Annotated in this window: 30 protein-coding genes (2 of these 30 running past the window's edge); 12 read left to right on the top strand and 18 right to left on the bottom strand. The window is 69.6% G+C overall.

What is annotated here, in order from left to right:
• The 3 genes in view from ACZ6DT_RS12635 to ACZ6DT_RS12625 are tightly spaced (at most 12 nt apart) and all read left to right on the top strand, a layout consistent with a single transcriptional unit that may run on beyond the window.
• Nucleotides 1–754, top strand: partial view of a glycosyltransferase family 4 protein gene (locus ACZ6DT_RS12635; RefSeq protein ID WP_465592918.1) — the 3' portion only. Its footprint begins 392 nt before the window's first position; only the last 754 of its 1,146 coding nucleotides appear in the window; its start codon lies off the left edge, out of view; it ends in the stop codon at nucleotides 752–754.
• Nucleotides 751–1,233 (top strand): NUDIX hydrolase, encoded by a 483-nt coding sequence (locus tag ACZ6DT_RS12630; protein ID WP_465592915.1) that lies wholly within the window; start codon nucleotides 751–753, stop codon nucleotides 1,231–1,233. Before ACZ6DT_RS12635 ends, ACZ6DT_RS12630 begins: the two co-directional genes overlap by 4 nt.
• A 12-nt stretch (nucleotides 1,234–1,245) precedes the next feature.
• Entirely contained in the window at nucleotides 1,246–1,719 is a 474-nt protein-coding gene (locus ACZ6DT_RS12625) for an XdhC family protein (protein WP_465592912.1), read from the top strand.
• A 58-nt stretch (nucleotides 1,720–1,777) separates the two neighbouring features.
• Here ACZ6DT_RS12625 and ACZ6DT_RS12620 read toward each other — a convergent pair whose 3' ends face one another.
• The gene (locus tag ACZ6DT_RS12620) at nucleotides 1,778–3,886 is read right to left on the bottom strand and encodes an elongation factor G-like protein EF-G2 (RefSeq protein WP_465592909.1); all 2,109 of its coding nucleotides are present in this window, start codon (nucleotides 3,884–3,886) and stop codon (nucleotides 1,778–1,780) included.
• A gap of 163 nt (nucleotides 3,887–4,049) precedes the next feature.
• On the opposite strand from ACZ6DT_RS12620, the gene ACZ6DT_RS12615 reads away from it, so the two are divergent.
• Together ACZ6DT_RS12615 and pdxS are read left to right on the top strand one after the other, a co-directional pair.
• Nucleotides 4,050–5,468, top strand: a complete 1,419-nt coding sequence (locus ACZ6DT_RS12615) for an FAD-binding oxidoreductase (RefSeq protein ID WP_465592906.1) — start codon at nucleotides 4,050–4,052, stop codon at nucleotides 5,466–5,468.
• 190 nt (nucleotides 5,469–5,658) lie between these two features.
• Complete coding sequence (gene pdxS, locus ACZ6DT_RS12610) at nucleotides 5,659–6,573, top strand: pyridoxal 5'-phosphate synthase lyase subunit PdxS (RefSeq protein ID WP_465592903.1); 915 nt, start codon at nucleotides 5,659–5,661, stop codon at nucleotides 6,571–6,573.
• An 81-nt stretch (nucleotides 6,574–6,654) separates the two neighbouring features.
• Here pdxS and ACZ6DT_RS12605 read toward each other — a convergent pair whose 3' ends face one another.
• The 6 genes from ACZ6DT_RS12605 to ACZ6DT_RS12580 form a co-directional block, all read right to left on the bottom strand.
• The gene (locus ACZ6DT_RS12605) at nucleotides 6,655–7,080 is read right to left on the bottom strand and encodes a PaaI family thioesterase (protein WP_465592900.1); all 426 of its coding nucleotides are present in this window, start codon (nucleotides 7,078–7,080) and stop codon (nucleotides 6,655–6,657) included.
• Nucleotides 7,080–8,288, bottom strand: a complete 1,209-nt coding sequence (locus ACZ6DT_RS12600; protein ID WP_465592897.1) for a 3,4-dihydroxy-2-butanone-4-phosphate synthase — start codon at nucleotides 8,286–8,288, stop codon at nucleotides 7,080–7,082. The genes ACZ6DT_RS12605 and ACZ6DT_RS12600 overlap by 1 nt, the downstream gene beginning before the upstream one ends.
• Nucleotides 8,289–8,551: 263 nt before the next feature.
• Entirely contained in the window at nucleotides 8,552–19,027 is a 10,476-nt protein-coding gene (locus ACZ6DT_RS12595; protein WP_465592895.1) for an amino acid adenylation domain-containing protein, read from the bottom strand.
• Nucleotides 19,027–20,292: an MFS transporter gene (locus tag ACZ6DT_RS12590; protein ID WP_465592893.1), complete on the bottom strand. Its 1,266-nt coding sequence runs from the start codon at nucleotides 20,290–20,292 to the stop codon at nucleotides 19,027–19,029. Before ACZ6DT_RS12590 ends, ACZ6DT_RS12595 begins: the two co-directional genes overlap by 1 nt.
• Nucleotides 20,293–20,330: 38 nt before the next feature.
• Nucleotides 20,331–21,671 (bottom strand): cation:proton antiporter domain-containing protein, encoded by a 1,341-nt coding sequence (locus tag ACZ6DT_RS12585; protein ID WP_465592890.1) that lies wholly within the window; start codon nucleotides 21,669–21,671, stop codon nucleotides 20,331–20,333.
• A gap of 168 nt (nucleotides 21,672–21,839) precedes the next feature.
• On the bottom strand, nucleotides 21,840–22,259 hold the full coding sequence (locus ACZ6DT_RS12580) for a hypothetical protein (protein ID WP_465592887.1): 420 nt from the start codon (nucleotides 22,257–22,259) through the stop codon (nucleotides 21,840–21,842).
• Nucleotides 22,260–22,539: 280 nt separating this feature from the next.
• Here ACZ6DT_RS12580 and ACZ6DT_RS12575 point away from each other — a divergent pair, with 280 nt between their 5' ends.
• The 4 genes from ACZ6DT_RS12575 to ACZ6DT_RS12560 all read left to right on the top strand — a co-directional run bounded on the left by ACZ6DT_RS12575 (nucleotide 22,540) and on the right by ACZ6DT_RS12560 (nucleotide 27,108).
• Nucleotides 22,540–24,564 (top strand): radical SAM protein, encoded by a 2,025-nt coding sequence (locus ACZ6DT_RS12575; RefSeq protein WP_465592884.1) that lies wholly within the window; start codon nucleotides 22,540–22,542, stop codon nucleotides 24,562–24,564.
• A gap of 9 nt (nucleotides 24,565–24,573) precedes the next feature.
• Complete coding sequence (locus ACZ6DT_RS12570; protein ID WP_465592881.1) at nucleotides 24,574–25,068, top strand: PAS domain-containing protein; 495 nt, start codon at nucleotides 24,574–24,576, stop codon at nucleotides 25,066–25,068.
• Between the two features lie 48 nt (nucleotides 25,069–25,116).
• Nucleotides 25,117–25,830 (top strand): AMP-binding protein, encoded by a 714-nt coding sequence (locus ACZ6DT_RS12565; RefSeq protein ID WP_465592878.1) that lies wholly within the window; start codon nucleotides 25,117–25,119, stop codon nucleotides 25,828–25,830.
• A gap of 78 nt (nucleotides 25,831–25,908) precedes the next feature.
• A complete protein-coding gene (locus tag ACZ6DT_RS12560; protein ID WP_465592875.1) occupies nucleotides 25,909–27,108 on the top strand; it encodes a cytochrome P450 in 1,200 nt (399 codons plus the stop codon).
• 79 nt (nucleotides 27,109–27,187) lie between these two features.
• On the opposite strand, the gene ACZ6DT_RS12555 is transcribed toward ACZ6DT_RS12560, so the two are convergent.
• Nucleotides 27,188–27,352 carry a hypothetical protein gene (locus tag ACZ6DT_RS12555; RefSeq protein WP_465592872.1) on the bottom strand — a complete coding sequence of 55 codons (165 nt, stop codon included), beginning with the start codon at nucleotides 27,350–27,352 and terminating at the stop codon, nucleotides 27,188–27,190.
• A 276-nt stretch (nucleotides 27,353–27,628) separates the two neighbouring features.
• Between ACZ6DT_RS12555 and ACZ6DT_RS12550 the strand changes: the two genes are divergently transcribed.
• The 3 genes from ACZ6DT_RS12550 to ACZ6DT_RS12540 are packed head-to-tail and all read left to right on the top strand — an operon-like array spanning nucleotide 27,629 to nucleotide 32,308.
• Nucleotides 27,629–28,966, top strand: coding sequence for an MFS transporter (locus ACZ6DT_RS12550; RefSeq protein WP_465592870.1), 1,338 nt, complete (start codon nucleotides 27,629–27,631; stop codon nucleotides 28,964–28,966).
• 13 nt (nucleotides 28,967–28,979) lie between these two features.
• Nucleotides 28,980–30,575: an MBL fold metallo-hydrolase gene (locus ACZ6DT_RS12545; RefSeq protein ID WP_465592868.1), complete on the top strand. Its 1,596-nt coding sequence runs from the start codon at nucleotides 28,980–28,982 to the stop codon at nucleotides 30,573–30,575.
• A 23-nt stretch (nucleotides 30,576–30,598) separates the two neighbouring features.
• Nucleotides 30,599–32,308 (top strand): carbamoyltransferase N-terminal domain-containing protein, encoded by a 1,710-nt coding sequence (locus tag ACZ6DT_RS12540; RefSeq protein WP_465592865.1) that lies wholly within the window; start codon nucleotides 30,599–30,601, stop codon nucleotides 32,306–32,308.
• On the opposite strand, the gene ACZ6DT_RS12535 is transcribed toward ACZ6DT_RS12540, so the two are convergent.
• From ACZ6DT_RS12535 to ACZ6DT_RS12490, 10 genes are all read right to left on the bottom strand, one after another.
• Entirely contained in the window at nucleotides 32,287–33,855 is a 1,569-nt protein-coding gene (locus ACZ6DT_RS12535) for an NAD(P)-binding domain-containing protein (protein ID WP_465592862.1), read from the bottom strand. The two genes, ACZ6DT_RS12540 and ACZ6DT_RS12535, sit on opposite strands and share 22 nt — an antisense overlap.
• 52 nt (nucleotides 33,856–33,907) lie before the next feature.
• Entirely contained in the window at nucleotides 33,908–35,131 is a 1,224-nt protein-coding gene (locus tag ACZ6DT_RS12530; RefSeq protein WP_465592859.1) for a hypothetical protein, read from the bottom strand.
• 279 nt (nucleotides 35,132–35,410) lie between these two features.
• Entirely contained in the window at nucleotides 35,411–38,989 is a 3,579-nt protein-coding gene (locus ACZ6DT_RS12525; RefSeq protein ID WP_465592856.1) for an amino acid adenylation domain-containing protein, read from the bottom strand.
• The gene (locus ACZ6DT_RS12520) at nucleotides 38,986–44,838 is read right to left on the bottom strand and encodes an amino acid adenylation domain-containing protein (RefSeq protein ID WP_465592853.1); all 5,853 of its coding nucleotides are present in this window, start codon (nucleotides 44,836–44,838) and stop codon (nucleotides 38,986–38,988) included. Before ACZ6DT_RS12520 ends, ACZ6DT_RS12525 begins: the two co-directional genes overlap by 4 nt.
• Complete coding sequence (locus ACZ6DT_RS12515) at nucleotides 44,835–51,803, bottom strand: amino acid adenylation domain-containing protein (RefSeq protein WP_465592850.1); 6,969 nt, start codon at nucleotides 51,801–51,803, stop codon at nucleotides 44,835–44,837. Before ACZ6DT_RS12515 ends, ACZ6DT_RS12520 begins: the two co-directional genes overlap by 4 nt.
• 68 nt (nucleotides 51,804–51,871) lie before the next feature.
• A complete protein-coding gene (locus ACZ6DT_RS12510) occupies nucleotides 51,872–52,072 on the bottom strand; it encodes a hypothetical protein (protein WP_465592847.1) in 201 nt (66 codons plus the stop codon).
• Nucleotides 52,069–54,321: an amino acid adenylation domain-containing protein gene (locus ACZ6DT_RS12505; protein ID WP_465592844.1), complete on the bottom strand. Its 2,253-nt coding sequence runs from the start codon at nucleotides 54,319–54,321 to the stop codon at nucleotides 52,069–52,071. Before ACZ6DT_RS12505 ends, ACZ6DT_RS12510 begins: the two co-directional genes overlap by 4 nt.
• The gene (locus tag ACZ6DT_RS12500; RefSeq protein WP_465592841.1) at nucleotides 54,321–56,192 is read right to left on the bottom strand and encodes a B12-binding domain-containing radical SAM protein; all 1,872 of its coding nucleotides are present in this window, start codon (nucleotides 56,190–56,192) and stop codon (nucleotides 54,321–54,323) included. The genes ACZ6DT_RS12505 and ACZ6DT_RS12500 overlap by 1 nt, the downstream gene beginning before the upstream one ends.
• Nucleotides 56,193–56,460: 268 nt before the next feature.
• Nucleotides 56,461–57,570, bottom strand: a complete 1,110-nt coding sequence (gene rsgA / locus ACZ6DT_RS12495) for a ribosome small subunit-dependent GTPase A (RefSeq protein WP_465592838.1) — start codon at nucleotides 57,568–57,570, stop codon at nucleotides 56,461–56,463.
• A protein-coding gene (locus ACZ6DT_RS12490) for a S9 family peptidase (RefSeq protein ID WP_465592835.1) crosses the window boundary here: on the bottom strand, nucleotides 57,567–57,671 show its end. The gene runs 1,686 nt beyond the window's last position; the window shows 105 of its 1,791 coding nt (coding positions 1,687–1,791); its start codon lies off the right edge, out of view — the gene reads right to left on this strand; its stop codon occupies nucleotides 57,567–57,569. The genes rsgA and ACZ6DT_RS12490 overlap by 4 nt, the downstream gene beginning before the upstream one ends.

The following is a 57,671-nucleotide window of genomic DNA, read 5'->3' as shown; positions in this document are numbered from 1 at the left end:
GCCGGTGCTGCGCCCGCTGCTGGAGAAGATCACCGCGCGGATCGCGGTGTCGGCGCTGGCCCGCCGGGTCCAGGTCGAGCACTCCGGCGGGGACGCGGTCGAGGTGCCCAACGGCGTCGACGTCGACTTCTTCTCCCGGGCGCTCCCGCTGGACGGCTATCCGCGAGCGGGTGGCACGGTCGGCTTCGTCGGGCGGTACACCGAGTCCCGCAAGGGGATGGGGGTGCTGCTGGAGGCGTTGCGGATGCTGCTGCCGGAGTTCGAGGAGCTGCGCTTGCTGGTCGTCGGGCGCGGCGACGCCGGTCAGCTCCGGCGCGAGGCCGGGCCGGAGCTCGCGCCGCATATCGACCTGCTGGGCCAGGTCGACGACGAGACGAAGGCGCGGGCACTGCGCAGCGTCGACGTCTACTGCGCGCCGAACACCGGCGGCGAGAGCTTCGGGATGATCCTCACCGAGGCGATGGCGGCGGGGACCCCCGTTCTGGCCAGCGACCTCGACTCGTTCCGCCGGGTGCTCGACGACGGCAAGGCCGGGCTGCTGACCGAGACCGGCGACGCGGCGGCGCTGGCCGGCGGATTGCGTGAGCTTCTCGGAGACCCGGCTCGCCGGGTGTCGCTGGCGGCGGCCGCGGGGGAGCGGGTCGCGATGTTCGACTGGTCCGTGGTCACCACGCAGGTGCTGCGCGTGTACGAGGCGGCGATCGCCGCCGATCCCCGCCGGGTCGGCGCGGGCGAACGCGAGTTCAGCCGATGACGGCCTGGGTGTGGATCGGCGGTCTGGTGGCCGCGATAGTGGTGCTGGGCGGGCTGTTCCTGCTCGCGACGGCGAACCGGCTGGACCGGCTGCACGTCCGTACGGACGCGGGCTGGGCGGCGCTCGACGCGGCCCTCGCGCGGCGCGCCGTCGTCACCAGGGCGGCCGCAGCGATCCTGGGCGACGAGGAACTGCGTGCGTTGGCCGAGCGTGCCGAGCGGGCGCCGAGGCAGGACCGGGAAGCCGAAGAAAGCGAACTGACGCTGCGGCTGGCGCGGGTCGACCGCGCGTCCCTGCCACCGCCACTGGCCGAGGAGCTGACCGACGCCGAACACCGCGTCGTCATCTCGCGGCGCGTGCACAACGACGCCGTCCGGGACACCCTGCATCTGCGGCGGCGGCGAAAGGTCCGGTACTTCGGTCTCGCCGGGACGGCCCGGCTTCCGGAGTACTTCGAGATCGCCGAGCCCGATCTGTAGGAGGACGAACCCATGAGCGAGCGGTTGCTGGTGGCTGTGTTCGCGACGCCGGTGGCGTCGTTCCTCCTGCGCTACGGCAAGGATCTCGGCTATCGGGCGGCGTTGTTCGACCCGGACGGGGCCCGGGTGACAGACGTCGAGAACGGCTTGGAGGCCGTCACGACGATGCCGGAACTCGGCACGGACGCCGATGTCGTCGTCACCGACCACAACCGGCCCGAACTCGGCGACGTGCTCAAGGCCGTGCTGGACCGTCCGACTCGATGGATCGGGGTGCTCGGCAATCCGCGCCATGCCGGCCCGCACGTCGCAGCGCTCAAGGCGCTGGAGGTTCCCGACCAGGAGATCGCCCGTGTGCATCGCCCGGTCGGGCTGAACATCGGCTCGCGCACCCCGCCCGAAATCGCCATCGCCACCCTGGCCGGTCTGCTGGCCGACCGGAACGGACGCTCCGGCGGCTTCGAATTCCCGTCACCCCGCGTTTAGTCCTCTGAATGCGGTGCTTGCGTGCGCATGAAGCGCATTCAGAGGACTAAACGCGGGCTCAGTGGGCCACCGCTCCTTCCGGCATCGGCTCGAACCGGGCGTGCCTGCGGGTGAACGTCGCCGTGCCCGAGGTCAGTGAGCGCAGGTCGATGGCGTAGCGGAGGAGTTCGGCCGCGGGCACCTCGGCGCGGATGACGGTGCGGCCGCCTTCACCCGATTCGGTGCCGAGTACGCGGCCGCGCCGGGACGAGAGGTCGCCCAGCACGGTGCCCAAGTGCTCGTCCGGAAGCCGCACCGCCACCTCTTCGAGTGGTTCGAGCAGCGCGATCTTGCCCGCCGCGGCGGCCTCCTTCAGTGCCAGCGCGCCCGCCGTCTGGAACGCGGCGTCCGACGAGTCGACGCTGTGCGCCTTGCCGTCGACGAGGCTCACCCGGATGTCGATCAGCGGATGGCCGTCGACGATCCCTCGCTGTGCCTGGGCTCGGACGCCCTTTTCGACACTCGGGATGAACTGGTGGGGTACCGAGCCACCGACGACCTTGTCCACGAACTCGAAGCCCGAACCCCTCGGCAGCGGCTGGACTTCGATGTCGCAGACGGCGAACTGGCCGTGGCCGCCGGACTGTTTGACGTGCCTTCCGTGCCCGCGGCTCGGTCCGGCGAAGGTCGAACGCAGGCTGATGCGGACGGGCTCGGTGCCCACGTCGGCGCCTCCCGCGCGCAGCCGCGACAGCACGACGTCGGCGTGCGCCTCGCCCATGCACCACAGCACAAGCTGGTTGGTCTCGGCGTTGCGGTCCAGCCGGAGCGTCGGGTCACCGGCGACGAGCCGGGAAAGGTTGCGCGCCAAGGTGTCCTCGTCGCTGCGCGTCTTCGCGACGACGGCGACCGGCAGCAGCGGTTCCGGCATCGCCCACGGTTTCATGATCAGCGGGTCCTCGGGTGAGGAGACGGTGTCACCCGTTTCCGCCGAACCGACCTTGGTGAGCGCGCAGAGGTCGCCCGCGACGCAGTACGGGACTTCGCGCAGGTTCGCCCCGAGCGGTGAGTACAGATGCGCGACCCGTTCGTCGGCGTCGTGATCCTCGTGGCCGCGTTCGGCGAGACCGTGGCCCGAGACGTGCACCGGCCGTTCGGGTCGAAGCGTCCCGGAGAACACCCGCACCAGCGACACTCTGCCGACGTAAGAGTCGACAGCGGTCCGGACCACCTCGGCGGCCAGCGGACCGTCGGGGTCGGCGCGGAGATCGGCGTGCGGTTCGCCGGTGGGCGAGGTGACCTTCGGCGGGACGTGCTCCAGCGGTGACGGGAAGGCGCGCACGATCCCGTCGAGGACCTCGGCGAGCCCGACCCCGGTCGTCGCGCACACCGGGATGACCGGATGGAAGGACCCGCGGGTGACGGCGGTCTCGAGGTCCGTGATCAGCGTGTCCTCGGGGATCTCTTCGCCGGAGAGGTAGCGGTCCATCAGGGACTCGTCTTCGCTCTCGGCGATGACCCCTTCGATCAGTTCGTCGCGCGCCTCGGTCATCCGGGCGAGATCGGCCTCGTCCGGCTCTCCGACCTCGGGTGGGAAGCCGTTCGAGTAGTCGAAGTAGCGGCGCGTGATGAGTCCGACGAGCCCATCGCGAGCGGGGAGGTACAGCGGCAGGACTCCGGCGCCGAAGGCTTCCTGGCAAGCCGCGATCTCGCCTTCGGGGTCCGCGCGGTGATGGTCGAGCCGGGAGACGATCACCGCCCTCGGCATCCCGACGGCCGCGCACTCCTCCCAGACCGCGACCGTGGCCGCGTCGACACCTTCCGCCGCGCAGACCACGAACAACGCCGCGTCGGCGGCCCGGAGCCCGGCCCGCAGTTCGCCGACGAAATCGGCGTACCCGGGGGTGTCGATGAGGTTGATCTTGTGGCCTTGGTGCAGTACCGGCGCGACCGAAAGACCGACCGACCGCTGCTGCCGGACCGCGGCGGGGTCGTGGTCGCACACCGTGGTGCCCTCCACGACCGAGCCCGCCCGCGTCACCGTGCCGGAGGCGGCGAGCAGTGCTTCGGCGAGTGTCGTCTTGCCCGATCCCGACGGGCCGACCAGGACGACGTTGCGTACTTTCGCCGGGTCGTCCACAGCGACGGCGGCCCCGGAGTCTCCGTTCTTGCTCTGTTTGTCGGCCATGCCGGTCTCCTCACCACACGGTGCCGCGTACAGGTGTGTCCTCGATCACACACCCGCGACGGCCGTCGCGGCAAGGTGACCGGCGAGGGACCCCCCGAATGTCGATACGCCGTTATGCTCGATGGCGGACACCCGGAGGCGATCCGACGGTGGGGGATGAGCGATGGAGCTCGACAGACGAACGGTGTTACGGCTGGCAGGCGCGCTTCCGGTGCTCACGGCGGCGCCCGCGGCGATCCCCGAGGGGGGTGGTCCGTGGGAACGGTTGCGCGCCCGGCTGACGGGTGAGCTGTTCCGGCCCGGCGACCCCGGCTACGACGAAGTGAGGCTCGGGTTCTTCAGCCTTTACGACCATCGGCTGCCCGCCGGTGTCGCGGTCTGCGCGACCGAGGACGACGTGCGGCATTGCGTCGATTTCGCGGCCAGGCGGCGGATTCCGATCGCGGCACGCTCGGGCGGGCACAGTTACGCCGGCTATTCCATTGTGGACAGAGGGCTCGTCGTCGACCTGTCCCGGCTGAACGCGGTCGAGATCCTGCCCGGCGGCCGGGTGGCGATCGGCGCGGGCGCGCGGCTCGGCCAGGTGTACGAGGCGTTGGCGGCGGCGGGCCGTGCGCTGCCCGTCGGCAGCTGCCCTCAGGTTGGCATCGCGGGCCTGACCCTCGGCGGCGGGATCGGCGTGCTGGCCCGCAAGTACGGGCTGACCTGCGACAACGTGGAATCCGTGCGCTTCGTCGGCGCCGACGGGAAACTGCGCCTGGTGTCGGCGGAGACCGCGCCGGACCTGTTGTGGGCGTTGCGCGACGGGGGTGGCGGCAACTTCGGCATCGTCACGTCCTTCACGTTCCGCACGGCGGCGGCCAGGACGCTGACGAACTTCAACCTGACCTTCCCGCCCGCCGTCCTGGCCGCGCTGGTCGCGGCCTGGCAGGAGTGGCAGCCCGCGATGCCGGACGAACTGTGGTCCGGGATGGGCCTCGGCGCGACGGCCGCGAACTGCGGTGGCTGCTTCGTGGGCTCCGCCGCGCAGGTGAACCCGCTGCTGGATGATCTGGTCCGCCGCGTCGGCACTCAGCCGACCAAACGCGAGGTGACCGAGCAGGGCCATCTCGCCACGATGCGCACTTTCGCCAAGGAGGCCGAGTTCCCCGCCGCGGTCGCCCAGCGCGGCAAGTATGTGGCCACTTCGAGAATGCTGACCCATCCGGTGCCCGACCCCGGCGCGCTGGCGTCGTTGCTGACGAGCGATCCGCAGCTGTACTCGATCGTGGACGCGTACGGGGGCGCGATCGCGCGGGTGCCGTCGAGCGAGTCGTGCTTCCCACACCGGTCGGCGCTGGGCAGCATCCAGATCACCCGTGGGCTGGAGGGCGGCGAGACGTCCGCGCGCCGGGCGATCGGCCTGGTCCGGGACGAACTCGGCCGGGAGTACGGGCGGACCGGGTACGTCAACTACATCGACCCGGAGATGCCGGACTGGGCGAAGGCGTACTACGGCGGCAGTCTCCCGCGGCTGCGCCGGGTGGCGCGGAAGTACGACCCGGACGGCCTGTTCGCCTTCGATCAGGGCCTCGCCCGCTAGGCCCCTTTCGCATTTCGTCCTCTGGATGCGGTACTTGCGCGCGCAAGTACCGCATCCAGAGGACCAAATGCGGGCCAGATCACCCAGTGGACTGCTGAAATCGCCGCGAACTGGCCTGCTTCAGAGGTCCAAAAGCGGCCTACCCTCGAAGGCGTCACCCCACCTCGTGCGTTTTCCGAAAGGTCCAGCAGTGTCTGACGACTCCACGAACACGGCCACCACCTCGCTCACCGGCACCGCCCGGGTCAAGCGCGGGATGGCGGAGATGCTCAAGGGCGGTGTGATCATGGACGTGGTCACCGCCGAGCAGGCGAAGATCGCCGAGGACGCCGGCGCCGTCGCGGTGATGGCACTCGAGCGGGTCCCCGCGGACATCCGCGCGCAGGGCGGCGTGGCCCGGATGAGCGACCCGGACCTGATCGACGGCATCATCGAGGCCGTTTCGATCCCCGTCATGGCGAAGGCCCGCATCGGCCACTTCGTCGAGGCTCAGCTGCTTCAGTCGCTCGGCGTCGACTACATCGACGAGTCCGAGGTGCTGACCCCGGCCGACTACGAGAACCACATCGACAAGTGGGCCTTCACCGTGCCCTTCGTCTGTGGTGCGACCAACCTCGGCGAGGCGCTGCGCCGCATCAACGAGGGCGCGGCGATGATCCGCTCCAAGGGCGAGGCCGGCACGGGCGACGTCTCGAACGCGACCACGCATATGCGCAAGATCCGCGCGGAGCTGCGCCGCCTTTCCTCGCTGCCCGAGGACGAGCTTTACGTTGCGGCGAAGGAACTCCAAGCCCCGTACGACCTCGTCAAGGAGGTCGCGGAGAAGGGTAAGCTCCCGGTCGTGCTGTTCACCGCCGGCGGTATCGCGACCCCGGCCGACGCCGCGATGATGATGCAGCTCGGTGCCGAAGGCGTGTTCGTCGGCTCCGGCATCTTCAAGTCCGGCAACCCGGCGCAGCGCGCCGAGGCGATCGTCAAGGCCACCACGTTCTACGACGACCCGGACGTCATCGCCAAGGTTTCGCGTGGTCTCGGTGAAGCGATGGTCGGGATCAATGTTTCAGATGTTCCCGAGCCGCACCGGCTGGCCGAGCGCGGCTGGTAACCCCGACTCGACTCCTGTACGGCACGGCCCGGCGCTCCTCGATGAGCGCCGGGCCGTCCCGCTGAGATCAAGCCGCGTGAATCAACGGGTGGGACCGTTCCTGGTCATCACGCTTCCTTGCGCCGCGGCACTGAGCGTCGTGATTCCGTCGTCGCTGATCACGTGAAGATCACAGCGGCAGGTGGCCTGCCGTCGGCCGCTGTGCAGGACCCGCGCCTCCGCCACGAGCCGGATTCCTTTCGCCGGCCGCAGATAGTTGATGCTGAAGCCGCCGGTGAGAACATCAGGGCCCAGTGTGGTCCCGGCCGCGAAGGTGATCGCGTTGTCCGCGGCATAGGCGAGTACCCCGCCGTGGAGATACCCGTTCTGCTGCAACAGGTCTTCGCGGATGTCGAGTTCCAGGGTCGCGGCGCCGTTTCCGAATGAGGCCACCCGGGTTCCGAGCAGAACGCTGAACGGTTGCGAGGCGAGGCCCTTGCGGGCGTCTTCGAGGGTCAGTGCGGTCATCAGAGCCACGCTTTCAAATCGGCCAAATCCACCATGGGCATTCCCCAGCGCAGCGCCGCGACTTCGAGGTCGGCGCTGCCAGCCATATTGCCGTCGGGGTTCATCACTTCGCAGCACACACCGACCGGAGGGAGGCCGGCGGCGGTGCACAACGCCACTGTCGCTTCGGTGTGCCCGGACCGCTCGGCGAGCAGACCCGGCCGGGCGGCGAGCGGGAACACGTGTCCAGGACGCAGAAAGTCCTTGGCCGTCGCGTCCGGATCGGCCAGCTTCCGCACGGTGGCGGCACGTTCGGCGGCGGATACGCCGGTGCCCGTTCCCGCGGCCAGGTCGACCGGTATCGACCACGCCGTTCCCTGCCGGTCGCCTTCGCCGGGCATCGGCGCGATTTCGAGGCGCCGCAGCACTTCCGGCGCGCACGGCACCGCCGGAAAGCCGCAGACCTCGGTCAGCAGGAAGGTGAACGACTCCGGGCGGAGCCGGGCGCCGGCGAAGATCACGTCGCCCTCGCCCTCGGTTTCCGGATCCCACACGACGACACCACCACCGGCGGCGAGCTGGCGCAGTACCTTCTCCACGCCGGCGCGTCCATCGACGCGACCGGCCCACGGCAGCTGGGGCAACGCCTTCCCCACGGCCGAAGGTGGCGCCTTCTCGACCAAACGGCCGACCAGGTCGAGCTCCAGGTTCACCCGGTCTCCGGCCTTCAGGTCGCCGAGTGTGGTGGCCGAGCGGGTCATCGGGAGCAGCACGACCGAAATCCGGTCACGCAGGACCTCGGCGATGGTCACGCTGACACCGTCGAGGGCGATCGGGGACTTCGCGAGCAGCTTGTCCAGCAGACGCTGCGGAGGCCGGAGCCAGATCCGGCGGGCACCGCCTTCGTCGTCGATCCGGATCACCTTGCCGACGGCGTCGACGTAACCCTGGACCAGGTGTCCGTCCAGCGGATCGCCGACCTGAAGCGGCGTCTCGATATTGACAGCGTCCCCGGCCGCGAGCGTGTCGAATGTCGACCGGCGACGGGTTTCCGCGGAGAGCACCGCCTCCAAGACGCCGTCGGCCGGCCGTACGGTGAGCCGTACCCCGTTGACGCACGCCGATCCGCCGTCGTGGACGCGGTCCGCGCTCTTCGGCGCCCGCACACGCAGCACGTCGCCCTTGATCTGTTCGACGGCACCCAGCTCGCCGATTCGTCCAGTGAACATCGATCAACACCCCGTTTTGACGGCCGTACCCCGGAGAGCCCGGCGACGGCCGGACACGGGGAACGCGGGGTTTCACCGCCTGGCCCCGGAATCACACCGGGTCGTTCCACCCCCTCGGCGGAACCGGCCGGCTGTACGGCCACACCGTGGAATCGCACCACGAGTCGATCATAGCCGGATCGAGGATCGCCTTCGAGGGAAAACGCGATGGCGAAGTCGGGCCGCCCGGAATCCGGCCCGCGAGATCAAGGCTTCCTTCGTGTTCAGGGGACGGGAAGTTCCTCGAGCATCCGGTGTAGCTCGCGGCCGAACCGGTGAATGGTGGTGGCGTCGAACAAGTCGGCGGCGTACTCGAAGGTGATGCCCAGACCGCCGCTCTCCTCGGCGAACACGACATAGAGCTCCGTTCTGGCGCAGCCCAGAACCGGCAATCCGCGTACGGTGGCCGACACGCCGGGCAGCTTCAGCTCGCCCGGAGGCGTCGTGACCACAGTGAACAACACGGCAGGGTAGCGCTCGACGTCTTGGCTGGACAGCGCGATCGTCTCGCTGAGCGGTAGGTCCTGGTGATCGAGAGAGGCGAACAGTTTCTCCGCGACGATCGGTATCACCTCGGACAACCCCGCCGTTTCGGCGAGCCGGACACGCAAGGGTATGGCTTCCCCGATCATGCCGACCGTCTGCTCGTGCTCGCGACGGCTCCGCCGGGCACTGGAGGTGGCGAGCACGATGTCCGTTTGGCCGCATGTTTTCGCGCCCCACAGCGTGAACACGCTCGCGAGCAGTACGGCCCGGGTGGTGCCGGCGGCAGCGGCGGCCTTGTCGATGCGGCGCAGCTGGTCTGGCGTGATGGACACGTGGTGCAGGTCGCCCCGGCCGGAAGGCCGGGCGGGCGGAACGCGGTCGTAGGGCAGTCGCCAGCGCAGGTCGGCGTCCATCAACTCGTTTCGCCAGTATTCGATGCCTGCGGCATGATCGATGCCCATCTGAAGGCGTGCGTGATCGGAGTGCTGGCTCTCGGGCGCGGGCAGCGCCGGGTACGTCGGGTCGATCTCGGCGGCGTACAGCTGGGACAGCTCGCGCCAGAGGATGTTCAGGGACCAGCCGTCACAGACCAGGTGATGCAGCACGAGCACCAGCACCCACCGGTCACCGTCGATTCGGCCCAGCCGGGCACGCAGCAAGGGCGCCTCGGTGAGTTCGAACGGCTCCGCGACGACTGTTCCGCACCACGCGTCGACGGCGTTCTCGGTGCCGAGGTCGTCGACCGGTAGATCAAGCGCGAACGGGGCCAGCACCTCGATCGTCCGCCCGGCGCCGGCCGCCGCGACGCGACCGCGCAAGGCGTCGTGCCGGGCGACGAGTCGCTCGAGCGCGCGGTGCAGCGCCCGCGGGTTCAGTTCGCCACGCAGGTCGACGCGATGGCCGACGTTGTACACCTGAGGTCGCGGGTTCTCCGCCTGACGTTCCCAGAGCCTGCGCTGCAGCGAAGTCATCGGCACGGTCTGGGTGACCGCCGGTACGGTCCGGCGGCCCAGTTCGGCGGCCATCGCGCGGATCGTGGGCGCGCGGAAGAACTCCGCGACCGAGACCTCCGCCCGGAACTCGTCGTTGATCCGGTTGACCAGCCTGACCACCGCGAGCGAATGCCCGCCCGCGGCGAAGAAGGACCGGTCGGCCGCCACTGTGGTCAGGTCCAGCTCGGCGCACCACAGCGCGTGCAGACGGCGCTCGATCTCGGTGGACGGCCGGACGGCGTACTGGTCCCCGGCCGTGGCCGGTGGTTCGGGCAGGGCGGAGCGGTCGAGCTTTCCGCTGGTGGTCATGGGCAGCCGGTCGAGCGCGACCCAGCGGTTCGGGACGAGGTAGGCGGGCAGGTGGTCCGCGAGGGCTTCGGAGATTCCGGCCCACGGCTCCGATGGGGCCGGGTCGGCGAGTACGACGTAGCCGACGAGTTCCGTTTCACCCCGGTGGTCCGGCCGCACGATCACCGCGGCGTCCGCCACCGCGGCGAGGCCCGCCAGCACACGTTGGGTTTCCCCGGGCTCGACCCGGTTGCCGCGGATCTTGGTCTGGTCATCGAGACGGCCGAGGAATTCGAGTGTGCCGTCGCCGCGCCACCGGCCGAGGTCACCCGTGCGGTACCACCGATCTCCCGGCCGGAGTGTGTCGGGGAGGAAAGCCGCGGCGGTCTCTTTTGGCCTGCCCAGGTAGCCTTCGGCCAGCCCCGCCCCGCCGAGGTGGATCTCGCCGACGGCGCCGATCGGGACAGCGTGCCCGGCCTGGTCGACCAGCCGCAGCCGCACACCGTCGATCGGGGCCCCGATCGGCGGACGGGACCCCTGGCTGGGATCCACCGGGTGATCCGTGGCGATGATCGACGCCTCGGTCGGACCGTACTGGTTGTGCAGCGCGCAGCCGGGATTGTCGGCCAGGAAGCGGCGCAACGCCGGGGTGAGCACGAGCGGCTCGCCGCAGCACAGGACCAACCGCAGCGATGGCGCGGTGAGGCCCGGTTCGACCAGGTACTTCAGCGGGGTGAACGGCATCAGGATCCGCTCCACCCGGTGGCGGTCGAGCACGGCGGCGACGGCGTCACGGTCCTTGTGCTGCTCGTCGTCGAGCAGTACGAGCGCCCCGCCGGAGGCCAGCGTCGAGAAGATCTCCTGAACGCTGATGTCGAAGCTCGGTGAAGTCCAGTGCAGCGTGCGCATCGGCGGATGCTGATCATTTTGCCAGGCGATGACGTTGGCAGGCCCGCGGTGCGCGACGAGGACGCCCTTGGGGGTTCCGGTGGAGCCGGAGGTGTACATGCAGTACGCGGGCGCCTCCGGCCGCACCTCCGGCAGCTCCGGCATCTCCGGGCCCGGCAAGATCTCCTCGGCGAGCAGCACCGGGAAGTCGTTCAGTACCGGATGTGAGGCGCGCATGTCCGTTGTGGTCAGCACGAGGACGGCTCCGCTGTCCTCCAGCATGAACCGGCATCGCCGCGGCGGTAGCCGTGGATCCAGCGGCAGGTACGCCGCGCCACTCTTCAGCACGCCGTAGAGCGCGGCGATCAGTTCCGGGCCTCGGGGGAGGGATACCGCCACGATCTGCCCGGTGGTGACGCCACGGGCCGCCAGCCGGCGTGCGATCGTCTCGGCACGCTGATCCAGTTCACGGTAGCTGATCTCACCGTCGTCGCTGATCAGCGCCACGTCGCCGGGCGTCTCGGCGACCTGGTGCTCGACGATCGTGTGCAGGCACCGCGCGGCGCGTTCCGGCGCGCCGTTCTGCCACCGGTCCAGTAGCCGCAGGTCTTCTTCGGTCGGCGTGGTCAGCTCGGACAGCCGAGCAGACGGATTCGCGGTCGCGCGGCGCAGAACCTGTTTCAGCAGATCCAGCGACCGGGTGATGGTCGCTTCGTCGAACAGGTCGGTGCTGTACTCGATCAGGCAGCGAACGCCGTCACGGTGTGCCGTCAGATAGAAGGCGAGGTCGAACGGCACCTCGTCGCGTGCCATCTCCAGCGCGGTGGCCGTCAGTGGTGGCGCGAAGGGCTCGTCCACGGCGTTTTCGAACTCGATCAGGACGTCGAACAGGGGATTGCGGTTCGCGGCGCGATCGGGATTCAGCAGGCCGACCAGCTCGTCGAACGGCACCCTCCGATGTTCGTACACCCTGGTGGTGCGGTCCCTGACGCGCTGGGTCAACTCCGCGAAGGTGGGGTCGCCGGACAGGTCGAGGCGGACCGGGACGGTGTCGAGGAAGAGGCCGATCGCGTCCCTCGCGGTGTCCGGCCTGCTGCTGACGACCGTGCCGACCGCGAAGTCCTGCTGCCCGCCGTAGCGGCCGAGCACGGCGCCGATCGCGCCGAGCACCACCATGAACACGGTGCTGCCGCAGGCGGCCGCGACGGCGCGCAGCGGGTCGCCGAGGCCCGCGGCCAGCTCGTCGCTCAGGGAGGCTCCCCGCCGGGACGGCACCGGTGGCCGCGGCCGGTCGGTGGGCAGCGCGAGTTCGGGCAGCCTGCTCAGTTCGTCGCGCCAGAACGCGAGATCCTCGCCGGGATCCCCGATCTCGATCTCGGTTTCGGGTCCTGGCCCGGTCCGGATCGCGGGCAGGCCCGGCCAAGCGCGGTAATGCGCGGCGAGATCACGGAGGAACACCGCGGTCGACGTCGAGTCGAAGACGATGTGGTGCGCCGCCAGACAGAACAGATGCCGATCCTCGGCGAGCCGGACCAGCGCGACGGAGATCAGCGGCCCGGTGTCGAGTGCGAGCCGGGTCGCCGCGAATCTGGCTCGGATCTCGGCAAGGGCTTCGGCTTCGGTGCGCCCGGACAGGTCGATCAGCGGGCACTCGACGGTCACCGACGGCAGCACCGACTTCCGCGGCACGCCGTCCCGCTCGTGGAAAACCGTGCGCAGGGCGGGATGCGCCGAAACCACGCGCGACACCGACTCCCGCAGCGCCGCGTCGTCCAGCGGTCCGTCCAGGCGGATCGCCTTCGGCTCGTGGTAGGCGCCGGTGCCGGGGAACATCCTTTCCAGGAACCAGATGCGCCGTTGCGCGGGGGACGGCTCGAGGCCGGACGACCGGTAGCGACGGCGCAGGCCGTCGAGCAAGGGCAGCGCGTCGAGCACCTGGTCCGGCGGGACACCGAAATCCACGAAGGCGGCGATCTCGTCGACCCCTGCCGACACCAGCGCGTCCACCAGCGGCGCGCACTGATCGGGACCGCCGATCAGGGCACGGGACGCGCAGTAGCGTTCGTACGCGTCGCCGAGCACGAACTCGACGTCTTCATCCGTCGCGCCGTCCAGGTCGACCTTCATCCCGAGACTGTCGCCGACCTGGCCGAGCAGGGAAAGCGACGAGCGCAGGTAGTCGCAGAACGGCCGGAAGGCCTGCTGCCGCGCACGTTCGTGGTCCGCGCCGAGGAAGGTGTGCACCAGCACCACGACCCGTCCCGAGCCCGGATCGAGCCCGTGTTCCGCGCGTGTGCGCCGGTAGAGCGCGATGTTTTCGGCCAGGGCGGGCACATCCTGGGTCATCAGATTGGTGACCACGCCGAGATCGGCGGCGGCCGCCCGGCGGTAGCTGTCCGGGTTGCCCACCACGGCCGCGAACAACGGCGGGCGCCGTTGGAGGGGGGCGGGATGCAGGCGGACCCGGGTCTGCGTCCCGTCGCCCGCGACGACGGCGATCTCTTCACCCGACCACAGCCGGCGTACGGTGTCCAGGTGTTCGTACATCACTTCGCGGTGGTTGCCGAAATTGCCCGGTACGAGCGCGAAATCCCTTGCATGCCAACCACTCGCCACACACAGGCCGACCCGGCCCGAAGACAGGTTGTCCACGACGGACCATTCTTCGGCGACCCGGATCGGATGATGGAGCGGAAGCACGACCGACCCGGCGTGCAACCGGATCCGCTCGGTCTGGACGGCCAGCGCGGCGGCCAGCACCGACGGGTTCGGGAAGAGCGCGCCGAACGAGTCGAAATGCCGTTCCGGCAACCAGAGGGCATGGAAGTCGTGCTGATCGGCGAAGCGCGCCGCGGCCATGATCAGCCGGTACTTGTCCTGCTGCTCCCGATCGGGATAGTCACCGAAGAAGTAAAGACTGAACGCGCACCCGTCGCTCGCCGCCGCCGGAACGGCGGGCCGGCCGACCGGCTTGGATTCGGTTTCCGCCGCCACAGTCGCCGCCACAGTCGCCGCCGCCGCGGTCGTCGGTGCGGTCGTCATCGCGGGCTCGGAGACCACGGTGACGGCAGACTCGCCGCGCACCACGTCGAGCTGCTTGTGCATCAGGTCGGTCAGCTGCCGCATCATGTCGTCCGCGAGCTGCAATTGGCGGGCCATCAAGCCGTGAAGAGAGGAACTCTCGACCGGGGCCGCGGCAGGCGGCTTGTCCTGTTCGTGGACCACCGGGACGGACGGGCCGGTCTCCGAACCGGTTTCGCCGGTGGCGGGGACCGTTCCACCGCGCCGGACGATCAGCTCGGCCACTTCGGCGGGGGTCTGCGCTTCGGAGAGCAGTTCGCGAATGCCGATCCGGACGCCGAAGGCACGCTGCAGTTCGCGAGCCAGCCCCATCAGCGCGAGCGAATCGGCCCCGCCCGCCACAAAGGACGTGTCCTGGGCCAGATCGCCCACGCCGAGCCGTTCGGCGGCGAGCCGCTGAACCTCGGCCAGGACCGCGCCGGTGGGTCCGGGCCCGGCCGGAGTCGCCGGCGGAGCGAAACGCTCGCGCTGATAGGGATGTCCGGGGAGCGGGATCCGCCGTCCCGCCGGGACGAGCGCGGGCCAGTCCAGATCGGCGCCACGACGGTAGAGCGCCGCGGCGGCGCGCAGCACCGCTTCCCGCTCGTCTTCGGCAGGCGAGCCAAGGGACGCCCGCCAGTACCGGTGCGGGAGCGCCGCCCGGCCGATCGAGCCGAGCACCTCCCGCGGGCCGATCTCCAAGTAAGCTTCACAGCCGCTCCGCTCAAGGGCGCGAAGAGACTCGTCGAAACGGGCCGTCTCCCGGATCTGCCGACGCAGGTAGTGCGCGTCCACCGAGGCGCCCGCCGGGAGCAAACCATCCAGATTGGACGCGAAGGGTATCCGGAGCCGGCCGAACCGCACCGCGGCGGCCGCGTGTTCGAACTCGTCGAGGAGGGGATCGAGCAGCGCCGAGTGAAAGGCCCGGTCCACCGGAAGCCGTTGCCAGGAAATGTTTTCCCGGTCGAGCAGGGCTTCGGTGGCCGCGATCGCCGCCGCCGTCCCGGACAGTACGCGTGACCGGTCGCCGTTGACCACCGCGACCTCGGTCCCACCGGTGGCGGCCAGCCGCCGGGCCTGCTCCGACGAGGCGCGGATCGCGATCATGCCGCCCGCTTCGGTTCGGTGCATCAGCCTGCCGCGCAGGCAGGTCAGCCGTAGCCCGTCGGCCACGCCGATCCCGTCGGCCACGGCGAGCGCCGCGTATTCCCCCAGGCTGTGCCCGACCACGTAGTCGGGCCGGACACCCCAGGACCGCCACAACGCGGCCAGCGCGATCTGGTGGCAGAACAGCGCGGGTTGGCCCTCCACAGTGGACAGTGCGGCGGCTGGATCCGGCGTGCCGAGCAACGCGTCGGCCAGCCCGACGGCGCCGAACTCTTCGGCAAGGCCCAGACACTCGTCCAGTGCTTCGCGGAAGGCGGGGAACGCGTCACGGAGCCGCGCCGACATCCCGCGATACGCCGCTCCTTGCCCGGAGAAAGCGAAGGCGAGCGCGGCGAACCCTTGCGGGGTAAGGGGTTCTTCGGTGATGGAATCGAGTGCGGTGGCCAGTTCGGCGGTGCTTCCGCCGACCACGGCGATCCGGTGGGACCGGTGCGGCCTGCCGAGCGCCATACTCGCCGCGACGTCCGGGGCACGTAGTCCGGGTCGGGCACGCAGATGATCCCGCAGCGCTCCGGTGAGCGCGGACAGCGCCGCTTCGCCGGTGGCCGACACGGGCAGCAGCACCGGTCCGGGGGTCGCCGGCGCCAGGGTGGGCACCGGGGCCTGTTCCAGTACGAGGTGGACGTTCGTGCCGCCGACGCCCAGCGCGCTGACGCCGGCCCGCCGAGGTCCATCGGTGATCCACGGGGTATTTTCCTTCGCCAGCACGAAGGGACTGCCTGCCAGCCGCAGTCCGGGGTTGGGCCGGTCGAGGTTCACCGTCGGCACCAGCTCACCGTGCTCCAGCATCAGCACCGTCTTGACCAATCCGGCGAGGCCCGCGCAGGTGTCCAGGTGGCCGATGCCGGGCTTGACCGAGCCGAGCGCGCAGAACCCGGTGCGCCCGGTTTCGCCGTAGCCCTGGCTGAGCGCCTCGAATTCGACCGGATCGCCCAGCGCCGTGCCGGTCCCGTGCGCCTCCACGTAGGTGACGGACGACGCGGGCACGCGGGCACGCGCCAGCGCCAGCCGGATGACGTCGGCTTGTCCGGCCACGCTCGGCGTCGCGAAACCCGCCGTGCGTCCGGCGTCGTTGTTCACCGCCGAGCCCAGGATCACCGCGTGCACCGTGTCGCCGTCAGCGATCGCCCGGTCGAGCCGTTTCAGTAACACCGCGACCACCCCGTTGCCGCCGACGGTGCCGTCCGCCTCCGCATCGAAGGCCCGGCAGGCACCGGTCGGCGAAAGGATCCCGCCTTCGTACGGCCGGTAGCCGGAATCCTGCGGCAGGTGGACCGCCGCCGCTCCGGCCAGCGCCAGGTCGGCATCCCCGGTGAGAAGTGCCTGGCCTGCCAAATGCACCGCGACCAGCCCGGTCGAACACGCCGTCTGCACCCCGACCGCGGGCCCCGACAGTCCCAGCCGGTTCGCCACCCGGCCGGCCAGGAAATCGGGCTCCGACCCCATCGCGGCCTGCATCGCGGCCAATTCGTCCACCGCGGGCGGGCGCCCGTACTCCCGTACGCGCCGCTGGTGGCCGTAGAGCTGCATGCCCGCACCGGCGAACACACCGATCCTGGTCTCCACGCCGGTCGCCGCGTACCCGCCGGATTCGAGTGCCTCGTGACAGCACTCCAGGAACATCCGGTGCGCCGGCTCGGTCAGGGCCGTCTCGTGCGGGCTCATCCCGAAGAACTCCGCGTCGAACGAGTCCACGTCGTCGAGCACGCCCGCGACCGGGACCACCCCCGGCTCCACCGGTCCGTCGAAGGTCCGCACACTGCACACACCGGCACGCAGATTCGCCCAGAACCCGGCGAGGTCCGCCGCGCCGGGCAACCGCGCCGAGACGCCGATGATCGCGATCCGCTCCTCGGGTGCCGGGGTCGCCGGGACTGCGGGGCGCGGCCGCCGGGCGGTGCCGGCCAGATGACCGGCGAGCCGGGCGGGGGTCGGGTACTCGAACACGGCGGTCGGCCGTACCTCCCGGCCCAGCCGCTCGGTGAGGGTCGCGGTCAATTCGACCACGGACACCGAGGTCAGGCCCGCCTCGTAGAAAGGTGTCGACGGATCGACGTCGCGGCCGAGCACGTCCCGGACGGCCGAAAGGACCGTGGACTCGACGTCGGCCGGCGCGATGTCCGCCCGCCCGAGTTCCCCGGCGACCAGCCGTCGTCGCAACTCGGCCCGCTGGATCTTGCCGCTGCCCGTCCGCGGAAAGGTTTCGTGCGCGACCGGGACGACCTGGGACACCGCCAGCCGCAACCGGGTGAACACCGCTTCACGCACCGCCTTCGCGACCGCGTCGAACTCGGTCGCGGGTGCCGCACTGGCCACCAGGACGATCAAATCCTCCGTACCGGTCTCCGCGTTGGGAACGCCCACCGCCGCCACCTCATCCGCACGGGCGCCGCTCGCCGCGCGGGCGACCTCCTCGATCTCGTGGCAGAAATGGTTCTGTCCATTGAGGATGATCAGATCCTTGGCGCGCCCGGTGATCACCACCTGGCCGTGCGCCAGGAATGCGAGGTCACCCGTGTCCAGCCAGCCCCCTTCGACGAACGCGGCCCGATTCGCCTCTTCGTCACGCAGGTAGCCGGGCGTGACGCGCGCGGAGCGCACCTGCAGCCTGCCGATCTCACACTCGCGCAGCAGCTCGCCCCGGTCGTCCACCACTCGCACGCTCGCCCCCGGCGCGGGCGGCCCGACCGCCACGAACATGCTGCACTCGTGGTCGTCCGAGGATCCGGTGGCGTGGCGCAGCTCTCCGCCGAGGCTCGACTTCAGGACACGGTGCACGCTTTCCGGTGAACCGAGCCGTCCGAAAGTGATCGCGGTGACCGTCTCGGCCATGCCCCACACCGGCATGATGTCGGTTTCCTCGATGCCGAATCGGGCGGTGCACTCGAGAAAACGCTCCATCACCGGCAACTGGATCTGCTCACCGCCGCAGACCAGCGTCCGGACCGTGGACAGGTCCCAGCCGCGGGAGTTCTCCGGCGGGGCGGCCCCGGACAACGCGGAGGCCACTCGCGCGAAGCCGAACATCGGCGCCCAGCTGTGCGCGACCCGGTACTCCGCGAGCAGATCCAGCCAGGTGCCCGGCCGGGCGAGGACCAGCTCTGTCGGGACGTGCACGTTGGTCACCCCGGCGAACACTTCGAGCACGTGGTAGAGCAGCAAAGCACCACTGTGGTCGACCGGCAGCCAGTTCAGGGTGGTGTCGCCGGGCCGCAGGCCGAGCGCCTCGCGGGAGCCGGCGGCGAATTCCATCAGGCCGAGATGCGTCAGGGGAATCCCCTTCGCGGCGCCGGTGCTCCCGGAAGACAGCATCACGAGCGCCGGATCGGCCGGGTCCGGCCGGTGCGCTTCGAGCATGGGCGGTTCACTCATCGGTTCCGTCGAGACACGTTCGAGCCGCAGGCCGGACAAGCCGGGATCCGCGTCCGCGACGAGTACGAGGGGATCGTGCAGCAGTTTCGCCACGTGCCGGACCCGTCGCCGTAACGCCTCATCCCCGGTCGCGCCGGCGATCGGCACCGGTAGCGCCCCGCCGAGCACGCATCCCCAGAAAAGCGGGAAGAATTCGGCGAGCGGCAGGCCGAACAGCACGACCGGGTCACCGGGGCCGACCTCGAGTTCCCGTAGCCGTGCCTGTACGGCGCTCGCCTTGGCCAGTAGCTCCGGATAGGTACAGTGACTCGGCCTGCCTGCCGAATCCAGCGTCACCACCGCGCTGCCGGGTGCGTGGGCCGCGGCGTTGCGCAACGCCCGCGCGAGATCCACCCGCTCGACGGCACCCAGGTCGAGCGGTTCTCCGTGAACCAGCGCTTCCCCCATCACGACCCTCTCTTCGATACCTTCTCGACGCCGGGCGACGCATCACCGGCAAACGACCGACGGCCGCGGACACGCAGCAGGAAGATCCCCACCACGAGAACAGGAAGACAGTGGTAGGCGGCGACCACGATAAGCGGAGACACCACCTCGAGCACCAGTCCGCAGGTGGCCATCCCGGCGGCGAAACCGGCCGTCTCCGCGGTGGCCGACAAACCGAACAACCGGGCACGCTCCGCTTCCGGCGCCGCCTGAAGCCTGCTCAGGTACGCGACCTCGGTCAGCCCGTCGGCGAGACCGGCGACGAACAACACCGCCACCATCACCGGAACCGGCAGCCCGGTGAACGCGACCACGAACGCCACGGACATGAGCACGGTCCCCATCGCGAACACGCGCTCGTCGAGCCGCACCCCGCCCCCGCGGTCCATCCTGCGCACCAGCCATTGCACCGCGATGCCGCCGATGGCCCACGCCGTCCAGAACCAGCTCATGAACGCGTACGGCGCGTCCGGCCACTCCGTACCCGCGTGGATCGGAAGGGCCACGTTGTGCGACGCCGACCCGAAGGCGTCCGAACCACGGATCAGCACCAGGGTCAGGACGGCCGAGGACAGCCCCGCCAGCACCGGCAGCCTCGGGCCGCCCGACGGTGCGATGGCTTCGTCCTGACCGGATGTGCTGGTACGCACGGGAAGTATCCACAACACCGTCGCGGACACCAGGAACGACGCGGCATTGACCAGAAACGCGGCCTCGAACCCGCCCGCCAGAACCACGACAGGCGCCGACGCATAGCCCAGCACCGTTCCCAGCGACCGCCCCGCGACGAGTCTGCCGTTCGCCAGGACCCGGTGCTCCTGACCCACCATCGCGGGCACGCTCGTCCGCAGCGACACCGAGAACACCGTGTTTCCGGCACCGAGCACGGTGGCGGCCATTAGCAGTCCACCGAGCCCGGCCGCCTGCCCGGCGACGCCGAGCCCGACCATCGCCGCCGCCTGGGCGAGATCCGCACCGACCATCAACCGCTTTCGATCGAAGCGGGCGGCCAGCCTCCCGGCCAGCATTCCGGACAGGAGGCCGGAACCGACGCGGACGGCCATCACCACACCGAGACCGACCGGCCCGCCGGTCACCTGGAGCGTGAACAGGCTCAACGCGATCAGATTGAGAAAGGTTCCGAAGGAGGACACCGAATAAGCCACGAGGAACGCCCAGAACGCGACGCTCCCGGTGCCGGTGATCCTGGTGCGGAAGACGAACATCGAGACCCCTGACCGTCGGCCGAACGGGTTACGGTTGTCTACTGGCGCATCGGTACCTCGGCTTCGGCGTGCCCGGTCTTCTTTTCCGGCAGGAACTCGGCTTGGGTGGCCAGAGCGCGTTCGAGTCGCTCCGGCAACGCCCATCGATAGAGCGGCACCGCGAGCGCGGTGGTGATGACGGCGACGAGCACCAGCATGGAGAACAGCTCCTGGGTGATCATCTGCTGCGCCAGCCCGATGTTGATGAAGATGAGGATCATCAGGCCGCGGGCGTTCATCAGCCCGCCGACGGCGTAGGACTCTCGCCACGAGAAGCCGATCCCGCGCATCGCCAGCGCGCAGCCGAAGTACTTGCCGATGAATCCGGCGACGAGGATCAGGAGGAACGGCAGCAGCATCGCCCAGCTCGCGAGCCCGTCGAGCCGGGTGTTGAGGCCGGAGAAAGTGAAGAAGACGGGGAGCAGCAGCACGCAGACGACGTCCATCATCCGGCCCTGCAGCGCCGCCCGGAACGCGGGATCGCGGGGCATCGCCAGTCCGGCGACGAACCCGCCGAACACCGAGTAGATGCCGATGAGGTCGGTGGCGAACCCCGCCAGCAGCACGATACCGAGTATGAGGTACAGCTGGTCGAAGCCGAGTTTCCCGGTGCGGGCGACCCGCTCGCCCAGCGGGCGCAGCAGCGGGCGGACGCCCAGGAGCATGACCGCCGCGAACACGCCGGAGAGCCCGATGGTCACCAGCGCGGTGCCCGCTCCGGATCTGGCGTTCAGTGCCGAGAGCAGGGCGAGCAGGCACCACGCCGCCGCGTCGTCGACGGAGGCGCCGAGCAGGGTGAGCCTGCCGATCTTCGTGTTCTGCAGGTTGCGTTCGTAGAGGATGCGGGCGAGCATCGGGAACGCGGTGATGGAAAGCGCGCCGCCGAGGAACAGCGCGAACTCGAATTTGCCGATCCCTGGCCGCGTCAGTGTGTCGTAGAGAACCAGGCCCACGGCGGCGCCGAGCGCCAGTGAAGGCAGCATGCCGGAGAGGGCCAGCGTCAGGCCGTTGCGGCCGGCGCCCTTGGTCCCGTGGTCGAGCCCGGCGCCGACGAGGAACATGAACAGGGTCAACCCGATCGTGCTCAGCACGTAGAGGATCGGCTTGACCTCGGGTGCGAAGATCGCGCGCTGCGCGGCCGGGAACAGGGCTCCGAACAGGGTCGGGCCGAGCAGGACCCCGGCGACCATCTCACCCAGCACCCGTGGCTGCTTGAGCAGCAGTGCCAAACGACCGCAGAGCGCGGACGCGGCGAGGATGACGATGATGGCGGGCAGGACCTTGAGGGTGAGCGCCAGGTTCGGGTCGACGACGGCGCCGGCCAGAGTGCTGTTCTGCATGCAGATCCCCTTGTCTGTGCGGTCGATCGCCGACGAGGAAAGCTCGTTCACCCTCACCGGGCGCGCTGGTCCGGCTGGATGGAGCGGAAGAACCTTTCGAGGGCAAGGACTTCCGGTTCGGCACCAGCCTTGGGCCCTGGGTAAGTCTGCTCGTACAGGACGGTCGAGTCATCGTCGCGGTCGAACGTGGATCGCGGTCGAGATCGACGCCGTCGGCGGCCTTCCGATACCCGGCGACGAGGTGGCCGGCCCCAGTGCCCGGATCGAGTGCCCGACACGACCGTTCGCGCGCAGCCGGGAATCCCCGATGTCGTACCGTGTCGTCAGCCGGGGGTGAGTGCGGGCGATGTGCCGCTCATGCGCCGCCACACTTTTGTGCACAGTGTCCACTTCGGACGGACCATGGCCGAGCGCGCCGCGACGTTTCGCGACGGCCGCTTCGCCGACGACGTTCGCGCGGCCATCCGCCGCCGTGACGACGTCGAACCCGCTTCTGGAGAGCGAAGCCGCTCCGGCGGCGCTGGCCGGAATGGTCCAAAAGAGAGGTGTATCGGAAGTCCGTGCTTCGGCGGCCGGCGTCGTGCTCAAGACCGGCGACAAGGAGCGTCCCAGTGCGATCGATCTACGGCCGATGGTAGGTCGCATTGCTTCCTCTCTGTTATGAGGACAGCTGTGACTAGCCCGAACGAGTGGCGTCGTTCGCCGGGCGGATCAAGTACGGCTCACCCCAGTGATCGTGCTGGTCATGCTAGGGGTCAATCGCGGTTCGGACAATGCTCGTCTGCCGAGAAGTGACTTGTTGACGAGGTACATGTCGCGCTATAGCCTCAAAGTGGTTCCGGGGGTGGAACCGGCCGGGGGTGTGAGAATGCCAGAGCGCGCGGACCTGCTGCTGCTCAATGCGTCGAACTATCCGGGCCTTCCGATTTTTCCCTATGCGTTCGTGCAGGTTTCCGCGATTGCCCGTCGCCACGGACTGACCGTCAGACGTCTCGATCTGCTCGGTTCACCACGCGAAGAATGGCCGGACAGGCTCCGCGCGGCGATCGTCGAAATGGCCCCTCGTATGGTGGGTACTCATCTGCGGCAGGCGGATTCGCTTTACATCTGGGATTACGCGGAGCCCGACCTTCCCGGAATGCCCGTCAGTACTGGCCGGAACTATTTCCCGGTGGACGACACGAAGTACCTGATCGACACGGTGCGTTCGCTCGCCGATGTCCCGGTGGTCGTCGGCGGCTTCGGCTTCACCACCCACGCGCGGCGCCTGATCTCCTTGCTCGAACCGGATTTCGGTATCCAGGGGGAACCGGACGACTTCTTCGCGAAGTTCGAACAGGTACTGGCCGCCACCGATCTCGAGAACGTCGACAACCTGATCCACCGCGGCGAGCGGGGTCACACCTTCAACAGCCGGGTCTTTTACGGACCCGCGCAACATCGTGAGTACAACGAGGAGATCCTCGCCGAGCTGGTGGATTTCTACGGATCCCCGGGGATCTTCGCGCCGGACGGGCCGCATGTCGCGGTCGAGGTCATGCGGGGGTGCCCGTATCGCTGCTATTTCTGCACCGAGCCGATGGTCAAGGGCAGGCAGCAGCACCAGCGGGATCCCGACGTGGTGATGGCCGAGGTCGAATTCCTCGCCGAGCGCGGCGTCCCCCGCGTCTGGCTGATCTGCTCCGAGATCAACGCCGGGAGCAACGAGTCGCTGCTGGAGTTCGGGAGGCGGTTCGCCCGATTCAACCAGGCGCGGCCGGGCCACCGGAGAGTGTCCTGGTCCGCGTACTTCCTGCCGAATCCGCCGCTCGAAGCCGAGCAGATGCGCGGTTTGCTGGACGCCGGGTTCGAGCCGGGCTGGAACCAGTTCATGTCCTTCGACGACACCAATCTGAAAAAGACCAAGGTGCCGTACCGCAAGCGCCACGCGCTGCGAGCCCAGCTGGACTGGGCGATCGAGATGCGCGCACACGCGGAACGCACGGGCAGGCCGACGCGAGGACATCGTCTCGACATGTTCCTCGGCAACTCGTTCGCGGACGCGCGGACGATCACGGAGACACTCTTCGCGATGAACGAGGCCGGTCTGTCGGATTATCATGACAGTGGCCTGATCACCCGGGCGACCAGGCTGTTCGACCTCGGCCAGGGGCCGATGGGGGACGCCTCGCCGGACGCCGTGTTCTCGATCGGCCCCGGCGGGATGCTGCCGGAGCCGGATCTGCTCTACCCGACGTTCCACTATCCCGAAGACCTCGTCGCGCGCCTTGGCGGGCGGGAGGCGGTGGACGAGCTGTTCGGGTACCTCGAGGATACTTTCTTCTCGAGAGCGCACGAAGCCAAGAAGGACTGGGTGGGGTTTCTCCGGGACGCGGCCGAACCCGGTGAGCTGGCGGCATGGTGTCTTGGCAGGCGGGACACATTGGACGCGTTCGAACTCAGGTCGGCGGACGAGACCGTGGTCGGCTCGGTTTCGGAACTTGTCGGAAAAGTCTGCGATCCCGGCGGATCCGGAGTGGTCGCGGAAATCCTGCGGCCGGGCCGGGTACCGACGAAGGTGGAAAACGCCGTCGCGTTCGTCCTCGCCGAAGTGGTACTGGCCGCATACGGCGGGGAAATCGATCGTCTGCTGCATCCGCTCGGCCTCGTGCGTGCCGATGACGGCGGCCTGAAAGGGACGGAATACGATCTGCTCAAAATTCTCTGCCGCCGGTTCACCTCGGCGGCCGACCTCTTCGAGTTCGTCGAAGCGGAATTGGGTGTTCCGAAGCGATCACCGGAATACTTCGCGCTGCGTTTCTACTTGTACCGCTACAACCTCAAGCTACGGCCGGATTATCGCGAAATTATTTTCGATGGCATGTTCGCAGGTGACGGGATATTCGCAGAGTAAGGAGTCGGCATGGGAGTCGAACAGCGGATCGCGGCCGGAGAACTGGACGATCTGGAGTTCCGCGGTGAAATCGAGAACGGCAGGCTGGTACCGGGTGGTGTCCTGAGCGATCAGGAAGTGATCGACGGCATCGAGGTCGGCATCTACGTCCTGGAGAAGGACGGCACGCTGATCTCGTGCAACAAGACGGCGATCGGCGCCTGGGGCCGGTCACCGGAACTGGGCACCAGTGAAAAATACTGCGGTGCCTTCCGGCTCCGCTACCCATCCGGTGACGTGATGCCGCACGAGAAGGCGCCGCCCGCGGTGGTCATCAACAACGGCGGCACCGTCCGGAACGCCGACGTCATCTGTGAACAACCCGACGGTAACCGGATCCTCGCGCTGGTCAACGTGTTCCCGATCCGGAACGAATCGGAGGAGGTCGTGGGGGCGGTCAACATCTTCCGCCACAACACGGCGAAGACGGTCCCCGGTCTCGCCGTCGGGACCGGCGTCGGCTGAGGTCCGGCAGCGGGGGAACAACTGTCCACGGTGCCCAGTGAACAGAGGATGGCAAGCGTGACATCGAGGTCCGCGCACCGGCTTCATTCAGTGGTCGAAGCGGTGGACGGCAGCCTCGGCGTGTGGCCCGTCGGTAAACCCGTGACCGCCGGCCGGTGGGCACGGGGCGAGGCCCGGTCCCGTGCCGGGTGCCTCGCCGAGATCGACGGGATGTCCGTTGCCGCACCGGGATCACCTCCCGGTGCGGCAGGGTCAGGTGAAGGCGGACTGACCGGCTTGTTCGCCGGAACCGCGGCCCGGTTTCCGGACCGATACGCGATCAGCGAAGGTGACGACCGGTTGACCTACGCGCGATTGGACGCTCCGAACGGCGTTCTCGCCGACGAACTCCCCGCACAGGGGATCGGCCGTGGCGACCGGGTGGCGTTCCAGCTCGAGCGCGGGGTTCCGATGATCGTCGCCCTGCTGGGGATCCTGAAGTCGGGTGCGCCTACGTCCCGGTCGACAGCCGGTACCCGGCCGCCCGCCGGGAACGGATGGCGGCTTGCTCGACTCCGCCGTGAACGAGATTCTCCGGTGGGCGACGACGAACGCCTACGTGTTGCGCGTCCCGACCCGCGCTGTGTTGGTCGGGAAGAGGAAGATCCTGGCGGGGAAGCCGGTGACACGGTGGAACGTGTCCGCGAACCGGACGAAGATCAGTTCGCGGAGGCGGACTGCGAGTGCTGTTCGGGCCACTCGCCCGAAGCAGGATCCAGGTGACGCTCGCCGGGGAGGTCGTCCGCCTCCGCCCTATTTCACCCAGGTCAGTCGCTGAAGAAGACGGGGGAGTGGTATCGCATGGAGGCGGTCGAGGAGGTCGTACTGGCCGAGGATGTCGAAAAGCACCTGGCCTGGCTTCGCACGATGCGCGAGACCGCGCCCATCGCGTTCGACGAGGAGACCGGGCTCTGGCATGTGTTCGGCTATGCCGAGATCGCGGCGATGCTGAACGACCCCGCCGTGTTCAGTTCGGAGTTCGGGCAGTCGGCGCGGCAGGAGGAATTGGGCTTGTCGCTGAAGGGGAACCTCGTCGTCGTGGACGGGCGGCGACATCGGCAGCTGCGTGGCCTGGTCAACCAGGCGCTGACGCCGCGGAGCATCAACGCGCTGGCAGGCCGCGTCGAGCGGATCACGCACGACCTGCTCGACGCGGCGGAGGAGCGTGGCCGGATGAATCTGGTCGAGGACCTCGCGCATCCGCTGCCCGTGACGGTGATCGCCGAACTCCTGGGGGTGCCTGCCGAGGATCGCGCGCAATTCCGCGTCTGGTCGGACGCGTTGCTGGCACTTCGGCCGGATCTTCCGTCCGAGTCGGCGGACTACGCCGAGGACACGGTGATCGAGTCGACCTTGCCCTGGGTGCGGGACATGAGCGAATACCTGCTCGCCCACGCCAGGCTGCGCCGGGTCATGCCCGAGGACGATCTGGTGAGCAGACTGGTCGAGGCGGAGATCGACGGGAATCGGCTCGATGACGAGGAGATCGTCGGCTTCTCCGCGCTGCTCCTTTTCGCCGGGCACATCACGACCACGATGCTGCTCGCCAATACCGTCCTCGCCCTGCACGAGAACCCGCGGGCTCACGCGGATGTTCGCGCCGATCCCGGCCTCCTGCCAGGGGCGATCGAGGAGATACTGCGGTTGCGCCCGCCGGACGCCCGGCTGGAACGCAGGGTCACGAGGGAAGTGGTGGTCGGCGGGCACGTGCTGCCCGCGGGCGGGTTCGTCTCACTGTGGGTGTCTTCGGCGAATCGTGACGAACGAGCATTCCCGGACGCGGAGGTATTCGATATCCGGCGCAGCCCGAACAAGCATCTGTCCTTCGGGCACGGTGTGCATTTCTGCCTCGGTTCGCCTCTCGCCCGGTTGCAGACCCGGATCGCCGTGCACGCGCTGTTGTCGCGATATCCGGGGTTGCGGGTCGCGCCCGATGAGCCTGTCCTTTTCCATCATCCCGGCGCGCGGAACGCGGTCCGGAGTTTTCTGGTCGAGACCTGATTTGATCATCGGCGACGGGTTCGGCGCGCGAAAAGGCCGTAGCCGCGATTCGCGACTACGGCCCGGTTCGATCCGGAGGTCAGCGGCCCTGATGTGCCTGGTGCGCCTGATGTCCTTGCCGGGTCTGATGTCCCTGGTGAGCCTGGTGCCCCTGATGTGCTTGGTGTCCCTGGTGGGACTCGTGCGCCGATCCCGTTTCCGGCGTCCAGTTGTCGAGATCGAGAACCTTCTTGGCAGCGCTCATCTACATCTCCTCGGTGTTGAACGGAGCGACAGCCGACCCGTCCCCCCGTTTGTGAATTCGGCTTCACTCGATCCGTGTCCGAATGCGACCCCGGAGTTTCGAGTTCTCGAATTCGAGAGTACCGATGGCTGGATCTTGCGTCAAGAATAGTTTCCGATGCGGAAGGTGAAGTGTCGAATTCGGTTGTCCGGACCCCGCCTCCGACATTATGCTGGCCATTCGCAGGTTCACCGCGGTGCGGGGCCGGTGTCGACGACGATCGCAGGAAGGACCTGGATGTCCGAGCAGTCTCCCGGTACCGGTTCCGATGGACCGGGGTCCGCCGGGGATTCGCCGAGCGGCGGGGATGCGGCGAAGGCCGGCGGTACCCGCAAGGCGCGGCCCAAGATTCTTTCCCGGTATCCCGATTTCCGGTACTTCTGGCTCGCCAGAGTCATTTCCCTCGTCGGTGACGGCGCCGCGACGATCGCTCTCGTACTGCTGGTCAGCGGCCGCGATGGTGGTTCCGGCGTCGCGCTCCTGCTCATCGCCGAATCGGTCCCGCGCTTTTTCGGCCCGGTGGCCGGTGCGCTCGCCGACCGGCTCAGTCCGCGAATCGTGCTGGTGGGGGGCGAATTCGGGCAGGCGGCCATCTTCGTGGTGATCGCGATCTGGGTGCCGAGCCTGCCGGTGCTGTTGCCGTTGGTGGCCGTCGCCGCGTTCCTGGCGACGATGTACTCGGCCGGAGGACGCGCGCTGGTGCCGCGCCTGATCCCGCCGGAGGATCGGGTTTCCGCCAATGCCTGGATCAGCACCGCCTTCAACCTGCAGGGAGCGGTCGGCCCGGTGCTGGGCGGTGGACTGATCCAGTTGCTCGGTTCCTCGGCCGCGTTCGGAGTGAATGCGGCGAGCTTCTTGATCGGTGGGCTGCTGCTCGCCTGGCTGCCGAAGCTGGCGGCACTGGGCAGGGAACGCCGAAACGAGCCCCGTGAGCGCTTCTTCGGCGAGGTGGTGGCCGGGCTGCGTTACGTCCGCACGAATTCGCTGGTGCGCAACGTGATCATTCTGCTGGCGTGCGGAGTTTTCTTCGGCTCCATGGACAATCTCGCGCTGGTCTTCCTCGCCGGTGACCTGTCCGCGTCCCCGACCGCCTTCGGCGTGCTGAGCGCGGCCTTCGGGGTGGCGATGGTGGGTGGCTCCGCCCTGCTGACGACCGGCCGTGGCGGCGGTTCCCCGCACCTGCTCTTCCTCGGCGGCTGGATCGCGACCGGGGTGGGCCTCGCCTTGACCGGGCTCGCGCCGTTCCTCGCGCTCGCGGTCGTCATGCAGGCGTTCGCCGGGTTCGGGAACGCGTTCGGCAACGTCGGTGAAGAGTCGATGCTGCAACGGGCCGTGCCCGCCGCGATGCTCGGCAGGGTCAGCGGCGTGATCTCCGCGAGCGTGATGATCGGCAGCACGGCCGCGTACGCGGCGGGCGGAGTACTTCTGAACGCGACTTCGGCGACCGTGGTGTTCCTGGTCGCCGGTCTCGGCCTCGCCGCGGTGACGGCGCTGCTCTGGGTGCCGGTGGTCCGGAGCTGGCGCAACCTGACGGAGGCCGAATCAGTGGAAGCAGGTTCGACAGGACAGCAGTGACAGGGGGACAGAGATGCCAGTCGATTCCGCACGGTACCTGCGAGGAGCCGTGTCGGCACAGCCGACGATCCACCGCTGGTACGCGTGGCCGCATCTGGTGAGCCCGCATACCGCGGCGTTCAACTTCCGGGAGCGGATCCTGCCAGGGATGCGCAGCTATCTGAAAGCGCCTCAGGTGCACCAAGCGGCGTTGCGGAACCCGGGTCGCTACGGCGGTCCCTTCCTCGCGGCCGGCGCGAACGAGCCTTCCGTCATCGCCGAGCTGCTGGCCCGGATCGAACGTGACGGCAGGTCGTTGCTCGAGTTCGCCGACGCCGTCGACACCGCACGCAAGCTGCTTCAGGACCAGGCCACGGGGGGCCAGCTCGCCCCGCTGTATCCGCGGCTGCCGGAGCCGTTGCGCGGTCACGTGGAGCTGACCTACGACCTGGCCGACCGGCCTTCGCTCCGGTTCTTCGAAGCGATGCTCTACCGGTCCGAATACTACGATCGCTCGGCACAGCGGATTTCCCTGCTGGCCGCGCCCGATCCCGCGCAGCCGTTCACCTTCAACAGCCCGATCCTGCCTGCCGCGGATCGGCTCGACCTCTCCGTCCCGTTCGACTCGCCGGTGCTGGACGAACTCTTCGCCGCGCGGACCAGGCCCGTGGACGTGACCGCGCTCGGCGAAGCATTAGGGCTCACGGGATCCGACGCCGAGACGTTCGCCGGGTCGTTCACCGAGGCGCCGCCCTCACCTCGGCAGCCCATCGAGGGTGACGGCGTGCGCATGCGCTTCTACGGTCATGCGTGTGTGTTGCTGGAGACCTCGACGAGTTCGGTGCTGCTGGATCCCTTGATCGGGTACACCGACGACGGGCATCGGCACTTCACGTTCGCCGATCTGCCCGACCGGATCGACGCGGTCGTCCTGAGCCACGCGCATCCGGATCACGTGTCGGTCGAAACGCTGCTCCAGTTGCGGCACCGGGTCGGCACGATCTTCGTGCCCGCCGACTCCGGCGGATCGCTGGCGGATCCCGGGCTGCGCCCGATGTTGCTGGCGCTCGGTTTCCCACGGGTCGAAGCACTCACCGAACTCGACACGCGGCGGGCGGGTGCCGACCTCGAGATCACCGCGCTGCCCTTCCTGGGTGAGCACGGCGACCTGGACATCAGATCGAAAATGGTGCCGCTCGTCGAGCTGGCCGGGCGCCGGTTCGTCTTCGCCACGGACATGACGCTCGCGGCACCGGAACTGTTCGAACAGCTCGCTCCCCGGATCGGCGTGGTCGACGCCTTGTTCGTCGGCCTCGAATGTGTCGGCGCCCCGATGTCGTGGATGTACGGACCGCTGATGGAAAAGCGTCCGGGGCTCGCCGCCGACGACAGCCGCGCGCTGCGCGGGTCCGACGCGCGGATGGCCGACTCGCTGGCTCGGCTGATCTCGGCGCGGCACGTCTACGCCTACGCCATGGGGTTCGAACCCTGGCTGCGTCACCTGACCGGTTCGGCCTACGACCCCGAGTCCGAGCAGGCGAAGCAGACCGCATTGCTCGCCGAAGCCTGCGGACGGCGTGGCGTGCCCGCCGAACTGCTCCATCTTCAAGCCGAACGACTGTGGGCCTGACGGGCGATCCGAGGGGAAGACAGTTGCTGATCTGCGGATTGAAGCTCACCCACGACGGCGCCATCGCCTTGCTGGACGACGACGATCTCGTGTTCAGCGTGGAGGTCGAAAAACTGGCGAACGGTCACCGGTACAGTCCCATCGCCGATCTCGAACTCGTCGGACAGGTACTCGACGAGTTCGGTTACCGGCTCTCGGACATCGACGAATGGGTGATCGACGGCTGGGACGGCGACGAGCCAGGCCCGGTCGGGACGGCCGCGCACGGAAGGCCGATCGAGATCACGGTCGGCCCGTATCGTGAATCGCCGGAACACCCGGACGTGCTGGCGCCGTGTTTCGCCGGCGAGTTCCCGATGGATGGTGTGCCGAGGGGTTACACCAGCTACACCCACGTCGGTGGTCATGTCGCGTCGGTCTACGCGACGAGTCCGTTCGCCGTCCGCGGCGAGCCGTCCACGGTCCTGATCTGGGACGGCGGAATGTTCCCCCGGTTGTTCTGGGTGGACCCGGCGAACGGCGTGGAGAACGGTGGCCATCTCTTCCCCCTCATCGGGCACGGTTACGCGGTCGCGGCCCATCATTTCGGGCCGTTTCGGCGGAAGATCCAGTCACCGCGGGTCGATGACCTCGGCGTCGCGGGCAAACTGATGGCGTACATCGCGCTCGGGAAGGCGCGGCGGTCCGCCGTCGACGCGCTCCGCACGGCGTTCCACGAACGTTTCGAGGCCGACAACGAAGCTGCGCGCGACTACCGCGCGAACGTCGGCGGGTTCGGCAGCGTGTCCGAGCCGTCCATGCCGCCTGTCCACGAGTTCTTCGACGCGGTCCGGGCGGTGGTCCGGCGCATCGGCCTGTCCGATGAGGATGTTCTGGCCAGTGTGCACCAGTTCCTCGAGGAGCTGCTGCTGGAGCGCTTCGAGGCGAAGATGCGCTCCTGGAAGGGAACCGGGCCGTGGAATCTGTGCTTCGGCGGTGGATGCGCGCTGAACATCAAGTGGAACTCCGCGCTGCGCGCCCACGCGGCGGTCCGGGAGTTGTGGGTGCCGCCGTTCCCGAACGACTCGGGTTCCGCGATGGGGGCGGCGGTGCTCGGCCGGGCCAGGCGGCGGAACGCCTTGGGCCCGATCCGCTGGAAGCCTCGCCTCGGCCCGCCCCTGAAAGGGGACCTCACCCTGCCCGAAGGGTGGACCGCCGCACCTTGCGACGCCGCGGGATTGGCACGGATCCTCCACGAGTCCGGCGAACCGGTGGTGGTCCTCGATGGGCGTGCCGAGCTGGGACCGCGCGCGCTGGGCGGTCGCAGCATCCTCGCGGCCCCGGTGGATCCGGACATGAAAGCCGAACTCAACCGCGTCAAGCGACGGGAGTTCTACCGGCCCGTCGCGCCGGTCTGTCTCGTCGACGAGGCTCCCGGGATCTTCGCACCGGGGACGCCGGACCCGCACATGCTCTTCGAGCACGTCGTACGGCCGGAGTGGGTCCAGCGTATTCCCGCGGTGGTGCATCTCGACGGTACCGCGCGGCTTCAGACGGTGTCCGATGAGGACGATCGGTTCCTCGCCGAGGTGCTGCGGCAGTACCATCGGTTGAGCGGCATTCCCTTGCTGTGCAACACCAGCGCGAACTTCAACGGCCGGGGATTCTTCCCCGACGTCGCGTCGGCGATCGCCTGGGGCGAAGTACCGCGCGTGTGGAGCGACGGGCGGCTTTATCGCCGGACGTGCTCCTGATCGCTCACCGCGTCGAGCATGCGCTTGACGGCTTCCTTGCAGGGGACGGTGTAGAGGTCGATATCCCATTCGTTCTCGAGATCTTCGGGAACGTGGTGGGTGTCGACGAGTCCGGTTCCGCGATAGAGGCGGAGCACCGGGTGCACGAACTGGCTCGTGGAACCGTCGTGGGGATCGCGCGGGATGTTGAAGGGATCGGTGCCCGTCGGCAGCTTGCCGTACTCGAGGGTCACGATCAGCTTGGTCCGGTCGCGCCACTCCGGTGCGTCGAGCGCGTAGTCGACCGGGATGTCGTGCCAGGCTTGAGCGATGTCCTCCTTGTCGAGAGTGTAGACGTCACCGATGAAGGCTGGAACCTGGAACAGGGACGAGGCCTCGTTGCACCGGTCGATCAGATGCGCGACGAGTTCGTCCTCGGTCTTCGCGAGCCGCGCCGAGCACTCCGGTGATTCTCCGTGGTAGCGCTGGGCGAAGACGCTGTTGAGGAACCTCAGGTTGTACCGGAAACCGTGGATGAAGCCAGAGAATGACTTTTTGTAGTCCCTGGCCTGCATGAGGGTGCCGACGAAGTAGAGACCGGGCTCCGAAGTCGACTCCCAGGTACTGCTCACCCGCGGCCACCGGCCGTCGTGGCAGGTTTCGACCCGCAGCGACGACCCGAAGATGCCGTGGTCGAAACGGAATCCGCAGCACAACAACACCCGGTCGACGACGAGTTCCCAGCGCTGCCCCATTCCGTGGGTGTACTGGTAGAACACCCGGAGCTGCCCGTTGGGCTCACGCTCGATCTTCTCGAGCCGTGCGTCGAGGACCGTGTTCTGCATCTTGAGCTGGTAGGAGTCGAGGGTGTTGTTGTAGATGACGCGGAGATCGCTGACGTGGTGCGTCGTCCACGCGAGCCGGACCGGCGATGGACTGAGCAGGTGAACGCTGGCCGTGTGCTGGTAGATGTTCTCGGCCGTTTCGAGTCCCGAGTTCCCCTTGCCGACGATCATGACGCGCTGCCCGAGATATTCCTCGGGGTCCGTCGAGATCTCTCGGTACTGTTCGCACAGCTCGGCTCCGGGAACGTCGGGGGAGTGCGTGACGGTGTGCCCGGTCGCGACGATCACCTGCTTCGCCAGCCACAGCCTGCCGTCGGTCGCGTGGACCTCGAAGCGTCCGTCGCCCACCCGCTCGATCCGCTCGACCTTCGTCCCCTCGACGACACGCAGGTCGAACTTCGCGCGGAAGTCCTGCAAGTACCTGACCAGGTCGTCGGCCCGGGGGAAGTAGTCACGGGAGTAGTCGCGGAACAGCAGCTGGAGGTCCTCGGAGAGCAACGAGTTCCAGTCCCAGCGGAGGTTCTTCTCCGGATCGTCGAAGCCGGTGTTGACCTTGTTGTGCGAGATGAGCATGCGGTGGCGCGGGAACTTTTCGAAGAACGCCCCGGGGCGGGCGGCCTCCAGCACGCGGTAGTCCCGGCCGTCCCGCTCGAGAAAGTAGGCCGCCTGCAGCCCGGCCGGTCCCGCTCCGACGATGATGTAGTCACGTTCCTCGACGAGCACGCTTTCTCCGTTCCACAGTGGCGTTTTCAGGTCGATCGGGCCGTCGGGCCGATCAACGGAGCCCGAGATCCTGGTACAGGTTGCGACGCTCCCCGTCGCGGGCGGTGTAGACCTCGACCTGGGTCAGTGCGAGGTCGATGTGGAAGGGCGTGTGCCCGCCGAGCCCCAACCCGATGTGGATTCCCGGCCAGCGCTCGTTCGGGTGGAAGTTGCCGGGCACATGCCTGCGGCAGAGCGTATGCGTGCCGAACCCGAACTCGTGCACCTTCCGGTACCGCGGCTCGGTGTCCACGAGTGCGGTGAAGACGTCGCGGACGAGTTCGCTTTCCGGGGCGGGGGCGACGAACCGCTCGATGTATCCACCGTCGATCTCGGCGATCACCGGGTTTTCGCGCATCACGGAGAGCCGCTGGTACGCGGCTTCGGTCTCGGCCATCGTCACCGACTCGTCGCCGCGGTGGACGATCGGGCTGCCCTGGAAGACGATCCGTCCGGTCAGCTTGAAGGGGGCGCGATCGCTGAACTCGCCCGACGCGTCGGTCAGTGTCGAAAGCTCTCCGGTCGGCAGCACGGTCTGGTCGCCCCAGCGCAGCGCGCCGTGCAACGAGAACCAGTGTTCGTTCCGTAGATGCTCGAACGTGCATTTCGCCTCGAGCGCCGGTGTCTCCAGTTCGAGGCGTTCCGCTCCCTCCAGCCGGGTGACCAGGTCCGCCTCGATCCGTTCCTCCGCGGGATAGTCGGTGCGGGAGACGATGTCCAGGTAGGTGATCAGCGACGGGACCGTGAATCGAGCGGAGAAGAACGGGATCGCGCCGAGCTTGATCCCGGTGAGGTGCTCCGGCAGGTAATGCTCGAACTCGGTCTCGGCGATCCACAGCACGCATCCCCGGTTCCCCGCGGCGCGCACTTCGGACATCATGTCGATCAGCGCCGCCCGGTCGTCGCCGCTGTGCCAGGTGAGCCGGTGCAGGCGGAGGCCGGTGTCGTTCACGACCGTGAGGGCTGAGCTGACGGTCGGCGAGGCGCACAGGATGAATTCCTGGCCGAAGTCGTGACCGTACAGTCCGGCGAGCTTGGACAGCTGGAGGGTCGCGGACGTCGGCTGGGCGAGATCATGCGCGACCTGCGCGCCCAAGGACTCCGGTAGCTCGCCCAGCAGGTCGTCAGGGCCGCAGTCCGCTACGTCCCGGGTGCAGACCCGCAGGTCGGTCAGTTCCCGGGCGTCCTGCCGGGTGCACGGGCAGTTCCCGCGCGCGACGGTGAGCTTCTTTTCCACGTCCGGTTCCCTCCTCTCGGTACTGTGGGCGAGCGGAAACCAGGTGCCCACCTCGCGGGTCTGGCCCCTGGTTTCCGCCCGTCCTCGGCAAAATCAGCCCTGAAGCTTGTCGTAGTGGTCGTACTTACGAATACGATCGCTGATCGAGCCGGCCTCAGTGGTAGTTGTTTCCTGCTCCATGACCCTCCCTTCCGCTACATCGAATAGCACGGGCAAAGGCATTCAAAGAATTGCACGAAATTGTCGTGAGGTCAAGGTAATCGGTTTGCCGTCGGCCGGTCAATCGAACTGAAAGCCCGCGAAGAGTGGCCTGCTTTCCGTATGGCCTCGCCTCGTCTCCACCGTGCCGTGCAAGGAAGTATCAGGTTGCCCGATCAGTTGAGACAAAGCGGCCAGAGTTTCGTTCATGAGGTCACGGACAGTTTCCTCCCGATACAGATCGCGGTCGTACTGGACGAGGAGACGGCAACCGTCCGCATGTCGGCAGAATTGATAGGAAAGATCGAAAAGCGTATCGGACGGCGGAATGGGCGCGCCCGTCACGGACAGACCGGGAACCGATGGCTCGCCGACCCGGACTTCGTCGTAGAGAGTCACCCACACGTCGAAATACGGAGTGCGTCCGGGGACGCGGGGTGGATCGAGCAGTGCGGTCAGGCGGTCGAAAGGAAATTGCGCGTGGTCCACCGCTCCGATCACGCTCTCGGAGGTCGCGGCGAGTACTTCCGTGACGGTGTCCGCCGTGGTCGGGATCCGCACCGGAACCGTGGACACCAGGCAGCCGGCCGCGCCGATCAGGCCCAGCGACGGTCGCCGGTCGACAGCGGTACCGAGACAGACTTCGCTCGCGTCGCATCGTCTTGCGAGTGCGATCGCGACCGCCGCGGCGGCGAGGGCGAACGGGCTGCGGCCCGGCCCCGCACCGGTGAGTGCGGCGGCGGTCCGGGAATCGAGTTCGATCGTCGTGCCCGCCGCGCGGCGCCGGTCACCCGGCCGGCGCGGCCGATCCGTGGGCAGTCGCAAGGGGCGCGGCGGAACGGCCAGCCGTTCGGCCCAGTAGCGTTCTGCGGCGTGCATCTGTCGCCGGGAAACGGTGACCTTCGGTTCCGGCACCGACTCCGTCGGTGCATCGGGGAAGTCGTGCCGGCGGAGCAGGAACTCGGTGAACACGGGGAGACTGGGCCCGTCACAGATCAGGTGATCCGCCATCAGCAGCAACGCCCAGGCCGCGGGCCCCAGGCCGAACCAGGTCACCCGCAGGAGGGGGCCGGTCTCCGGGTCGAACGGTTCGCGCACCCTGGCCGCCACCGCGGCGTCGAGCCCGGCGGGTTCGCCGGTGAGATCGACGACTTCGAGTTCGGCACGCCGCGCGGCGCGGACGATCCTGAGCTCGCCACGCTCTTCGACATAGGCCCGCGTGGTGACCGGATACCGGCGCTGAAGCTCGCGCAGCGCGGCGGCCAGCCGCTCGGGCCGAACCGTCCCGGTACCGCGGAGCAACAGCGGGACCGTGTACGCGGTGCTGCCGTCGGGCTGGGATTGGCGGGCCCGCCACAGCCAGCCCGCGAGGTCGGGCTCCTCGTCCGCGTCGCCGCCGGGCGGTACGCCGGTGTCGCGGTCGCGGAGCCGCGCGGCCAGGAGCGACGGCGTCAGGCATTCGAAGATGTCCCGTGCCAGTACCGGGACGCCGAGTTCGGCGGAAAGGCGCGCGGCCAGCTCGGCGGCGGCCAGGCTGTGCCCGCCCGCGCGGAAGAAGTCGGACCCCGGCGTCAACTCCGGGTCACCGAGCACGGCGGCCATCCCGGCGAGGACGAGCCGTCCGAGCGCGTCGGTGCGATTGTCAGGTGTGCTCGCCGGAGCCGGGGGTGCCGCCGCGGCGAGCTTCGCCCTGTCGACCTTGCCGTGCGGGGTCATCGGCAGCTCGCCGACGGTGACGAGCGCGGCCGGGACCATGTAGTAGGGCAGCTTGCGGGCGAGGGCGGCACGCACCGCGTCGGCGTCCGGTACGTCACCGGTGCGATAGCCGACCAGCAGTGTTTCGCCGTCGTCACGCCGATGGGCCACGACGACGGCGGAGGCCTCACCGCATACGGCGGCGAGCGCGGCCTCCACCTCGCCGAGTTCGACGCGGAAGCCTCGGATCTTGATCTGGTTGTCGGCCCTGCCGCGGAAGTCGATCCGGCCGTCGGGTCGATAGCTGGCCAGATCCCCCGTCCGGTAGGCCGGTGCGGACGGGGGGAACGGCTCGGTCCCGAACGCGTCCGTGTCGGCCCGGTTGAGGTAGCCCGCCCCGACCCCGGCGCCCCCGACCACGAGTTCGCCGATCGCGCCGGGCACGGTGATCGCGCCCATGCGGTCGAGCACGTGGTACCGGAGATTCGGCATGGGTTTCCCGATCGTGGGGAACGGCTCGCCGGCACCCGCCGGGCAGAAGTGCCAGGACTGGAACACGGTCGCCTCGGTGGGACCGTAGACGTAGACGAGCCGTCTGCCCGGTTGCCACCGGTCGGCCAGCGCCTGGTGTGAGCAGTCGCCGCCGGTGACGACGGTGCGCACGCCGGGGAACGACGCCGGATCCAGGTGCACCAGCAGTGCGGCCAGCAGGAAGACGGTCGACACCTCGTGCCGTCCGACGAAATCGGCCAGCGTCCGCGCGGAAACGCCTTCGCGGTCGAAGGGCACGACCGTCGCTCCCGCCGACAGGGCCGTGAAGATTTCCCATACGGACACGTCGAAGCTGGGGCTGGCGAACTGCAACGACCGTTCGCCGGTTCGGGGCCCGAAGTCCGGGCCGGTGGTGACAAGGAGGTTCACCAGATTGCGGTGCCGGATCCCGACCGCCTTCGGCAGGCCGGTGGAACCGGAGGTGAACATGACGTAGGCCAGGTCGTCCGGCGCGGGCGGGGCGTGGTCCGCCCGTGGTTCGCCCACTCGGACGCGGCCGAGCAGCTCGGCCAGGTCGATCACGGCACCGGGCAGGTCCGAGCCCGGCGGGACCAGCACCGGACCGTCACCGGTCTCGGTCATCAGCCTGTTCAGCCGTTCGGCCGGATAGCCGGGATCCAGCGGCACGCACACCCCGCCGGCGAGCCAGATCCCGAGCCAGGCGACCACCAGCTCCCGGCCACGGGGCAGGCAGACACGGACCAGAACGCCGCGGCGGACGCCAAGCGCCGAAAGATCGTCGGAAAGGCACGCCGCGGCGTGCCAGAGCTGCCGATAGGTCAGCTCACCCGCGTCGCAGCGCACCGCGAGCCGGTCGGCGTCGGCCTCCGCGCGTGCCCGCAGCAGCTCCAGCGCGGTCACCTCGGGGACGGGGCGCGCGGTGTCGTTCAGCTCGACGGTCAGCAGGAGCCGTTCCCGCTCGGTGAGCAGCGGCAGTTCGCGGATCGGGGGATCGGCCGTGTCCGCGAGCGCGGACACGGCCCGTGCGAGCCGTTCGGCGAGCCCGGTCAGCGCCGACGGCACCCCGGGCCCCGTGACCGGGACCGCGAGCGCGAGCGTTCCCGGCCGGAGCAGGGCGACCGAAAACTCGATGCCTTCGGCGGCGTCCACCCTGCCTTCGGTGACGGCGATCCGCGGACCGGCGCCGGGCCCCGCGTGGAACTCCGCGGCGTGTAGGTTCCCGAGCAGCCCGGCCACCGTGGCGTCCGGGGGTATCTCGATTTCGGCGACCGCGCCGTCCCGCTCGACCGTCACCGTGGCCAGGCCGGTGAGCCTGCTCACCGCGCCCAGCACAGCCGCCGCCGCGGCGTCGGTGGATTCCGGTACCGCACAGGGCACTTCGACGGCACAGCGTCCTGGCCGGATCCCGGGCGCTGAACTCCCCGGCAGCAGGGCATCCAGCAACGTGCTCATCGGGGCCCACCCTCCTGGCCCGCGGGCCAAGAACGCACTGTCTCCTCGTAGCGGCGCAGGAAAGCGTCGATGGTGGCGTCTTCGAACAGCTCTCCCTTGTAGATCACCGATCCGTCCACTTCGTCGCCGGACAGGCCGAGCGAGACGACGAGGTCGTAGGCGGTCGCGACCGGGCGGGTCACCGTGTGGTCCCCGAGCAGCTCGTCCACGGCCTCGGCGGACGGGAGGTCGTCCTGCGCGATCACCAGGATCCTGGCCAGCTCGTCGGGGGAAGTGCCGTCGGCCCGCAGCGCGTCGGCCACCACCCGGAACGGCGCGCCGGCCATCGCGTGCGCGTCGAGCAGTTCGCGGCGTACCCGCCGCAGCACTTCGCCGAAGTCCGGTTCGTCGTCCAGCTCGATCCGGAGCACCCCGGTCGTGGACAGGAGTCCGACGGTGCCCGCCAGCTCCGCGCGGTCACGCTGGCTGACCGTGGTCGCCAGCCAGACCTCGGGCGGCGCCGACCCGGCGCGCAGCGCGGACACGAGCCCGCCCAGCAGGACCATGAAGGGAGTGCAGCCCGATGACGCGGCGACGGCGCGGGCGCGGATTCCCGGATCTCCCGTCCAGCGGAACCGCCGATGTTCGGGCAGGACCGCTTCGGCCGAAATCCGGGGTGCGTCGGGGGCGAGCGCGTCGGGACCCGGCGCGCCGTGGCAGCGACGCCGCCAATGTGCGATCTCGACGGCGAAACCGTCGGTCACCGACCGGTCGCGCTGAAAGCAGGCCCAGTCGGCGAAGGACGCCGAAGGTGCCTGTGGCCGGGGCGTTCCGCTCAGTTCGGCGCGGATCTGTTCGACGAGCAGCCGGGACGCGGTGCCGTCGACCACGACGTGATGCACCACGAGCACCAGTACCTGACCGCCACCACCGAGCCGGACCAGCCTGGCACGGGCCACCCGGCCCGCCGTCAGCTCGAGTTCGGCGCCGACGTCGCGAGTCACGAGTGCGTGCAGGGCTTCTGCTTGCCCGGCACCGGCGGCGGAGAGGTCGTCGAACCCTTCCCACACGACACCCGGCACGTCGGACGGCCACCAGTGCGGCGTGCCGTCGGGACCGGGCGCGAGCCGGGCGTGCAGGAGGTCGTGCCGGACGAACACGTCGCGTACCGCCGCCCGGACGGTCGCGGGATGGACCGAGCCGACGTCGATGAGTTCGAGCAGTGCGAACGCCGCCGGATTCACGTGCCTCGCGAGGTTCTCCACGATGTCCGCCTGATCCGCGGTGAGCGGGAACGGCATGCCGCCGGGACTGCTCGGCATCGAGCCGGGACCCGCCGCCGGCCAGCCTGCCCGGACCATCGGGGCGAGCGCGGCGGGGCTGCGCGACTCGAACACCGCCGAGGGTGAGAGCGCGGTGCCGAGGCGGGCACGGATTCCGGTCGCGACCGCGACGGCGGCCAGCGAACTCCCACCCGCGGCGACGAAGTCCTCGTACGGCCCGAACACGGGCATGCCCAGCGCCTCGGCCATCAAGTCGGCGACGACCGAAGTGACGGCGTCGGGACTGCCCGCCGCCTGCTCCACCGCCCCGTCGGCGAGCGCGTACGCCGCCCGTGCCGACGCGCGGTCGATCACTCCGGCCCGCAAAATGTCTTCGCTCGCGACGACGATCCGTCCAGGGCTGAGCCGGACCGGAAGCCGGGATCGGACATGGTTCCGGAGTTCGTCGGGGATCGCCGTCCGGCCATGGCGCGGGACGACCACCGCGACGAGGCCGCCTTCCGGCACACCGAACACGGCGGCCGCGGCCACCGCCGGATGGTCGGCGAGCACGGATTCGGCCTCTGCCGGATCGACCGGCCCGTACGCGTCGGCCGTCAGGTCGGCGGTGTGCCCGCGAAAGACCAGTTCACCCTCGTCGCTCCACCGGGCACGACGACCGGAAGCGGTGCCGGTCGTCGCCGACGCGACGAGATTTTCCCCATGGACAGGGGGATCCACCGCGAGCGTGACCAGTTCGCCGGTGACGCCCGCCGGAACGAGCCGCCCGGCCGGGTCGATGATCGCAGAGGGTGGCGCGCTCGATGCTGCCCAATCCGCCAGCGCGCCGAGCTGGACCGGAGGCAGTGCGGAATCCTTGTCCGGCGCGGCCGGGTCGGTCAGCAGCCACTGCCACAACCCCAGCATTCGTTCGACGTTCGCCGCGGAGAAGAGCGTCGTGTCGAATTCGATGATCAGGCCGATCCGCTCGCCGGAGTTGTCCGCGTGCAGGCTCAGCTCGAACTCGGTCGTCTCCGGCGTGATCAGCGCCCGGCGCCCCCGCACACCGGCGCCGGCGTCGAACGACGGCGCGGTGCCCGCCGCCCCTGCCTCGTCCATGGTCAGCATCACCGTGAACAGCGGCGTCCGGCCGCCGTCACGCGCGCCGGGGATCGCCTCGACGAGTTCGTCGAACGGGAGCGAACGGTGCACCATCGCCTCGCGCACCACGTCACGGCAGTGCGTCAGCAGTCCCTCGAACGGGGCGCCGACGGGCGGATCCACCCGGAGCACGACGGTGTTCAGGAAGGGGCCGAGCACCCCCCGTAACGCGGGATCGCCCCGCCCGCTCACCGGTGTCCCCAGCGTGACGGACCCCATTCCGGTCAGCCGGTTCACCAGGCGCGCCGCGGCGGCCAGCACCACCGTGAACACGGTCGTCCCGTGGCGGGCCGCGAGAGAGCGGAGCTGTCGGCTCGCGTCGTGGTCGAGTTCGCCTCGGGCGGTACCCGCCGGACCATGGCGGCCGCCTCGGGTGCCGTCGGCGGGCAGATGCGGGAACGGCGGGCGTTCGGTGAGCCGGGTCAGCCAGTAGTGCCTGTCCGCGTCGGCCTGTTTCACCCGGTCCGGCCGGTCGGCGACCAGGTGGTCGACGAACCGTAGATCGGGTGCTTCAGGCGCGGGCGTTCCGCTCCGGTGCGCGGCGATGCGGCGGAACAGCCGGTCGGTGAACACCGCCGCGGACTCGCCGTCACAGGCGATGTGGTGCAGCAGCAGGCCGAGCAGCAGGCTGTCGTCGGCGAGCCGGACCAGATAGGCCCGCAGGGGTGGCTCGGAGGCCAGATCGAACGGCCGCGCCGCTTCGGTCCGGAGGAGCTCCTCCGCCTCCGCCCGGTCGGTGCCACCCGTGTCGAGTACCCGGATCGGCACCGCAGCCGGTGGCAGGATCCGTTGCCAGGGTTTGCCTTCCACGGTCTCGAATACCGTACGCAGCACCGCGGAGGCGGCTGCCTCGGCGGTCAGCGCGGCACTGAGTTCCGTCTCGCCGAGCGGGCCGTCGAGCCAGAACGCCTCCAGCAACTGGCGCACCGGGCGCTGATCCGGTTCGAGCTGCTCCTGGATCCACATCCGGCGTTGCGCCGGGGACAACGGGAACCGTTCGACCGGCGGTCCAGCGGCCGGTCCGGGGGCAGGAGTCCCGGCCGCCGGTTCGGCTCCGGCGTCCCGGCAGGCCGCCACCATCGCCCGCATACTCGGCGCGGAGAACATGGTGTCGAGGTCGGGGGAGACCCCGAGTCGCTCGGTCAGCTCGGCGATCAGGTCGATGACCAGGAGGCTGTGCCCGCCGAGCGCGAAGAAGTCGTCGTCGGCGCCGATACCGTCCTCGTCGATCTGAAGTACGGTCGCGACGGCACCGATGACGGTCCCGAGCAGTGGGTCGGAGACAGCGGACGGCGTCTCGGCCGTACCGCCCGGCCCGGCCTGAGGGATCCGGGCCAGTAGACCTTCGCGGTCGATCTTCCCGCTGATGGAGCGGGGCAGCCGGTCGAGTACGACCAGCTGCGACGGCGTCATGGCCCGGGGAAGTTCCGTCCGCAACGCCGCCAGCACCTCGGGAGCGCTCAGCTCGTGACCTTCCGCGAACGCGACGATCCGGTTCTCGCCTTGCGCGTCGGGCGCCACCACGGCGACCGCCGTGCGGATCCGCGGCAGCCGGCAGAGCGCGTGTTCCACCTCGCCCAGCTCGATGCGCCGCCCGCGGATCTTGACCTGATCGTCCTTGCGGCCCGCGAATTCGAGTACGCCGTCCGCGCGCCACCAAACGAGGTCTCCGGTCCGGTACGACCGGCCGAACGGGGTGTCGGGGTCGCTGACGAACGCCTGCGAAGTGAGGGCGGGATCGCCGAGATAGCCGTCGGCGAGCCCGTGACCGGACAACCACGCCTCGCCGACGAACCCCGCGGGAACGAGGCGGCCGTCGTGGCCGGTCACCCGGAGGACGGTGTTGCTGATCGGCCTGCCGACCGGCCGTCCCGGCCCCGACTCCGGCCGGTGGTCGAAGGCGGTCGCGCCGATCGAGTTCTCCGTGGGCCCGAACTCGTTGACCAGCCGGGCGTGCGGCAGTGCCCGGTGATGGGCGCGGACGAGGTCGTGCGTGGTCGTCTCACCGGCAACGGTCACCAGCCGCAGTGAATCGCCCGCACCGGCCAGGGCGGGCAGGAGTACCCGGTAGAGGCTCGGCACGAGGGTGACATGCGTGGCGCCGTGTGCCCGCACGAGCGCGGCGGCGCGCCGCGGGTCCAGCTTGGCGTGCGCGTCGACGAGAATCAGCTCACCACCGGCGGCCAGCACCGAGAACACGTCCGACACCGAGCTGTCGAAGGCGAGTGACGGGATCTGCAGCAGCCTGGTCGTAGCGTCCAGGTCGTGGAAGCCCAGCTTCCAGCGCACGTAGCCGGAGATCGCCTGATGCCTGACCACCACCCCTTTCGGGGCTCCGGTGGACCCCGACGTGTAGATCACGTAGGCGGGGTCGCCGGGGACGGCGGACAAGTCCGCCAGGTCGGCGCCCGCGGCGAGTTCGTCGATGCCGAACACCCGCGTTGAGTCTTCACCCGCCGCGGCCTGGCGTTCACGCAGCTCATGGCCGAGGCCCGCCAGCGCGGGCTCCGCCACGAGCACCCGGCAGCCGGCTCCGGTGACGATCGACGCGAGGCGCGCGGCGGGGGATTGGGCGTCCAGTGGTACATAGGCGGCTCCGGTGCCCAGGATCCCGAGCAGTGCCGCGATCGCTTCCCACGATTTGTCGGCGAGCAGGGCGACCCGGTCACCACGGCCGATCCCCTCGGCGCCCAGCCGGTGGGCGATCCGGCCCGCCGCCGCCCACAGATCGGCGTAGGTCACCGATTTCCCGCCGTAGCGGACGGCGACGGCGCCGGGATTCGCGAGGGTCGCGTCCCGTATCGGGCCGAGCAGCGTCGTCGGCGACGCGTCTTCGTACGCGGACCAGGCCGCGCGGCGCGCCGCGGCGACATCCGCCGCCGCCGCCACCGGTACCTCGGCCAGCGGGAGGTCCGGTTCGGCGAACGCCGCCAGCGCGGTGTCCACCGAGCGCAGCAGGACCTCGGCGAACCAGCGGTCGACCTGGTGCGGATCGAATTCGGCGAGCAGGCGGTCGCCGGTCAGCATGATCCGGATCGCGTGCTCCGCCACGTCTTCGTCGTTCACGCCGGTGACCGCCACCTGGACGGAACCGGGTACCGCGAGGCTCTCCCGGTCGGCTTCCCGCCCGTCTTCCAGGATTCGGGCGACCATGGCGGAGACCGCTCGCCCGTCGGCCTCGACGGCACAGGCGATGGGTCCGGCGAGACCGAGCACGAGCACCGTGGCGTGGCGGGTGTACTCGGCGGCCGCGATCACGAGTCCCGTCGCGCAGGCCAGCACCGCCAGCTCGCCGTCGCCGGACCGCGGTGCCGCGGCGGCCAGCCCGCCCGAGGCGGCCGCGGACAGCGTGAGGGATACGGGATCACCGGCGCCGGGTTCGACGGTGGCCCGTCGCGGCCGCAGCGTGGTGAGGGGCAGGAAGGACCGGGTCTCGATGGTCGTCACGGTCGGTGCTCCACCTTTCGGCGACGGGCGCCCGGGGCACTGGCGCCGGGCTCGGGACGGCCGATCGGCCGTCCGGGATCGGTGACCTGCTCGTCCAGTACCGCGACCAGATCGTCGATCAGCGCGGAAGCGAGCGTGTCCTCGATCCGGGTGGTGTCGTAAGCGAGCTCGACCAGCAGCCCCGCCTCGCGGGAGCGGGCGAAGACCCAGACGTCGTTCGTGGCTTCGATGTCTTCGGGGGCCAGTTCGTCCATCCGCAGCTCGACGCCCCCTCGATGGGTACGCGGGTCGAGGTCCTCCCAGCTGACCCCCATCCGGAGCAGGCCACCGGCGGGGCGGACGAGCGGGCCGCCGCGCCGGAGCAGGACGTCGAAGGGCAACCGGGCGTGATCGAGCGCGTCCGCGAGCACTTGCCGGGTGTGCCCGACGAGTTCGCCCACCGTGGCGGAACTCGCGAACCGGAGCCGCAGGGGAACGGCGTTCACCAGGCTGCCGACGACGCGTTCGAGCTCCGGCCTCGTGCGGTGGCTGACCGGGCAGCCGAGGACGAGGTCCGTGCCACCGGTGCGGCGGTGCAGCACGGTGGCGAGGGCGGCGACGAGTGCCGCGAAGCCCCCTCGGGGCGCCACCGTGACGTTCCGCCGGCACACCCGTGCCGGACCACGTCCCGTCGTCTGCCGTCCTCCGGACAGATCGGGGCAGGGGTGTGCAGGCAGGCCCGCCAAGGTGCGGCGCCAGTACTCCAGGGACTGCGCCGCTTCGGGTCCTTCGAGCCATTCCTGTTCCTGTGCCACCCACTCCCGGTTGTCCAGTGCGGGATCGGGTAGCTCCGCCTGCCGGTTTTGGAGCGCGCTCCGGTAACAGAAGAACAGCTCGTCGATCACCACGGCCATCGCCACCGCGTCGCAGACGACGTGATGCGCCGCGAAGAGCAGGACGTCGGTGCCGTCGTCGGCCGCACCACGCAGCAAACGGAACTGCACGAGGGGGCCGGTGGCGGTATCGAGCACCGAGCGCCTGGCGATGGACGCTTCGTGCCTTACCCATTCCTGCCCGGACGCTCCGGCCGGATCCGGCACCACGAGTATCGGCGCGTGCCATCGTTCGAGTACCTCGTGCCGGAGAGCGGCCCCGTCGGACCGGATCCGGCTGCGGAGCACCTCGTGCCGAGCCAGCACCTGGTCGATGGCACGCTCCAGCGGCCGCCTGCCGAGCCGTTCACCAGAGTTCACCGAGTCGACGATGACCATCGCGGCCGGGCCGCTCCGGCTGGTGAACCACACCTGGCGCTGGGTGTGGCTGAGCGGGAACGCGCCGGTTCTCCTCGACGACACCGGGGGAGCGGCCGCCACGGTGGCGCCTCCGGCGGGTATGCCGCGCCGGTCCAGCCAGGCTGCCATCGCTTCAGGCGTCTGGTGCTCGAAAACCGTTCGCACCGGGACCCTGCGGCCCGTCCGGTCGCCGAGAGCGGCGGCGATGTACACGGCGCTGAGGCTGTGCCCGCCCAGGTCGAACAAACCGGCGTCCCGGCGGGGCACCGGGCGACCGAGTGCTTCCGCGAAGACCTGCGCGACTTCCTGCTCGAGTTCGGACCAACCCGCACCGGCGTCGTTTCCGACGTCCGAGTCCGAGACCAGTCCGGCCAGTGCCCTCCGGTCCAGTTTTCCGTTGCTGGTCAACGGGAACGCGTCGAGCCGCGTGAGGCGAGCCGGGACGAAGGCCGCAGGCAGCCGGGCGGCGAGAAACGCTCGCATGGTGGCGGCGTCGAGGGCCGGGCCGCCGACGGCGAATCCCGCGAGCGACGGGTCCCCCCGCCGGTCGGGCACCACCACGACGGCGGCGTGCCGTACTCCCGGCAGCTCGCGCAGGACGGCGGCGATCTCCCCGGGTTCGATCCGCTGGCCACGGATCTTGACCTGGTCGTCGGCCCGGCCGAGGAAATGGAGCGAGCCGTCGGGCAACCGGCGGGCGAGGTCTCCCGTGCGATAGGCGAGCCTGCCCGGACGGTATCCGTTCGGCACGAACCGGGAGGACGTGAGGCCGGGATCGCCGAGATAACCTCGCGCGAGCCCGGCGCCGCCGAGGTGGATCTCGCCGGGCACCCCGTCCGGGACCGGCTTGCCGTCGGCGTCGAGCAGATCGACGACCTTGCCCGCGATGGCCTTGCCGATCGTGACCGGCCCCCGGCCGGGCCGGAGGCGGTGCACGGTGCTGCAGACGCTGTCCTCGGTCGGCCCGTATTCGTTGTACAGGGCGACTTCGGGGAGTGCCTCGGCATGCCGGTCGGCGAGTACCCGGGTGAGCGGCTCGCCGGCGAGCACGACCTGCCGCAAGGCACCCGGCCGGAGCGACAGCTGATCGACCAGCGCCTCGTAGAGGCTGGGGACGATGACCATCTGCGTGACATCCGCGGCCTCGGCGGCGAGCAGGACCGGATCGAGGACCTGTTCCCGCGACGGCAGCACGTAGCGGGCACCGGAGGTGAGCGCGCTGAACACATCGCTGATGCCGGTGTCGAAATGGACCGGTGACACACCGAGCACCGCGGAGGCGGGACCGAGTCCGTAGTGCGCGGTCCGGAACCGCACCGTGTTGACGATGCCCCGGTGCTCGATCATGACTCCCTTGGGGGAACCCGTCGAGCCCGAGGTGAACACCACGTAGGCGAGGTCGTGCGACGTCGGCTCGGCCGGCGGGAGCGGCTCGCCGGACCAAGCGGAACCGGTGTGCAGGATCGTGCCGTTCCAGCGGCCGGGCAGCTCCGGTTCGTCCGCTCGCGCGGTGACGAAGGCTTCGGCGCCGGCCAGTGTCAGCAGGTGGGCCATCCTGGCGGCGGGGAGCGCCGGGTCCAGTGGGAGGAACGCCGAACCGCAACGCAGGACGGCGAGCAAGGCCACGATCGTGTCGGCCGTCCGCTCCGCCAGGACGCCGACCACCCGATCCGGGCCGACCTTCGTCGCCGCGGCCAGCCGCGAGGCCAGCGCCGTCACCCGGAGGTCGAGTTCGGCGTACGACAGCAGGGTTCCGCCGGATCGCAGGGCAGGTGCGCCGGGGGTCCGGCGCACCTGTTCGGCGAACAACGCGGGAAGCGTCTTCTGGTCGGCTTCGGCGAGAGGAGCCTGGCCCGCTCGGTCGAGCAGCGGGCGAAGCCGTTCCGGTGGCAGGGTCACCACCGAGCCGATCGGCGCCTCCGGCGCGGTCGTCAGCCGGTCGAGCAACCAGGTGAACTGCTCGGCGAAGCCTTCCACGCTGTGCCGGTCGAAAACGTCCGAGCGGAATCCGGCCCACAAGGTGGCTGGGTCGCCGGGACGCTGAGGGCATTCGAGGCTGAACACGAGGTCGAAGTCGGCCGTCTCGGGTTCGATGCCCGTCGCGGCCACCACGGACGCGGAGGTCCCGCTGATCGCCGCGATACCGGAGAACGCCTGCTCGACCAGCACGTCGAACAGCGGATTCCGCCCTGCCGTCCGCGGGGTCCGCTGCTCGGAGACCACCGTGTCGAACGGGTATTCGTCATGTTCGGCGACCACGAGCGCGGTGTCGCGTGCCGCGGCCAGCACGTCGAGAAACGACATCCGCGGCTCCACCGGCGTGCGCAGCACGATCGTGTTGACGAACAGCCCGACCGCGTCGGCGTGCGCACGCTCGCCGCGGCCCGCCGTCACGGTGCCGATCGGGACGTCTCCCTCGGCGCAGAGCTGGCGCAGCAGTACGCGGGTGACCGCGACGAAACCGGTGAAGACGGTCGTGCCCGCGGCACCGCACAAGCGCAGGAGCGTGTCAACGGCGGACTGCCGCAGCGGCATCCGCACCGCGCCGCCCGCGGAGCTGCGCGTGGCGGGCCGGGGCCGGTCGAGCGGGAGATCCGGCCTCGGCAGCCCGGCCAGCGTCCTGCTCCAGAATTCCCGGTGCGCCGCGGCGTGTTCACTCACTCGCCGGGCGAGTTGCTCGCTGTGGTCGGCGTACTGCAGTACCTCCGCCGCCGACGGCGCGCTCATCCCCGGAAGGCCCAGTTCGATGCTCATGTCGCGCAGCAGCACGGAGATCGACCAGCCGTCGCACACCGCGTGGTGGACGCTCAGTACGAGTGTCCCGGCTCCGTCGCCTTCGTCGAGCCAGAACGCGCGGAACAACGGCCCGTCCGCCAGCCCGGTCCGGCGGCGTTGCTCGGCGTGGACCAGCCGGCGCAGCACGGCGGCGGGATCCGCGGTGGTGGCGTCGACGACGCGGAACGCCGGGGTTTCGGTGGGTGGCAACACACGCTGCCACACCTGGTCGCCGTCGAGCTCGAGCACCGTCCGCAGCGCCGAATGCCGGGCGAGGATCCGGTGCGCCGCACGCCGCACACGCTCGGCCGACAGCGGCACGGTCCAGCGGAAGGCCTCGACCATCTGATAGACCCGGAGGTCTTCTTCCGCTGCCTGATCCAGAAACCACATCCGACGTTGCGCGGGACTGGCGGGCAGGCGGCCGCCGCCGTCTAGCCCGGAGCGGGCCGTCGCGTGGTCGGTCCGCGCGCTGGTGCCGGCTGCGGCCTTCACCACTTCGACCAGCTTGGCCGGCGTCCGCTCCTTGAGGACCGCGCGGAGCGTGACGCAGTCGGAGTCCGCGAGTTCACAGATCCGTGCGGCGAGCCTGCCCGCGGCCAGGCTGTGGCCACCTGACGCGAAGAAGTCGTCCGAGGGACCGGAGGGTGGTCCGCCGAGCACGTCGGCCCAGGCCCGCACCACGATCCGGCCGGTGGGATCCGCCGGGTTCCAGCGAGGACGGTTGCTCTCGGCCGCGGTGAGCAGCGCCGCGACGTCGAGCTTGCCGTGAGCGGTCGTCGGGATCGCCGGAAGCCGGACGATCGAGGCGGGCACCATGTACGGAGGCAGCACCGCCGCCAGCTTTTCGCGCAGCCGGGCCGGTGTGAGGGTCTCGTCTCCGGCCTCGGGCGACAGGACGTAGCCCGCGATCATCGCGGCCGATCCGTCGGGCAGCCGCCGGGAGCCCACGGCGACCGCGGAGACGCCGGGCACCGCCGCCAGTACATGTTCGACCTCACCGGTCTCGACCCGGTTGCCACGGATCTTGACCTGGGCGTCGCGTCTGCCGAGGAACTCGATCCGGCCGTCGGGACGACGGCGCGCGAAGTCGCCGGTACGGAAGGTCGGCGTTTCGGGGGCGAGGGGGAGCGGGCGGAAGCGCTCGGCGGTCGCCGCGTCGTCGTCGACGTATCCGCTCGCGACGGCCGGGCCGAGCACGACCAGTTCCCCCGCGACGCCGGGCGGCACCGGCTCGCCGTCGGGGCCGCAGATGAGCACGCCATAGCCCGCGGAAGGCACACCGATCGGCACGGAGCGCATGTCTTCGAGTTCCTCGCCGCGGCAGACGAGGCTGACACATTCGATGGTCGCTTCGGTCGGCCCGTACATGTTGCCGAAGATGCCGATGTCCAGCCTTGCGATGGCTTTGGCCAGCAGACCGCGCGGGACGGCGTCCCCGCCGAGGAACAGGTGCCGGATCGGCACGCGTCGTCCGGGTGGCGCCTCCGGCAGTCCGTCCAGTACCGCGGCGAGCAGGCTCGGCACGCAATTGATCATGGTGACGCCGAGTCGTTCGACCCGCGCCCAGAACTCGCGGGGGTCGAGTTCTTCCGGCCTGCCCACCGTGACCACGCTGCCGCCGGCCACCAGCGACACGAAGATGTGGTACGCCGTCTGGTCCGAGGAGAGCGCCGAGACCAGCGCGCAGACCGTGTCCTGGTCGATGCCGGTCGACCTGGCCGCGGTGAGCGCCTTGTGAGCGAGCTGGTCGTGCCGGACCAGCACCGGCTTGGGCGTCCCGGACGAGCCAGAAGTGAAGAACAGCACGGCGTCGTCGCCGGGGCGCGGTCGTGTCGTGAGCGAGGACGCCCCGGTGTCGAGCAGCAGCTCGACCGGTATCCCGCGGACACCGGCCGGTATCGCCGTGGTGCCGTCGTGGATCACCGCGACGCAGCCGCTGAGCTTCAGCAACGTATGGATCCGCTCAGGTGGATGGGTGGGATCCAGTGGCACGTAACAAGCCGATGCGCGCAGTACCGCCATGATGGCCACGACCTGATTCACGCCCCGGCCCAGCAGGAGCGCGACCCGGTCGCCGGGGCGCAACCCCAGTTCGGCCGTCAGCCTGCTCGCCGCCGCGGTGCCGAGGTCCCTCAGCGCGCTGTGCGTCAGCTCTTCCGTTTCGTCCCGCACGGCCGGGCGTGCACCGTGGAGGCGGGCGGCCTCGTCGAACAGGTCGACCACTGTCACCGGCGACCAGGCGGCCGGGACCGGCAGTCCGGAGGCGGCGAGCAAGGCGGCGCGTTGCTCGCCGAGCAGGCCGAGTTCGGCCAGCGGGTCACGCGGCCGGCGCAGGATCGCGGCGAGGGCCGTCGCCGTGCCGGTCGCGAGCGACCAGGCGGCCGCCGGTACCGTGCCATCCCCGGATTCGACGGTGACCAGCAGCTCCGCCGACCGGCTGTCCCGACGGAAGCGCACGATCAGGCTCGGCGGTTCGGAGAAGCCGGTGTCCCGGTGCACGTCCTCGAACCACAACCCCAGCTGGCCGAGGGAGTCACCGCGGGGCAGGAGGTCGGCGAGGCCAGGACGGTCCGTCCAAGGCTTTCGGGCCGCGGCTTCGCACTCCGTGTGCAACTCGGCCAGCAGTTCCCGCGCCGGCCGCAGCAGGTCGACGGGCGCGCAGAGCGCGAACTCACCCTCGCCGCCCAGGGCGGGAATGACGACCGCGGCCCGCTCGGCTTCGTGCAGCCGCGCCAGCACCGTCTTGAGCGCGGCGACTCCCGCCAGCATCGCACCGACCGGGTTGCCACCGGTGATCCGGCGCAGGATGGCCACCGCTTGGGCGGGGACCCGCCCGGCGGGCGGCTCCGGCCACCGTGCGCCCTGCCCGAGCGTCGCCACGGGTGTCACGTCGCGCAGCCGCTCGGGCCAATCCACCGTCCCGCTCACCTCAACCCCCCGTCGCCGACCAGATCACCACCGCTGCCCGGCCTGTGGACCAGTGCTCAGCCGACCGGTTGGCGCACCAGCCGCATGACCGCGTCGACGTCCTCGGGGCGCTCGGCCACCCGGCGCAGCAGGTCGAGGTCGATCCCCGCGCGCAGCACCGCGGCGGCGCCACGGACGAGCAGCACGGCCTGCTGGTTCGCCCGGCCGCCGAGACTCGCCGGATGGGTACTGGTGCCGAGCGTCTGGCTGGTGATCATTTCGGCTCCTCCGCGGGTTTTGCTTCGTCTGCCGGGGTGGATCGGGCGAAGGCGGCCACCACGGCGAGCAGCCGCCGCCCGGCCGGTACCGACTTCTCGTCGGCCATCAGATGCGCGGCCAGCGCCAGCGATCCGCGCAGCGCCTCGTCCCGGTGCGCTCCCGGGACGGTCGAAGCGAGTGCCTCGCGCACCATGGTGCAGCCGTCGTCGGTCAGTGTCGGCTCGTCGGCGGTGACGCTGAGCAGCAGCGCCGTCTCCGCGACGATGGGCGGCAACCCACCCCGTGCGGCTTCGAGCAGCGGCACGAGGACCGCCGCGATCCGCGCGAGGGCCTCGCCGGCGGGTACGCCGCCTTCCACCCGGCGCAACCGCGCGCACGCGGCGAGCAGCACCTTGATGACCGCGCCGAGGTGTTCGACGTCGGAGCCACCGAACAGCGCGTTCCCGAGCCGGGCGCCGGCTTCGGCCTCGAGGGTGACGCCGTTCTCGGCGTCGACACCGAACCAGCCGGGCACGGCGGCGGGTTCCCCCTCGGCCATGATTTCGCGCAGGGCGACGGCAAGGCCGTTGAGCGCTTCGCGGGCGGCCGCGGTGTCGGATCCGGCCGCCACTTCCTCCAGTCGATCGAGGAGCTTGGTGTCGGCGGCGACGGCCGGATCGACGTCGCCGGGTGCTGGCTGGGACACGGCGAGACCTCCCGAGGTGGGTTGGGACGGCAGGGCGGCTCGGCGCGCGGTGGCGAGCACGGCGCGGCGGTCCACCTTGCCGTTGGGGGTGAGGGGGAACTGACGGCAGATGCGCACGGAGCGCGGGAGCGCCGCGGCGGGCAACCGTTGTGCGGCATGGTTTCTGACCGTCCCGGGCGCGAGCCTCCCGTCGACGGCGAGCACATGCGCGGCGATGGCGGGAAGGCCGGGACCGTCGTCGAGCCCGGCCACCGCGTCCAGCACGCCGGGGCAGCCGCGCAATACCGACTCGACTTCGCCGAGTTCGATCCGCACGCCGGACACCTTCACCTGACGGTCGGTCCGGCCGTGGAAGTCGAGTACACCGTCGGGTCGGGCCGACACGAGGTCGCCTGTCCGGAACGCCCTGCCGAAGCCCGGCAGTTCCACGAACCGGCTCTCGGTCGACAGATCGTCGCCGAGGTAGCCGTCGGCGAGGCAGTCGCCCGCGAGGCACAGCTCGCCGCGGTCGCCGTCCGGCACCGGGCGCAGGTCCGGGCCCACCACGATCGTCCGCCTGCCGGGCAGTGCCGTGCCGATCGGCAGCGTCACCCCGAGATCCGGCGGCAGCGGCCGGGGGACCTCGTACGCGGTCGCCGTGATGATCGCTTCGGCAGGCCCGTAGCCGTTGATCAGCCGGACCGCTCCGAATGCGCTCGCCTGCCACTGCCGCGTGGTCGCGGTGGCGGCGGCTTCACTCCCGATCACCACCAGGCGCAGCGAATCCGGCGGGCGCAAGGCCGGATCGGCGCGCGCGTCGCGGACGAGCTGGGCCCAGAACGCGGTGGGTAGTTGCCAGTCGGTGACCCCGTGCGCGCGGGAGAAGGCGACCAGTTCGTGGGGTGACCACAGCGCTCCGTCCCGCAGCACCAGCCTGCCGCCGGCGGCGAGGGTCGGCCAGACCTCTTCGAGCGCCACGTCGAAACCAGGCGACGCGAATTGGAGCGTCACGGTGCCGGGGCCGAGACCGAACAGGTTCACGATCGCCTCGGCGTGCCTGGCCAAACCGGCGTGCCCGACCGCGGCCGCCTTCGGGGCACCGGTCGAACCGGAGGTGAACACGGCGTAGGCCGGATCCGTCGGGGTGCACCCGCTGTCCACGGCGGTCGCGGCGACCTCACCCGGCCCGTCCGGCAGTTCGATGACAGTGCGTCCCGGCGCCGGGGGCATGGCCGAGCCGCGGTGGACGAGCACCGCGCGGGCCGCACACCGATCGAGCAACGCGGCCAGCCGCGCGGCCGGGGTGGCCGGGTCGACCGGGACCACGCAGAGCCCGGCGAGCCAGGCGCCGAGTGGTCCGGCGACCAGTCCGGCGGCACCGTTCGCCACCACTGCCACGACGTCGCCGGCTTGGCAGCCCGCGGCCCCGAGCGCGGTCTGAACCTGGCGTGCGCCCGCCAGGAGCTGCCGCCGGGTCCAGGTGCCGCCGGCGTCGAGCACCGCGACCTCGTCAGGTTCCCGCGCGGTCAGGTCGAGCACACCGGACGGCACCGGGGCGGGTGCCGTCCGCGGTGGCGCGTCCATCACGTCATCCGATCGTGCGGAGCGTCGAAGCGGATGACGGTGGGCACCGCGGCGAGCGGTTCACCGTCGAAGTACTCCGCCCAGTTGTGGCCGAGCAGCTCGACCCGGGTCTCCCGGTCGTCGGACAGCGCGAACACACTCATCCGCTGGAAACGGAACACGTCCTCCAGCCGCTCGTCCCACCGCACGCCCTTGGCGACGAGTTCGAGCCGCAGTTCGGTGTAGAACCGGTCCACATCGTTCTGCACGAAACCCCAGCACCACTCGTAAGGCAGCCACGAATCCTTCTCCGGTACCCAGCCGCGGACGAGTTCCGCCATGTCGGGCTGGCTCAGCACCATGCCCTCGTTGGGCACGTCCGGGTCGGTGAGATACCGCTCGAGCAGCCGCCGGGCTCGCCCCAGTGCCTGGCCGAACACCGTGCCGTCGTCGGCGAGCGCGCCGTCGCGGGCGGTCCGGTAGAAGTCCTCGTAGGGAAAGAGCTTCTCGCGGTCGAGGTAGCGGGCGATGAAGTTGGTCAGCGAGCGGTTGTGCAGGGACTGGACCGTGGCGCCGAACAAGTACATCTGGACCCAGTCCGGCCTGCTCATACTGGTGTGCCCGACGACGACCTCGATGATCTCGATGTCATCGGGCAGGTATCGGCGCCTGATCGTGTCCAGTTCCCATTTCGCCCGCGAAAGGGGAGTGCCGAGTTCGCTGTTCGGCAGCACCGCGCATTCGTAGATCATGATGTCGTCGTGGATGCCCATTTCGAGCATCCGGCAGAGGCCCTTGATGAAGGAGTCCGGGGTTTCGCTCGGCAGGCCGAGGATGACCTCGGTGTAGGTCTGCACGCCGGCGTCCTGGAATCTTTCGGCGAGCTGTTCGTACCGTTCGGCCGGCATGTTCGACCGGCGTACCGACTCCAGTACCTCGGGCGTGCCGCTCTGCATGGCCAGGATGGTCCCGCGTGACAATCCGGCTTCGACGAACATCCGGCTGATCTCGAAGACCCGGTCGGCCGCGTTCTTGGCATAACTGGTGACGAACTTGGCGGGATAGCCCGCGTCCTGCCGCGAGGCCACGATGTGCTGCGCGAGCTTGACGTCACGGGGAAGAATGCCGAAGTTCGCGTCACAGCACATGAGCGAATGGATCTTCTTCTTCGCGAAGTAGTCGATCTCCTGGTGCAGCCGGTCCTCGTCGTACTTGCGTACCTTCGACATGGTGTTGGAGCCCCAGTCGCAGAACGTGCAGCTGTACGGGCAGCCCCGGTTGGTCTCCCACAACGCGATGGCGGGCAGGTTCGCGCGTACGGCGGTCTCGATGGCGGCGTCCATCGTCCCGGACAGCCACGGGCTGGGCACGTCGATATCGCGCGGCAGCTGCCCGCCGAGCGGGGTGTGCCGGAACGTGCCCGCTTCGTCGAGCCACGACAACGAGGGCACGGCGGTGAAATCGGGTTCCGGGACGAGCAGTTCGCGCAGGAGGCTCGCGAACGGGATTTCGCCCTCCTTGTGGATCGCGAAATCGACGTATGGGTGCTCGGTGAGAAAATTCGCGGCCAGATCCGGCACATGTGGACCGCCGACGACGGTCACGACATCAGGAAAGCGTTCTTTCACCCGCGCCAGCAGTCGCATCTGTTTCTGAAAATTCCACAGATAACACGACGCGGCGAACACCGACGGCGACGTCATCTCGTCGACGGCGGAAGCGACCTGCTCGGGAAGAAAGAAAGGTTCCTGGAAGTCGTATGCTTCCGCCAGGTCGGTTTGCGTTTCGCAGTAAGTGCGCAAGCAGCCCCATACGAGCGGCAGATAGCTGGCGCGACTGAGGACAGATCCGTAGACCCGCCGCTTTGTGAGGACGGTTTCCGCTTGGTTCACGACGATCACCCCCAGGAGATCGATGAGCTGCTTGCGGCTCGATTTCCGACCGTAGCACGAGCTGTCAGGCGGTGACAGTCGTTGACTTCCGCCGAATATTTACCTACCATTGCGCATTGTTGTCGGCGTGGAGAACGAATCGCGGGCACACCGAAGACCTTTTTGTCGCCGGTGGTGTCCGGTCCGCTGATCGGGCCGGATGAAATCAGTGATCGGTGGAGTTAGCGACCGCGCGTCCGAAAAGGAATGACGCGCGGTCGGAGCATCGTCAGAGCTCCCACCGGTGTGGACGTTTCTTGAGTGCCTTGGCTCGGGTCCTGATGCGTTTCTTGTCGTCGGCGCGTGCTTTCGAATCCTGTCGCAGGTCGAGCCAGCGCTGCTCGCGCTGAAGTTTCACGAAATGGTCGAATCGTCGTTCTTCGAGTTCGCCGGTCGCGATCGCCTCTGCCACTCGGCAGCCCGGTTCCCCGTGATGTGCGCAATCGGCGAACTGGCAGTCGCCGGCCAGCGCGACGATGTCGCTGAACGCCCCGTCGAGCCCTTCGTCGAGATCCCAGGCCGCGAGTGCGCGCATACCGGGGGTGTCGATCAGCATGCCTCCGGTCGGAAGCAGCACCATTTCGCGGTGTGTGGTGGTGTGCCGTCCTTTGCCGTCGGCGCGGATCTCCTGGGTGGCCAGGCGATCGGTGCCGCAGAGCCGGTTGACCAGCGTGGACTTCCCGACGCCGGACGGGCCGACGAGCGTGATCGTCCGTCCCGGGGCGAGGTAGGGATCGAGTTCTCCCAAACCGGTGTCGTGCAGCGCGCTGACGGCGTGGACCTCGCAGCCGACCGCGACCCGTCGCGCTTCGGCAAGCGCGGCGGGAAGGTCGTCGCAGACGTCGGCTTTGCTCAGCAGTACAACGGGTTCCGCTCCGCTTTGCCAGGCGAGGGCGACGTAGCGCTCCACCCGCTGCAGCCGTTGCGGTCCGACCAACGCGGCCACGACGAACACGGTGTCGAGGTTCGCGGCCACCACTTGCTCGACGGTGCGCCCGCCCGGTGCGCGACGGGTGAAGGCGGTCTTCCTCGGCAGGATCGCGAGTACCTGCTCCGTCGCTCCGGGGGTATCGCGTCCGATCCCGTGGACGATCCAGTCCCCGACCGCGGGCTGGCCGAGTGCGCCGACGCCGTCGGAGAACAGGCGCCGCGAAACCGCGGCTCGCAGGTCACGCGTCCCATCGGTCACGCTGCATTCGCCGAGATCGACCCGGCTGACCCGGCCCGGTGCCAGCGCTTCGTGCCGCTGTTCCAGCTCCTGTCGGTACGCTTGGAAGTACGCGTCCTGTTCGGGGCCCCAGCCCAACTGTTCGAGGCCTGCTTCGTCCGTTGTGGTCATGATGCGGTCTCCCGGGGTGTGGTGCGCTCCGGTCTCGTGTACCGGTCAACGAACTTGCCTTGCGCGACGAGCAGATCGGTGGCCTTCGCGGATCTGATGGC

Source organism: Amycolatopsis sp. NPDC041971 (genome assembly GCF_055588925.1).
Note: the sequence above shows the minus strand (reverse complement) of the source record. Positions and strands in the feature narration are given on the sequence as shown.

What these genes read in the sequence shown, in the direction of transcription:
- ACZ6DT_RS12630 (WP_465592915.1), top strand. Translation starts at nt 751, where the DNA reads ATGACGGCCTGGGTGTGGATCGGCGGTCTGGTGGCCGCGATAGTGGTG.
- ACZ6DT_RS12625 (WP_465592912.1), top strand. Translation starts at nt 1,246, where the DNA reads ATGAGCGAGCGGTTGCTGGTGGCTGTGTTCGCGACGCCGGTGGCGTCG.
- ACZ6DT_RS12620 (WP_465592909.1), bottom strand. Translation starts at nt 3,886, where the DNA reads ATGGCCGACAAACAGAGCAAGAACGGAGACTCCGGGGCCGCCGTCGCT.
- ACZ6DT_RS12615 (WP_465592906.1), top strand. Translation starts at nt 4,050, where the DNA reads ATGGAGCTCGACAGACGAACGGTGTTACGGCTGGCAGGCGCGCTTCCG.
- ACZ6DT_RS12605 (WP_465592900.1), bottom strand. Translation starts at nt 7,080, where the DNA reads ATGACCGCACTGACCCTCGAAGACGCCCGCAAGGGCCTCGCCTCGCAA.
- ACZ6DT_RS12600 (WP_465592897.1), bottom strand. Translation starts at nt 8,288, where the DNA reads ATGTTCACTGGACGAATCGGCGAGCTGGGTGCCGTCGAACAGATCAAG.
- ACZ6DT_RS12595 (WP_465592895.1), bottom strand. Translation starts at nt 19,027, where the DNA reads ATGGGGGAAGCGCTGGTTCACGGAGAACCGCTCGACCTGGGTGCCGTC.
- ACZ6DT_RS12590 (WP_465592893.1), bottom strand. Translation starts at nt 20,292, where the DNA reads ATGTTCGTCTTCCGCACCAGGATCACCGGCACCGGGAGCGTCGCGTTC.
- ACZ6DT_RS12585 (WP_465592890.1), bottom strand. Translation starts at nt 21,671, where the DNA reads ATGCAGAACAGCACTCTGGCCGGCGCCGTCGTCGACCCGAACCTGGCG.
- ACZ6DT_RS12575 (WP_465592884.1), top strand. Translation starts at nt 22,540, where the DNA reads ATGCCAGAGCGCGCGGACCTGCTGCTGCTCAATGCGTCGAACTATCCG.
- ACZ6DT_RS12570 (WP_465592881.1), top strand. Translation starts at nt 24,574, where the DNA reads ATGGGAGTCGAACAGCGGATCGCGGCCGGAGAACTGGACGATCTGGAG.
- ACZ6DT_RS12565 (WP_465592878.1), top strand. Translation starts at nt 25,117, where the DNA reads ATGGCAAGCGTGACATCGAGGTCCGCGCACCGGCTTCATTCAGTGGTC.
- ACZ6DT_RS12560 (WP_465592875.1), top strand. Translation starts at nt 25,909, where the DNA reads ATGGAGGCGGTCGAGGAGGTCGTACTGGCCGAGGATGTCGAAAAGCAC.
- ACZ6DT_RS12555 (WP_465592872.1), bottom strand. Translation starts at nt 27,352, where the DNA reads ATGAGCGCTGCCAAGAAGGTTCTCGATCTCGACAACTGGACGCCGGAA.
- ACZ6DT_RS12550 (WP_465592870.1), top strand. Translation starts at nt 27,629, where the DNA reads ATGTCCGAGCAGTCTCCCGGTACCGGTTCCGATGGACCGGGGTCCGCC.
- ACZ6DT_RS12545 (WP_465592868.1), top strand. Translation starts at nt 28,980, where the DNA reads ATGCCAGTCGATTCCGCACGGTACCTGCGAGGAGCCGTGTCGGCACAG.
- ACZ6DT_RS12525 (WP_465592856.1), bottom strand. Translation starts at nt 38,989, where the DNA reads ATGAGCACGTTGCTGGATGCCCTGCTGCCGGGGAGTTCAGCGCCCGGG.
- ACZ6DT_RS12510 (WP_465592847.1), bottom strand. Translation starts at nt 52,072, where the DNA reads ATGATCACCAGCCAGACGCTCGGCACCAGTACCCATCCGGCGAGTCTC.
- ACZ6DT_RS12505 (WP_465592844.1), bottom strand. Translation starts at nt 54,321, where the DNA reads ATGGACGCGCCACCGCGGACGGCACCCGCCCCGGTGCCGTCCGGTGTG.
- rsgA (WP_465592838.1), bottom strand. Translation starts at nt 57,570, where the DNA reads ATGACCACAACGGACGAAGCAGGCCTCGAACAGTTGGGCTGGGGCCCC.